Source organism: Streptomyces sp. SAS_281 (genome assembly GCF_052542855.1).
Window position 1 is genome coordinate 1 of record NZ_JBMNDO010000047.1, and the last position, 57,281, is coordinate 57,281.

General features: G+C 70.3%; 48 protein-coding genes and 3 pseudogenes. 27 read left to right on the forward strand and 24 right to left on the reverse strand.

Translation table 11 applies throughout. The features are described 5' to 3' along the window. A partial coding sequence (locus ACN6LM_RS19190) for a type I polyketide synthase (RefSeq protein WP_445066609.1) occupies positions 1-1,440 on the reverse strand: 1,440 nt, incomplete at its 3' end. A 356-nt stretch (positions 1,441-1,796) separates the two neighbouring features. Between ACN6LM_RS19190 and ACN6LM_RS19195 the strand changes: the two genes are divergently transcribed. The 14 genes from ACN6LM_RS19195 to ACN6LM_RS19260 all read left to right on the forward strand — a co-directional run bounded on the left by ACN6LM_RS19195 (position 1,797) and on the right by ACN6LM_RS19260 (position 18,490). Then, entirely contained in the window at positions 1,797-2,576 is a 780-nt protein-coding gene (locus ACN6LM_RS19195; protein WP_445066610.1) for a thioesterase II family protein, read from the forward strand. A gap of 19 nt (positions 2,577-2,595) precedes the next feature. Next, positions 2,596-3,453: a metallophosphoesterase family protein gene (locus ACN6LM_RS19200; protein ID WP_445066611.1), complete on the forward strand. Its 858-nt coding sequence runs from the start codon at positions 2,596-2,598 to the stop codon at positions 3,451-3,453. After that, positions 3,450-4,172, forward strand: a complete 723-nt coding sequence (locus tag ACN6LM_RS19205) for a 4'-phosphopantetheinyl transferase family protein (protein WP_445066612.1) — start codon at positions 3,450-3,452, stop codon at positions 4,170-4,172. Before ACN6LM_RS19200 ends, ACN6LM_RS19205 begins: the two co-directional genes overlap by 4 nt. 75 nt (positions 4,173-4,247) lie before the next feature. Further along, positions 4,248-5,456, forward strand: coding sequence for a methionine adenosyltransferase (gene metK / locus ACN6LM_RS19210; RefSeq protein ID WP_445066613.1), 1,209 nt, complete (start codon positions 4,248-4,250; stop codon positions 5,454-5,456). Between the two features lies 1 nt (position 5,457). Further along, a complete protein-coding gene (locus tag ACN6LM_RS19215) occupies positions 5,458-6,444 on the forward strand; it encodes a carbohydrate kinase family protein (protein WP_445066614.1) in 987 nt (328 codons plus the stop codon). Beyond that, positions 6,441-7,364 carry a methylenetetrahydrofolate reductase [NAD(P)H] gene (gene metF, locus ACN6LM_RS19220; RefSeq protein WP_445066615.1) on the forward strand — a complete coding sequence of 308 codons (924 nt, stop codon included), beginning with the start codon at positions 6,441-6,443 and terminating at the stop codon, positions 7,362-7,364. Before ACN6LM_RS19215 ends, metF begins: the two co-directional genes overlap by 4 nt. A 16-nt stretch (positions 7,365-7,380) precedes the next feature. Further along, the gene (locus tag ACN6LM_RS19225; protein WP_445066616.1) at positions 7,381-9,249 is read left to right on the forward strand and encodes a 2-oxoacid:acceptor oxidoreductase subunit alpha; all 1,869 of its coding nucleotides are present in this window, start codon (positions 7,381-7,383) and stop codon (positions 9,247-9,249) included. After that, positions 9,242-10,291 (forward strand): 2-oxoacid:ferredoxin oxidoreductase subunit beta, encoded by a 1,050-nt coding sequence (locus tag ACN6LM_RS19230; protein ID WP_445066617.1) that lies wholly within the window; start codon positions 9,242-9,244, stop codon positions 10,289-10,291. The genes ACN6LM_RS19225 and ACN6LM_RS19230 overlap by 8 nt, the downstream gene beginning before the upstream one ends. Before the next feature lie 230 nt (positions 10,292-10,521). Next, positions 10,522-11,268: a thiamine biosynthesis protein ThiG gene (locus ACN6LM_RS19235; RefSeq protein ID WP_445066618.1), complete on the forward strand. Its 747-nt coding sequence runs from the start codon at positions 10,522-10,524 to the stop codon at positions 11,266-11,268. Between the two features lie 22 nt (positions 11,269-11,290). Beyond that, a complete protein-coding gene (locus tag ACN6LM_RS19240) occupies positions 11,291-11,962 on the forward strand; it encodes an HAD family hydrolase (RefSeq protein ID WP_445066619.1) in 672 nt (223 codons plus the stop codon). After that, the gene (locus ACN6LM_RS19245; RefSeq protein ID WP_445066620.1) at positions 11,955-13,787 is read left to right on the forward strand and encodes an ABC transporter ATP-binding protein; all 1,833 of its coding nucleotides are present in this window, start codon (positions 11,955-11,957) and stop codon (positions 13,785-13,787) included. Before ACN6LM_RS19240 ends, ACN6LM_RS19245 begins: the two co-directional genes overlap by 8 nt. Continuing rightward, the gene (locus ACN6LM_RS19250) at positions 13,784-15,568 is read left to right on the forward strand and encodes an ABC transporter ATP-binding protein (protein WP_445066621.1); all 1,785 of its coding nucleotides are present in this window, start codon (positions 13,784-13,786) and stop codon (positions 15,566-15,568) included. The genes ACN6LM_RS19245 and ACN6LM_RS19250 overlap by 4 nt, the downstream gene beginning before the upstream one ends. Positions 15,569-15,614: 46 nt before the next feature. Further along, positions 15,615-17,171, forward strand: a complete 1,557-nt coding sequence (locus tag ACN6LM_RS19255) for a hypothetical protein (RefSeq protein WP_445066622.1) — start codon at positions 15,615-15,617, stop codon at positions 17,169-17,171. 20 nt (positions 17,172-17,191) lie between these two features. Next, on the forward strand, positions 17,192-18,490 hold the full coding sequence (locus ACN6LM_RS19260) for a glycosyltransferase (RefSeq protein ID WP_445066623.1): 1,299 nt from the start codon (positions 17,192-17,194) through the stop codon (positions 18,488-18,490). A 120-nt stretch (positions 18,491-18,610) separates the two neighbouring features. On the opposite strand, the gene ACN6LM_RS19265 is transcribed toward ACN6LM_RS19260, so the two are convergent. The 15 genes from ACN6LM_RS19265 to ACN6LM_RS19335 all read right to left on the reverse strand — a co-directional run bounded on the left by ACN6LM_RS19265 (position 18,611) and on the right by ACN6LM_RS19335 (position 34,942). Next, positions 18,611-19,954 (reverse strand): dihydroorotase, encoded by a 1,344-nt coding sequence (locus ACN6LM_RS19265; RefSeq protein WP_445066624.1) that lies wholly within the window; start codon positions 19,952-19,954, stop codon positions 18,611-18,613. Then, on the reverse strand, positions 19,951-20,850 hold the full coding sequence (locus tag ACN6LM_RS19270) for an iron-sulfur cluster-binding protein (RefSeq protein WP_445066625.1): 900 nt from the start codon (positions 20,848-20,850) through the stop codon (positions 19,951-19,953). The genes ACN6LM_RS19265 and ACN6LM_RS19270 overlap by 4 nt, the downstream gene beginning before the upstream one ends. Next, positions 20,847-22,151, reverse strand: a complete 1,305-nt coding sequence (locus ACN6LM_RS19275) for a Zn-dependent hydrolase (RefSeq protein WP_445066626.1) — start codon at positions 22,149-22,151, stop codon at positions 20,847-20,849. Before ACN6LM_RS19275 ends, ACN6LM_RS19270 begins: the two co-directional genes overlap by 4 nt. After that, on the reverse strand, positions 22,148-22,762 hold the full coding sequence (locus ACN6LM_RS19280) for a hypothetical protein (protein WP_445066627.1): 615 nt from the start codon (positions 22,760-22,762) through the stop codon (positions 22,148-22,150). Before ACN6LM_RS19280 ends, ACN6LM_RS19275 begins: the two co-directional genes overlap by 4 nt. Continuing rightward, positions 22,759-23,661, reverse strand: a complete 903-nt coding sequence (locus ACN6LM_RS19285; RefSeq protein ID WP_445066628.1) for an IclR family transcriptional regulator — start codon at positions 23,659-23,661, stop codon at positions 22,759-22,761. Before ACN6LM_RS19285 ends, ACN6LM_RS19280 begins: the two co-directional genes overlap by 4 nt. A gap of 50 nt (positions 23,662-23,711) precedes the next feature. Beyond that, positions 23,712-24,980, reverse strand: coding sequence for an MFS transporter (locus ACN6LM_RS19290; RefSeq protein WP_445066629.1), 1,269 nt, complete (start codon positions 24,978-24,980; stop codon positions 23,712-23,714). A gap of 18 nt (positions 24,981-24,998) precedes the next feature. Beyond that, complete coding sequence (locus ACN6LM_RS19295) at positions 24,999-25,973, reverse strand: dihydroorotate dehydrogenase (RefSeq protein WP_445066630.1); 975 nt, start codon at positions 25,971-25,973, stop codon at positions 24,999-25,001. Between the two features lie 495 nt (positions 25,974-26,468). Continuing rightward, the gene (gene tmk / locus ACN6LM_RS19300; protein WP_445066631.1) at positions 26,469-27,122 is read right to left on the reverse strand and encodes a dTMP kinase; all 654 of its coding nucleotides are present in this window, start codon (positions 27,120-27,122) and stop codon (positions 26,469-26,471) included. Between the two features lie 59 nt (positions 27,123-27,181). Next, positions 27,182-27,976, reverse strand: coding sequence for a BtpA/SgcQ family protein (locus ACN6LM_RS19305; protein WP_445066632.1), 795 nt, complete (start codon positions 27,974-27,976; stop codon positions 27,182-27,184). A 2-nt stretch (positions 27,977-27,978) separates the two neighbouring features. Then, positions 27,979-28,728, reverse strand: coding sequence for an orotidine-5'-phosphate decarboxylase (gene pyrF, locus ACN6LM_RS19310; RefSeq protein WP_445066633.1), 750 nt, complete (start codon positions 28,726-28,728; stop codon positions 27,979-27,981). A 32-nt stretch (positions 28,729-28,760) separates the two neighbouring features. After that, on the reverse strand, positions 28,761-30,998 hold the full coding sequence (locus tag ACN6LM_RS19315) for a M20 family metallopeptidase (RefSeq protein WP_445066634.1): 2,238 nt from the start codon (positions 30,996-30,998) through the stop codon (positions 28,761-28,763). A gap of 660 nt (positions 30,999-31,658) precedes the next feature. After that, on the reverse strand, positions 31,659-32,681 hold the full coding sequence (locus ACN6LM_RS19320; protein WP_445066635.1) for a TrmB family transcriptional regulator: 1,023 nt from the start codon (positions 32,679-32,681) through the stop codon (positions 31,659-31,661). Between the two features lie 173 nt (positions 32,682-32,854). Then, positions 32,855-33,367: a hypothetical protein gene (locus ACN6LM_RS19325; protein ID WP_445066636.1), complete on the reverse strand. Its 513-nt coding sequence runs from the start codon at positions 33,365-33,367 to the stop codon at positions 32,855-32,857. Positions 33,368-33,410: 43 nt separating this feature from the next. Continuing rightward, positions 33,411-34,304 carry an IclR family transcriptional regulator gene (locus ACN6LM_RS19330; RefSeq protein WP_445066637.1) on the reverse strand — a complete coding sequence of 298 codons (894 nt, stop codon included), beginning with the start codon at positions 34,302-34,304 and terminating at the stop codon, positions 33,411-33,413. A 404-nt stretch (positions 34,305-34,708) separates the two neighbouring features. Beyond that, positions 34,709-34,942 (reverse strand): hypothetical protein, encoded by a 234-nt coding sequence (locus tag ACN6LM_RS19335; protein WP_445066656.1) that lies wholly within the window; start codon positions 34,940-34,942, stop codon positions 34,709-34,711. Between the two features lie 702 nt (positions 34,943-35,644). Between ACN6LM_RS19335 and ACN6LM_RS19340 the strand changes: the two are divergent. Further along, positions 35,645-35,893 (forward strand): annotated as a pseudogene (locus ACN6LM_RS19340) (IS5/IS1182 family transposase); the annotation flags it as partial. 11 nt (positions 35,894-35,904) lie between these two features. Here ACN6LM_RS19340 and ACN6LM_RS19345 read toward each other — a convergent pair. Continuing rightward, complete coding sequence (locus ACN6LM_RS19345; protein WP_445066638.1) at positions 35,905-36,621, reverse strand: SDR family oxidoreductase; 717 nt, start codon at positions 36,619-36,621, stop codon at positions 35,905-35,907. A gap of 72 nt (positions 36,622-36,693) precedes the next feature. Between ACN6LM_RS19345 and ACN6LM_RS19350 the strand changes: the two genes are divergently transcribed. Continuing rightward, on the forward strand, positions 36,694-37,509 hold the full coding sequence (locus tag ACN6LM_RS19350; RefSeq protein WP_445066639.1) for a helix-turn-helix transcriptional regulator: 816 nt from the start codon (positions 36,694-36,696) through the stop codon (positions 37,507-37,509). A 141-nt stretch (positions 37,510-37,650) separates the two neighbouring features. Here the strand turns inward: ACN6LM_RS19350 and ACN6LM_RS19355 are convergent, their stop codons facing one another. From ACN6LM_RS19355 to ACN6LM_RS19370, 4 genes and pseudogenes are all read right to left on the reverse strand, one after another. Next, positions 37,651-38,103 carry a cupin domain-containing protein gene (locus ACN6LM_RS19355; RefSeq protein WP_445066640.1) on the reverse strand — a complete coding sequence of 151 codons (453 nt, stop codon included), beginning with the start codon at positions 38,101-38,103 and terminating at the stop codon, positions 37,651-37,653. 33 nt (positions 38,104-38,136) lie between these two features. Beyond that, positions 38,137-38,373, reverse strand: a pseudogene (locus ACN6LM_RS19360) (aldehyde dehydrogenase family protein); the annotation flags it as partial. A gap of 69 nt (positions 38,374-38,442) precedes the next feature. After that, positions 38,443-38,643 (reverse strand): hypothetical protein, encoded by a 201-nt coding sequence (locus tag ACN6LM_RS19365; protein ID WP_445066641.1) that lies wholly within the window; start codon positions 38,641-38,643, stop codon positions 38,443-38,445. Between the two features lie 175 nt (positions 38,644-38,818). Beyond that, positions 38,819-40,114 carry a CitMHS family transporter gene (locus ACN6LM_RS19370; protein ID WP_445066642.1) on the reverse strand — a complete coding sequence of 432 codons (1,296 nt, stop codon included), beginning with the start codon at positions 40,112-40,114 and terminating at the stop codon, positions 38,819-38,821. 354 nt (positions 40,115-40,468) lie between these two features. On the opposite strand from ACN6LM_RS19370, the gene ACN6LM_RS19375 reads away from it, so the two are divergent. The 8 genes from ACN6LM_RS19375 to ACN6LM_RS19410 all read left to right on the forward strand — a co-directional run bounded on the left by ACN6LM_RS19375 (position 40,469) and on the right by ACN6LM_RS19410 (position 47,821). Continuing rightward, complete coding sequence (locus tag ACN6LM_RS19375; RefSeq protein WP_445066643.1) at positions 40,469-41,194, forward strand: FadR/GntR family transcriptional regulator; 726 nt, start codon at positions 40,469-40,471, stop codon at positions 41,192-41,194. A 234-nt stretch (positions 41,195-41,428) separates the two neighbouring features. After that, entirely contained in the window at positions 41,429-42,139 is a 711-nt protein-coding gene (locus ACN6LM_RS19380; protein WP_445066644.1) for an aspartate/glutamate racemase family protein, read from the forward strand. Continuing rightward, positions 42,136-42,972 carry a sugar phosphate isomerase/epimerase family protein gene (locus ACN6LM_RS19385; protein WP_445066645.1) on the forward strand — a complete coding sequence of 279 codons (837 nt, stop codon included), beginning with the start codon at positions 42,136-42,138 and terminating at the stop codon, positions 42,970-42,972. Before ACN6LM_RS19380 ends, ACN6LM_RS19385 begins: the two co-directional genes overlap by 4 nt. A gap of 50 nt (positions 42,973-43,022) precedes the next feature. Further along, the gene (locus ACN6LM_RS19390; RefSeq protein WP_445066646.1) at positions 43,023-44,111 is read left to right on the forward strand and encodes an isocitrate/isopropylmalate dehydrogenase family protein; all 1,089 of its coding nucleotides are present in this window, start codon (positions 43,023-43,025) and stop codon (positions 44,109-44,111) included. Positions 44,112-44,200: 89 nt separating this feature from the next. Continuing rightward, positions 44,201-45,475 carry a 3-oxo-tetronate kinase gene (otnK, locus tag ACN6LM_RS19395; RefSeq protein ID WP_445066647.1) on the forward strand — a complete coding sequence of 425 codons (1,275 nt, stop codon included), beginning with the start codon at positions 44,201-44,203 and terminating at the stop codon, positions 45,473-45,475. Continuing rightward, on the forward strand, positions 45,472-46,116 hold the full coding sequence (otnC, locus tag ACN6LM_RS19400) for a 3-oxo-tetronate 4-phosphate decarboxylase (protein WP_445066648.1): 645 nt from the start codon (positions 45,472-45,474) through the stop codon (positions 46,114-46,116). Before otnK ends, otnC begins: the two co-directional genes overlap by 4 nt. A gap of 50 nt (positions 46,117-46,166) precedes the next feature. Further along, entirely contained in the window at positions 46,167-46,658 is a 492-nt protein-coding gene (rraA, locus tag ACN6LM_RS19405) for a ribonuclease E activity regulator RraA (RefSeq protein WP_445066649.1), read from the forward strand. A gap of 44 nt (positions 46,659-46,702) precedes the next feature. After that, positions 46,703-47,821: a DUF475 domain-containing protein gene (locus tag ACN6LM_RS19410; protein WP_445066650.1), complete on the forward strand. Its 1,119-nt coding sequence runs from the start codon at positions 46,703-46,705 to the stop codon at positions 47,819-47,821. 64 nt (positions 47,822-47,885) lie between these two features. Here ACN6LM_RS19410 and ACN6LM_RS19415 read toward each other — a convergent pair. Both ACN6LM_RS19415 and ACN6LM_RS19420 read right to left on the reverse strand, forming a co-directional pair. Beyond that, a pseudogene (locus tag ACN6LM_RS19415) lies at positions 47,886-48,173 on the reverse strand (type II toxin-antitoxin system death-on-curing family toxin); the annotation flags it as partial. After that, the gene (locus ACN6LM_RS19420; protein WP_445066651.1) at positions 48,170-48,370 is read right to left on the reverse strand and encodes a ribbon-helix-helix protein, CopG family; all 201 of its coding nucleotides are present in this window, start codon (positions 48,368-48,370) and stop codon (positions 48,170-48,172) included. The pseudogene ACN6LM_RS19415 and the gene ACN6LM_RS19420, both read right to left, overlap by 4 nt. Positions 48,371-48,697: 327 nt before the next feature. Here ACN6LM_RS19420 and ACN6LM_RS19425 point away from each other — a divergent pair, with 327 nt between their 5' ends. Then, complete coding sequence (locus tag ACN6LM_RS19425; protein ID WP_445066652.1) at positions 48,698-49,207, forward strand: hypothetical protein; 510 nt, start codon at positions 48,698-48,700, stop codon at positions 49,205-49,207. 6 nt (positions 49,208-49,213) lie between these two features. Here ACN6LM_RS19425 and ACN6LM_RS19430 read toward each other — a convergent pair whose 3' ends face one another. Continuing rightward, positions 49,214-51,373 (reverse strand): hypothetical protein, encoded by a 2,160-nt coding sequence (locus ACN6LM_RS19430; RefSeq protein ID WP_445066653.1) that lies wholly within the window; start codon positions 51,371-51,373, stop codon positions 49,214-49,216. 129 nt (positions 51,374-51,502) lie between these two features. On the opposite strand from ACN6LM_RS19430, the gene ACN6LM_RS19435 reads away from it, so the two are divergent. After that, on the forward strand, positions 51,503-54,046 hold the full coding sequence (locus tag ACN6LM_RS19435) for a CHAT domain-containing protein (RefSeq protein WP_445066654.1): 2,544 nt from the start codon (positions 51,503-51,505) through the stop codon (positions 54,044-54,046). Between the two features lie 147 nt (positions 54,047-54,193). Then, positions 54,194-57,281 (forward strand): hypothetical protein (locus ACN6LM_RS19440; RefSeq protein ID WP_445066655.1); only part of this gene is annotated, 3,088 nt, incomplete at its 3' end.

Consider the following 57,281-nt stretch of genomic DNA (forward strand, 5'->3'; position numbering starts at 1 on the left):
CTCCGCACTACGGCCCGACACCACCCACGGCACCACCGGCAACCCGGCAACCGGCACCTCCACGGGCTCCTCAACCGCAGGCGCCTCTTCGAGGATCACATGCGCGTTCGTCCCACTCAGACCGAACGACGACACACCCGCCCTACGCGGACGACCCTCCACAACCGGCCACGCCCGCTCCCGCGTCAACAGCTCCACCGCGCCCGCCGACCAGTCCACCTCCGGCGACGGCTCATCCACATGCAACGTCGCCGGAAGCACACCCTCCCGCAACGCCATCACCATCTTGATCACACCTGCCACACCAGCAGCCGCCTGCGTATGACCGATGTTCGACTTCACCGAACCCAGCCACAACGGACGATCCTCCGCCCGCTCCTGCCCATACGTCGCCAGCAACGCCTGCGCCTCGATCGGGTCACCCAACCGCGTACCCGTACCGTGCGCCTCCACCACGTCCACATCGGCGGCCGACAGTCGCGCGTTGGTCAACGCCTGCCGGATGACCCGTCGTTGGGCGGGACCGTTGGGCGCCGTCAGTCGGCTCGACGCACCGTCCTGGTTGACCGCCGAACCACGCAGCAAGGCGAGGACCGGGTGGCCGTTGCGACGGGCGTCCGACAGCCGCTCCAGCACCAGCACACCCACACCCTCGGACCAGCCCGTGCCGTCCGCCGCGCCGGCGAAGGACTTGCACCGGCCGTCGGGGGCGAGACCGCGCTGCTGGCTGAAGTAGATGAAGACATCCGGGGTGGACATGACGGTGACACCGCCGGCCAGCGCCAGCGAACTCTCACCCGAACGCAGCGACTGCGCCGCCAGGTGCATCGCCACCAACGACGACGAACACGCCGTGTCCACCGTCACCGCCGGCCCCTCAAGACCGAGCGTGTAAGCCACCCGGCCCGAGACGAGGCTGCCGCCACTCGTGACCGCCGCCTCCACTCCCAGGCCGTAGTCGTGGTACATCAGACCGGCGAACACACCGGTCGCGCTCCCCTTCAGCGACAGCGGATCCACCCCGGCCCGCTCCAGCGCCTCCCAGGACGCCTCCAGCAACAGCCGCTGCTGCGGATCCATCGACAACGCCTCGTTCGGGCTCACCCCGAACAGACCGGCGTCGAACAGCGCCGCGTCCCGCAGGAAACCACCCTCCCGCGCATACGACTTCCCCGCACGGCCCACCTCCGGATCGAACAGACCGGCGACATCCCAGCCACGGTCCGAAGGAAAGACATCGACCGCGTCGGAACGCTGGGCGACCACGTCCCACAGACCCTCGGGCGAGGACACGCCTCCGGGATACCGGCACGCCATGCCCACCACCGCGACCGGCTCCCCCGCCAGCAATTCCTCGGCTTCGGCGAGCCGCTCTCGCGTGGAGCGCAGGTCAACGGTGGCGCGCCTCAGGTATTCCAGAAGCCTTTCCTCGTTGCCCACCGAAGGCCCCCCTTTAATCAGGTCCGAATCCCCATGGCGCGCACAACACGGCGGTGAGTGCGGTGCGTTGTTTCTGTCGTTCGGCCAGACACTCCATAAGACGCCTGATCCTTGATCCGGACGCTACCGACGCCCCCGTGGGGGGCCAACCCCTGACTGCGGCCAAGGGGGTACCCCTAGTCCGCTCCGCAGCTGGAATTAGGGGGTGCGGCTGGGGGGCCAGTCCTCTTCAGGGGGTCAATCATCTGGCGGTTTTCCCGTCGCTCCGGCTTCAATGTTGCTCGGGTTCGACGTCCGTCATCCGGGGCGGACTTTCGCCCCGACTCGGGGCGGGCGCAGAAGGGGAGCCAGTGAATATGGCAGAAGCACCGGAACGAACGAGTGCGTGGATCCGACGCTTCCAGTCGGCGCCGGAGGCGGCTTCGCAGCTGGTCTGCTTCCCCCACGCCGGCGGCTCGGCGGTGTACTTCCTGCCTGTCGCCCGCGCCATGGCGCCGTCGGTGGACGTTCTGGCCGTCCAGTACCCCGGCCGGCAGGACCGGCGGGCCGAACCGTGCGTCGAGGACGTGCACGAGCTGGCCGACCGCGCGGCGGCCGAGCTGCTCGCCTGGGCCGACCGCCCCCTGTGCCTCTTCGGCCACAGTCTCGGCGCCACGCTCGCCTACGAGGTGGCCCTCCGCCTGGAGCGCGAGGGCGTCGACCTGGTCGGGCTGATCGCGTCGGGCCGCCGCGCGCCCTCCCGCCACCGTGACGAGCGGATTCACGAACTGGACGACCAGGGGCTGATCGAGGACCTCAGGCGATTGAGCGGAACCGATGCCCGGATGCTGGCGGACCCGGAAATCCTGGAAATGATCCTCCCCTACGTCCGGGGTGACTACAAAGCCGCCGAGACGTACCGGCCGCGGACGTCGGGTGAGACGCGCGTCTCCTGCCCCGTCGTCGTGATGACGGGCGATGCCGATCCTCATGTGACGAACGAAGAGGCCCACGCCTGGTCCGCACACAGTTCGGGGCCGTTCGATCTCCATGAATTCTCCGGCGGCCATTTCTTCATCAATGACCACGCGCCCGCCGTCATTCAGGTGATCAGCGAATTCATCGAGGGCCGCATACCCACCGCGAACCGCGCCTAGCAACGAAGAGAGGCTGTAGATGTCGGGGCGCGGGAAACTTCTTGCCATCAGCGATCTGCATGTCCGCTACGAGGAGAACCGGCGGATCGTGCAAGGCATCGCACCGCAGTCGGACGACGACTGGCTGCTGGTCGCGGGGGACGTCGGGGAGACCGGCGCGGACATCCGCGCGACCCTGGAGCTGCTGGCCGGCCGGTTCGCCAAGGTGGTCTGGGTGCCGGGCAACCACGAGCTGTGGACGACCCCGGACGACCCGCTCCAGCTCTCGGGCGTGGCACGCTACGAACATCTCGTGGGGATGTGCCGCGAGTTGGGCGTCGTGACTCCTGAGGACCCTTACCCGGTGTGGGAGGGCGAGGGCGGCCCCCTCGTCATCGCCCCGCTGTTCCTGCTGTACGACTACTCGTTCCGGCCGGCGGGCGCCTTCGACAAGGCTTCGGGCCTGGCCATCGCGGAGCGGGCCGGGATCGTCTGCACCGACGAGTTCATGCTGCGCCCGGACCCGTACCCCAGCCGGGAGGCGTGGTGCCGGGCCCGCGTGCGCGATACGGAGGCACGGCTCGCGGCGTTGCCCGGTGATCTGCCGACCGTGATGGTCAACCACTTTCCGCTCGTCCGCGAGCCCACGCGCATTCTGTGGCATCCGGAATTCGCTCTGTGGTGCGGTACCGAGGCCACCGCCGACTGGCCGGTGCGCTTCCGCGCCGCTGCCGTCGTCTACGGCCATCTGCACATCCCCCGGCTCACCCGTTACGACGGCATCCCGCACTACGAGGTGTCGTTGGGATATCCGCGTGAATGGCAGCGGCACAGCGCGTCCCCCGGACAGCTCGTGGAGATCCGCCCGGCCGTCGCCGGTCAGGAGGTGGGACTGTGATCGAGGAACTGCTGTCGCCCCGGTGCGAAACGGCCGAGTCGTACGGCGATACGCCCGTCGGAGAGCTCTTTCCGGAAGAGGCGGCGGTGATCGCGAATGCGGTGGCCGTGCGCCGTCATGAGTTCACCACGGTCCGGGCGTGCGCCAGGGAGGCACTGGGACGGTTCGGGATCGCCCCCGCCCCTCTCCTGCCCGGGCCGCACGGCGAGCCGAAGTGGCCGGCCGGGTTCGTCGGCAGCATGACGCACTGTGCCGGGTACCGGGCGGCCGCGGTCGCGCGTACGTCGGACATCGTGACCATCGGCGTCGACGCGGAGCCCAACCAGCCCCTGCCCAACGAGGGCGTCGCGGGCCATGTGCTCCGGCCCGAGGAGCGGCGGCAGCTGGCGTCACTCAAGGCCCATTCGCCCCAGGTCTCCTGGGACCGGCTGTTCTTCAGCGCCAAGGAGAGCGTCTACAAGGCGTGGTTCCCGTTGACGCGCCTATGGCTCGACTTCCAGGAGGCCACGGTCACGATCCATCCCGGGACCGGGACCTTCTCCGCCCGCCTGCTCGTTCCCGGGCCCGTGGTGAACGGCGTGCGACTGCCCGGCTTCCGCGGTGGCTGGCTCGCCCGCGACGGCCTGCTCGTCACCGCGGTGGCGTGCGCCGAGACCGCGAGCCGGGCACCCGTTCCCGCCGGTGGGGAGGGTACTTCCCGCGCCGAACCGGCCGCCTGACACGCGCGCGCCCGACCCGGGCCCGCGCCGGCCCCATCGCCCGAGCCGCTTTCGAACCGTCACTGGAGAGCCACGATGTCCACATCCCTGTTCACCTCGGAGTCCGTGACCGAGGGCCACCCCGACAAGATCGCCGACCAGATCAGCGACACCATCCTCGACGCACTGCTGCGGGAGGACCCGGCCTCCCGTGTCGCCGTGGAAACCCTGATCACCACCGGTCAGGTCCATGTGGCCGGCGAGGTCACGACCAAGGCGTACGCCCCGATTCCCGCGCTGGTGCGGAACAAGATCCTGGAGATCGGCTACGACTCCTCGCAGAAGGGCTTCGACGGCGCTTCCTGCGGTGTGTCGGTGTCGATCGGTGCGCAGTCGCCGGATATCGCGCAGGGTGTCGACACCTCGTACGAGAAGCGGGGCGAGGGTGACCGGGACGAGCTGGACAGCCAGGGTGCGGGCGACCAGGGCCTGATGTTCGGCTACGCCTCGGACGAGACGCCGGAGCTGATGCCGCTGCCGATCCATCTGGCACACCGGCTTTCGCGCCGGCTGACCGAGGTCCGCAAGAACGGTACGGTCGGCTATCTCCGTCCCGACGGCAAGACGCAGGTCACCATCGAGTACGACGGTGACAAGGCGGTGCGTCTGGACACGGTGGTGGTCTCCTCGCAGCACGCGCCGGACATCGATCTGGAGTCGCTGCTGACTCCGGACATCCGTGAGTTCGTCGTGGAGCACGTCCTGGGCCGGTTGCTGGAGGACGGGATCAAACTGGAGACCGAGGGGTACCGGCTGCTGGTGAATCCGACCGGCCGCTTCGAGGTCGGTGGTCCGATGGGTGACGCGGGTCTGACCGGCCGGAAGATCATCATCGATACGTACGGCGGGATGGCGCGTCACGGTGGTGGCGCGTTCTCGGGCAAGGACCCGTCGAAGGTGGACCGCTCGGCGGCGTATGCGATGCGCTGGGTGGCGAAGAACGTGGTGGCGGCGGGCCTGGCTTCGCGATGCGAGGTGCAGGTGGCGTACGCGATCGGCAAGGCGGAGCCGGTGGGTCTGTTCGTGGAGACCTTCGGGACCGCCAAGGTCGACGTGGAGAAGATCGAGAACGCGATCGGCGCGGTCTTCGACCTCCGCCCGGCCGCGATCATCCGCGACCTCGACCTGCTGCGCCCGATCTACGCCCAGACGGCCGCCTACGGGCACTTCGGGCGCGAGCTGCCCGACTTCACCTGGGAGCGCACCGACCGGGTCGACGCCCTTCGCAAGGCCGCGGGAGTCTGACATGCGTATCGCTGTCACCGGTTCGATCGCCACCGACCACCTGATGACCTTCCCAGGCCGCTTCACCGATCAGATCCTGCCGGACCAACTGGCCCACGTGTCCCTGTCCTTCCTCGTCGACACTCTGGACATCCGGCACGGTGGCGTCGGGGCGAACATCGCCTACGGTCTCGGCCTGCTCGGCCGGCGCCCCACCCTGGTCGGGGCGGTGGGCAGGGACTTCGCCGAGTACGGAGGTCTGCTGCGCGCCGCGGGCGTCGACATCGACTCGGTGCACGTATCGGACAGGCATCACACCGCCCGCTTCATGTGCACCACCGATGAGGACGGCAATCAGCTCGCCTCGTTCTACACGGGCGCCATGGCGGAGGCGCGCTCCATCGACCTGGCCGAGACGGCGTCGCGGCTCGGCGCGCTCGATCTCGTACTCGTGGGCGCGGACGACCCCGAGGGGATGCTCCGCCACACGCGGGTGTGCCGCGATCTGGGCATCCGGCGTGCGGCGGACCCCTCGCAGCAGCTCGCCCGCCTGGACGGGGACAGCATCCGCGACCTGGTCGACGGGGCCGACCATCTCTTCACGAACGAGTACGAGCGGGCGCTCCTGCTGTCCAAGACCGGCTGGAGCGAGGCGGACGTCCTCGCCCGCGTCGGTACCTGGATCACCACGCTGGGCCCCAAGGGCTGCCGTATCGACCGGGCAGGCCGGGCCGTGATCGAGAGCGCGGCGGTGCCCGCCCTGGCCGCGCTCGACCCCACCGGTGTGGGAGACGCGTTCCGCGCGGGTTACCTGGCGGCGACGGCGTCCGGCCTGGAGAGCGTCCAGGCGGCCCGTGCGGGCGCCGTCATGGCCACCTTCGCTCTGGAGTCGGTGGGTACCCAGACGTACGTGCTCACGCCGGAGCGGCTGCACGAACGGCTCGTCGCCGCGTACGGTCCCGAGGCCGCCGGCATCGCACCCGTGCTCTTCGACGGAGCTCACCGATGACGGCCCTCCGCGCGCCGGTGGCCCGCCCGGGCATCTCCGAGACGATCGCGGCCGGGCAGCGCTCGTACTCGTTCGAGTTCTTCCCGCCGAAGACGGAGAAGGGCGAGCAGACGTTGTGGGCCGCGCTGCGCCGCGTCGAGGCGGTCAGTCCGACGTTCGTCTCCGTGACGTACGGCGCGGGCGGCACGTCACGTGAACACACGGCCGCCATCACCGAGCGGATCGCGGAGGACACCACGCTGCGGCCGGTGGCCCATCTGACGGCGGTGGGCCACTCCGTGACCGAGCTGCGGCAGATCATCGGCCGTTACGCCGCCGCCGGCATCCGGGACGTACTGGCCCTGCGCGGCGATCCGCCGGGAGATCCGCGCGGCCCGTGGGTCCCGCATCCGCACGGTGTGCAGCACGCCGTCGACCTGGTGCGGCTGGTACGCCGGTGCGGCGACTTCCGCATCGGCGTGGCCGCCTTCCCCGAGCGCCATCCCCGGTCCCCGGACTGGGAGAGCGAGATCGGCCACCTGGTCGCCAAGTTCCGGGCGGGTGCGGAGTACGCCATCACGCAGATGTTCTTCAGCGCCGAGCACTACTTCCGGCTGCGGGACCGGCTGGCCGCCGCGGGATGTCACGCTCCCGTCATTCCCGAGATCATGCCCGCCGTGCGGTTCGAGCAGATCAGCCGGTTCGCCCGGCTGAGCGAGGCCACGTTCCCCGACGACCTGGGCCGCCGCCTCGAAGCCGCCCGGAACGATCCGCGGCAGTCCCACCGCATCGGGGTCGACCACGCGACGGAACTGGCGCAGCAGCTGCTCGACGCCGGCGCTCCCGGTTTGCACTACATCACTCTCAACCACTCGACAGCGGCCCTGGACATCCACCGCGGGCTCCGGCTGCCCGTTGGTCCGCAGCGGTCGCAGGACTGAACGTCAGGTCGGAGCAATGACTCAACTGTCAGAAAAGCGAACACGTCGTCTGGACCGGGTGGTCATCCGCTTCGCGGGTGACTCCGGTGACGGCATGCAGTTGACGGGTGATCGTTTCACGTCGGAGACGGCGTCCTTCGGCAATGACCTGTCGACGCTGCCGAACTTCCCGGCGGAAATCCGCGCGCCCGCCGGAACACTGCCCGGTGTGTCGTCGTTCCAGCTGCATTTCGCCGATCACGACATCCTCACGCCCGGAGACGCGCCGAACGTCCTGGTGGCGATGAACCCGGCGGCGCTGAAGGCGAACGTCGGCGATGTGCCGCGGGGCGGCGAGATCATCGTGAACACCGATGAGTTCACCAAGCGGGCGATGGCGAAGGTCGGCTACGGGACGTCGCCGCTGGAGGACGGTTCGCTGGACGCCTTCCACGTCCACCCCGTCCCGCTGACCACGCTGACGATCGAGGCGCTGAAGGACTTCGGCCTGTCCCGCAAGGAGGCGGAGCGGTCGAAGAACATGTTCGCGCTCGGGCTGCTGTCGTGGATGTACCACCGCCCCACCGAGGCGACGGAGGCGTTCCTGCGGACCAAGTTCGCGAAGAAGCCGCAGATCGCCGAGGCGAACGTGGCCGCCTTCCGGGCGGGCTGGAACTTCGGTGAGACGACGGAGGACTTCGCCGTCTCCTACGAGGTCGCCCCGGCCACCCGGGCCTTCCCCGCCGGCACCTACCGCAACATCTCCGGGAACCTCGCCCTGTCCTACGGGCTGATCGCCGCCTCCCGCCAGGCCGACCTGCCGCTCTACCTGGGCTCGTACCCGATCACGCCGGCCTCGGACATCCTGCACGAGCTGTCCAGGCACAAGCACTTCGGTGTCCGCACGTTCCAGGCGGAGGACGAGATCGCCGGGATCGGGGCGGCCCTGGGGGCGTCGTTCGGCGGGATGCTGGGGGTGACGACCACGTCGGGGCCGGGTGTGGCGCTGAAGTCGGAGACGATCGGGCTGGCGGTGTCGCTGGAGCTGCCCCTTCTGATCGTCGACATCCAGCGCGGCGGGCCGTCGACCGGCCTGCCGACCAAGACCGAGCAGGCGGACCTGCTGCAGGCGATGTACGGGCGCAACGGCGAGGCCCCGGTGCCCATCGTCGCGCCACGCACCCCGGCCGACTGCTTCGGCGCCGCACTGGACGCGGCGAGGATCGCGCTGACCTACCGCACCCCCGTCTTCCTCCTCTCGGACGGGTACCTGGCGAACGGCTCGGAGCCGTGGCGGATCCCGGACGTGGCGGAACTGCCGGACCTCCGGGTGCCGTTCGCGACAGGCCCGAACCACCGCCTGACGGACGGCACGGAGGTGTTCCGGCCGTACAAGCGCGATCCGCGCACGCTGGCGCGGCCGTGGGCGGTGCCGGGCACACCGGGCCTGGAACACCGCATCGGCGGCATCGAGAAGCAGGACGGCACGGGCGACATCTCGTACGACCCGGCCAACCACGACTTCATGGTCCGCACCCGGCAGGCCAAGATCGACGGCATCGAGGTCCCCGACGTCGAGGTGGACCACCAGGACGGGGCCCGCACGCTCGTCCTGGGCTGGGGCTCGACCTACGGCCCGATCACGGCCGCGGTGCGCCGGATCCGCAAGGACGGCGGCCTGATCGCCCAGGCCCACCTGCGCCACCTCAACCCCTTCCCCAGGAACCTGGGCGAGGTGCTGGGGCGGTACGAAAACGTCGTCGTGCCCGAGATGAACCTCGGCCAGCTCGCCACCCTCATCCGGGCCGAGTACCTTGTCGACGCGCACTCCTACAACCAGGTCAACGGTATGCCGTTCAAGGCCGAGCAACTGGCCGCGGCGCTCAAGGAGGCCACCCATGACTGAGGCGCTGAAGCTGGTGCCCAAGGCCGAGGCCAAGCAGTCCATGAAGGACTTCAGGTCCGACCAGGAAGTGCGCTGGTGCCCCGGGTGCGGAGATTACGCGATCCTGGCCGCCGTGCAGGGCTTCATGCCCCAACTCGGCCTGGCCAAGGAGAACATCGTCTTCATCTCCGGCATCGGCTGCTCCTCCCGATTCCCGTACTACATGAACACCTACGGGATGCACTCCATCCACGGGCGCGCCCCCGCCATCGCCACCGGGCTGGCCTCCTCCCGTCCCGACCTGTCCGTCTGGGTCGTCACCGGCGACGGCGACGCCCTGTCCATCGGCGGCAACCACCTCATCCACGCCCTGCGCCGCAACGTCAACCTCAAGATCCTGCTCTTCAACAACCGGATCTACGGATTGACCAAGGGGCAGTACTCCCCCACGTCCGAAGTCGGCAAGGTCACCAAGTCGACCCCCATGGGCTCCCTCGACGCGCCCTTCAACCCGGTCTCGCTGGCTCTCGGGGCCGAGGCGTCGTTCGTCGCCAGGACCATCGACTCCGACCGCAAGCACCTCACCGAGGTACTGCGCGCGGCGGCGGACCACCCGGGCACGGCGCTGGTGGAGATCTACCAGAACTGCCACATCTTCAACGACGGCGCCTTCGACGCCCTCAAGGACAAGCAGCGAGCCGAGGAAGCGGTCATCCGCCTCGAACACGGGCAGCCCATCCGCTTCGGTCCCGACGGAACCAAGGGCGTCGTCCGCGACCGCACCACCGGCGACCTGGAGGTCGTCACCGTCACTCCGGCCAACGAGGCCGACATCCTGGTCCACGACGCCACCGCTCCCAGCCCCACCACCGCCTTCGCCCTGTCCCGGCTGGCCGACCCCGACACCCTGCACCACACGCCCATCGGCGTCCTGCGCAGCGCCGACCGGCCCGTCTACGACACCCTGATGGCTGCCCAGCTCGACACCGCCGTCGAGCAGAACGGCAAGGGCGACCTCACGGCCCTCCTCACCGGCGGCGACTCCTGGAAGGTCATCGGCTGACGCCCCGCGGGGAAACCTCCGCGGCCGCGAGGGCGCCTCCGCCCCGGACCCCGATCGGAACGGGGCGCAGGCGAAGCCCGTCTGGCATTTTTATGCCGCTGCCGACTTAATACGGCACGTTCATGCCGAACTCCTTACCTTGTGTGCGCAAGGTGGCGTCACTAACGTTCGGACTCCAAAGTCCGACTATTCAGGTGTCACTATCTCCTGCACACGGTAAAGGATCTGACGTGACTTCTGCCCTGCACTCGCCTGTTGGCATTGATGACCCTTGGCTCAACATCGGGAAGCATCAACTCGTATCGAGGCTGCTGCTGGGAATCGAGCAGTACACCGACCCCACGCTTGTGGCAAAGGTGCTCGAGGCGTCCGGGACGGACGTCTTCATCACCACCTATGACCTTGAGCAGACGCGGGGAAGCCTCCTGCTGGACGACCTGGATCAGAAGATCGAGCTGTCCCGCTACGCGTGGATCGGCACGACCTCGTTCGCGTACTCGGCCGATGTCGCCGTCCGCACGGCGCATCACCTGCGGGCGACGCTCGGCCTGGACGTGATCAAGCTCGACGTCCGTGACGCCGGCAACGGCCCCGACAGTGCCGCCACGATCGTCGCCGCGCGTCAGTTGCTTGCCGACGGCTTCAGCATCATGCCGTTCGTGCACCCCGACATTCACACGGCCCTGGAGCTTCAGGACATGGGGTGCTCCGCGATTCGACTCATGGCATCGCCCGTGGGCAGCTACCGCGGAATATCCGATCCCGAGGCAATGCGCCGATGTATCGATGCGCTGAGCGTGCCCGCCGTCGTGGAGGGCGGAATAGGCTCCCCCACGCATGTCGCCGAAGCCATGGAATTGGGCGCTGCGGCAGTTCTGGTGAATACACTGGTCGCACAGGCGGAGGACCCGGTTGCCATGGCAGCCGCAGTCCGGCAGGCCGTCTCGGCGGGAATTCCGGCAGTTCAGGGCTCCTGACGTGCAATTCACGCTGGGCCCGATGGAGGCCGTTCTCTTCGACCTGGACGGCGTGCTGATCGACACCGACGCCGCCGTCGCGGCACTCTGGCAGAGGGCCGCCGAGTCGGTCGGGCGCGAACTGAGCCATGAGGACATGCGTACGAACGTTCTCGGCTGCTCGCCCGAGCGCACCATCGAGCGCGTCTTCGGTGACTGCACCGAGGCTGATCGTCTCCGCGTGCTCGAAGAGGTCCGCGCCGGAGAGCCCGAGCTGGGTTACGAAGCACTGCCAGGGGGCCGGGACCTCGTCCGCGCCCTCGCCGCAGCGGGTGTACCGCTGGCCCTGGTGACCAGCGCGTCGGCTGCTCGCGCCACGGCGGTCACGAGAGGGCTGGGGCTCACGGGCCACTTCGCGGCGATGGTCACCTGGGAGGACGCGGCGCGCGGCAAGCCCGACCCCCAGCCGTACATGATCGCGGCCGACCGGCTCGGGGTCCCCGTCGGCGGGTGCACGGTGTTCGAGGACTCCGAAAGCGGCGTCCAGTCCGCTGTGGCCGCCGGGGCGACCTGTGTCGCCGTGAGCGGCCGCGGCCACCGGAGCGAGCTGCTGGCGCGCGGGGCGGCCCACGTCATCACGTCGCTGGACCACGTCCGGCTGACATCGGCCGATCCCCACGCGGAACTGTGTCTTCTTGCGGATCCACATGGCTGAGCACACCGGTCCGGCGGAACGCATCCGCCGCCGCAGGACCGCGGCGGGTCAGCTCCTGACCCTCGCGAGGTCCGCCGGAACGCCCCTCGTCCTGGGTACCTGCGTGCTCCATCTGGTGGCCGGGGCATTGCCCCTCGTGTTCGTGGTGTGCGTCGGTCTGGCCCTGCAGCGGCTCACCGACGGTGGCGGCGTCTCCACCCTGCTCGCCGTCGCGGTCGGCGCCTTCTTCGTACAGCAGATCCTGATCCCCGTCCAGGGAGTCGCGTCGCAGAGCATCGCCCGCCGGGTCGACGCGTACTGCACGGCACGGCTCATGCGGTCGGCCGGTACCGGGGTCAGCCTGCGTTCCCTGGAACGGCCCGAAACGGCCGACGCGGCACGGGACGCGGGCGAGGCGCTGAGCAACCGGACCCTGACACCCGGGGCGGCCGTCGAGGGCGCACTGGCGCTCATCGCGAGGTACACGCAACTGGCCGGTGCTGTGCTCGTGGCGGCGATCGCGACGGGGCCGTTGGTCGCCGTCGCGGGGCTGGCGGTCGCGCTGATCTGCCGGTTGGGGCAGACGGCCGCGTTCGTGCGCTGGGGCCGGCATGTCAGGAGCTTCTCGCGCGCGCGCCGCCGCCTCGCCTACCTGCGGGACCTCGCCGTGGGGACACGGGCGGCCAAGGAGATCCGGCTGCTCGGTCTCGTCGACTGGTTGGACCGGCGATACGCCGCCGAGAGCGCCGGCCTGCTCGGCCCGCTATGGGCTTGGCGGCGGCGGGTCTACGGGCGCCCGTTCGTCCTGTACACGCTCCTCGGCCTGGTCTGCGCCGTCGGTGGTCTGCTGGCGCTGGCCATGAAGCCGGGGCTGCAGGTCGGAGCCCTCTCCATGGGCCTGCAGGTCCTCGTGATGTGCGTTCGGTTCGGCGTCATCTTCCCCGAATCCGACGTCAAGATGATCTACGGCCGTAGCGCCTGGGAGTCGCTTCTCACGTTCGAGCGGCTCGGTGCCGCTTCGGACACCGCACTCCCGGCGGACCCCCGCGGGACGGGCGTCACCTGCCCGGACGGGGACATCGTCTTCCATGACGTGCGTTTCGGCTACGAGCCGGGGCGGCCGGTCCTGAACGGGCTCGACCTGACCATAGCCGCAGGGGCGTCGACGGCGGTCGTAGGCGTGAACGGCGCCGGGAAGAGCACGCTGGTCAAACTCCTCACCGGCCTCTACGAGCCCGGCGGGGGAAGAATCACCTGCGGCGGCGTCGACCTGGCCGAGATCGACCGGCGGCAGTGGCAGCGTTCGCTGTCCGTCATGTTCCAGGACTTCACCCGGTACGAGCTGTCCCTGCGGGACAACGTGGCGATGGGTGCGATCGGCCGGCGCGACGACGACGCCGGTATCGCCGCCGAACTGGACCGGGTCGGGCTCGGCGGCCTCGCGGAGTCGCTGCCGGCCGGACTGGACACCCCGCTCGGCCAGTCCGTGACCGGAGGAGTGGACCTGTCCGGCGGCCAGTGGCAGCGCGTCGCCCTGGCCAGGTCGCTGTTCGCCGTTCGCCACGGCGCCCGCGTCCTGGTCCTCGATGAACCCACCGCCCAACTCGACGCGCGCGGGGAGGCGGACTTCTATGAGACGTTTCTGGAACTCACCAAGGGAACGACCAGCATCGTGATCTCGCATCGGTTCTCCACCGTGCGCCTGGCCGACCGGATCGTCACCATCGGTGGCGGCAGGGTGCGGGAAGGCGGAACCCACGACGAGCTGGTCGCCGCGGGAAACGAGTACGCCGCCATGTTCGAGGTGCAGGCACGCCGCTTCGCGCCCGTGGGCGGCGCGGAATGAAGGACTTCCTGTTCTGCTTCAGGTTTCTGCTCGGCCTGTCCTGGCGCTCCAGCCGGCGGCGTCTCGTCCTGGGCGGCCTGCTGCTCCTGCTGGGTTACCTGGCCTCCCCGCTGATCAGTGTGGAACTCCGGCTGATCATCGACGCCCTGGTGGCAGACCGGCACCTCTCCGCCGTCGCGTGGTGCCTGGCCGGCGCGGCCACCCTCATGGCCGAACTGATGCTCGGTCACTTTGCCCATCTGTTCTACTTCGAACTCGGTGAGCAGCACGAGGAGATGCTGGGCCGCCGACTGCTGCGGACCATCAACGGGGCGCGGGGACTGGCGCAGTGCGATGACCCGGCCTTCGCGGACGATGTGGACCTGGCCCGGCAGGACCTCGTCAAGATGCGCAGTACGGTCGAGTCGGTGCTCCAACTCGCGTGCCTCGTCGTCCAGACGCTGGTGACGGCGTGCCTCCTCGTATCCGTTGACGCGTGGCTCCTGCTGCTGCCCCCGGTGGCCCTCGTCCCCGTGCTTCTCGGCCACCGGGGAGAAGAGATCCTGGACCGCGCACGCGGTCGGGTGTCCGCTGCTCAGCGGTCGGTGCGCCATCTGCGTGACATCGCGTCATCCCCTGACACGCAGAAGGACATCCGGCTCTCCGGCAGCCACGAGTACCTGATCGGGCTCACCGGGGACCTCGAACGGGACATCGACCGCGTGCTGGGCGACGCGGAACGCAAGCAGGCCCTCCTCCGTGCGCTGGGCCTCGGCGTCTTCGCCGCCGCGTATGCCGCGTCGATCGTCTTCGCGTTCCACGAGGCCCACGGCGCGGCGTCCATCGGCGCCACGGTCATGGTCATCACCCTGGCCACCCAGGTCAGCAAGCAGATGGCCAGCGGTTTCGACCTCCTCAGCGCAGCGGGCGCTGCCGCACTGTGGCTGCGGAGGCTCACCAGCCTGCGTGAGCGGGCCGGCCTGGCGGCCGACGCCGCACCGGGCACGGAGCCGTCCGCGGCCATCACGGCCGGAATCGCCCTCGACCAGGTCTCGTTCACGTACCCGGGGGCCGCCGAACCGGCGCTGCGGAGTGTGAGTCTCCACCTGCCCGCAGGGAAGTCGGTGGCGCTGGTCGGTGGCAACGGGGCCGGCAAGAGCACGCTGATCAAACTGCTGAACGGCCTCTACGAGCCGACGTCGGGCCGCGTCCTGATCGACGGCTCCGATCTTGCCGGTATCGACGCCGACGGCTGGCGGTCCCGCGTGGCGGCGCTCTTCCAGGACTTCGCCCGGCTCCACTTCACCCTGCAGGACAGCGTGGGGGTCGGGCAGGTCTCCGACATCGGCTCGGCGGACGCCGTACGGCGGGCGATCACGCGGGCCCGTGCCGAGCCGCTCCTGGAACGCCTCGGCGACGGGCTGAGCACCGTCCTCGGCAACGGCTACGACGACGGCGTCGACCTGTCGGGCGGTCAGTGGCAGAACGTCGGTCTGGCCCGCACGATGATGCGCGACCGACCCCTGCTGCTCTGCCTGGACGAGCCCGGACACGCCCTCGACGCCCTCGCCGAGCAGTGGATGTGCGAAACGTATGAACGGACGGCCGGCGAGATCGCCGCGGCTGTGGGAGGGGTCACCCTCTTCGTCACCCACCGCCTGTCCACCGTCCGGCTCGCCGACCTGATCGTGGTCCTCGACGGCGGATCCGTGGTCGAGCAGGGCTCCCACCGCGAGCTCATGGAGCTCGGAGGCCACTACGCCGAGCTGTACGAACTGCAATCCCACGCCTACACCTCATAGCGCCCGGCGCCGCGCGCAGGCACCCCTGATCATCCCGAGGAGACACATGAATTCCATTGACGCGCTTCGCCGTACCCTGATCTGGGCGGCAGGCGGCCCGGGAGCACCGGAGCTCTCCCGGCTCGCGGAAGACGACCTCCTGTTCGCGCTGAACAAGCACCGATTGGAATCGCGATTCCTGTACCAGGCACGTGCGGACGGGGTGGCCCTGCCGGCCGGCCTGGCGGACCGGCTGGCCAAGAGGCAGAGCGAGTGCCTCGACCTCATCGAGAGGAAGGCGGAGCTGTACGCGCGGCTTCGCGACGCGATGCGGGAGATCGCCCCCGACGGCGGAGTAGCGCCCGTGAAGGGGTTCGGCCTCTACGCGCTCACCGGTGAGGAACGGCACATCCGGTTCAGCGTGGACCTCGACGTCCTGGGGAGCGACCCCGCCGAGGTCGCCCGGGCCGCGATGTCCGTCAACGATGTGGGGTACCACCACCACGGTGAGGACCACCCTTACGTCTTCGCGCACATGCGGGAGATAGAGGTGCATACCCGCTACCTCGTCACCGGCTTCCGCAAGGGCGAGCAGGCCGGCACGTACGACGTGTCGGCCGGCTCGCCGGTCATGCAGATCGAGAATCCGTTCTCGGTGTCCGCCATCGACTACCCCACCCTGGCCGCCAACCTCGTGGACAGCCCGCTGGGACCCGTGCCCAGGGCCGAGTTCGCGCTGCTCATCAGGTGTGCGCACATCTATGTCGGGTTCGCGATGGACCCCCACCCGCTCCCGGTCGCCACCGTCCGGCTCGACGAGCTCGCCCAGGTGAGGGACCTGATCGCGCTCGACGCCTTCAGCGCGGCGGAATTCCAGAAGCTGGCCGACGACTTCGACGCCGACCTGGTGGTGTCGTTCGCCCGGACCCTCTGCCGCGAGCTGCTCGGAGCCGACCCGTTCGAGGAGGCGGGCAAGGACGCGGACGTCCGCGCGGTCGCACATGACTGGTTCCCGCAGAACCTGTGGTGGGACGGGTCCGGGGCCGGTTTCCCGGTGCTGCTCAACTGGTCGCCGATGGACCTGGTGGCGCGGGACGAGGACCAACCGGACTTCATCCACGCGCTCGGTCCCGCACCGGTTGCCACGGGGCCGGACGGGGCGGCGCGGGTGACGTTCCTCGCCGCCGGGCCGGACGAGTCGTCCCGGTACTTCTGGCACGAGTTCCATGGCGGCATCGGGCAGATCACGGCCGAGATCACGCTCTCCGACACGGGCGTCCGGACCGAGGTCACCCTGCCGGCCACGCCGGAGGACCAGATGTCGATGGTCGGCGTCGCCTCCAGGGACTCGCGGGTGGAGCTGTTCTTCAAGCCGCGGGAGGGCGATTCGGAGTTCTCCGACTACTCCTTCACCAAGCTGCCCGCCGGTTCGGCCGGGGGCGAGGGCCGTGTCTCGGGCGAGACCCACGTACTGACCGTGGACCTGCCGTGGGCCGCGTTCGGTCTGGACCAGCGCCCCGCCCCCGGGACGAAGGTCCAGCTCCTGCTGCGCGCACGGCAGCAGCGCCGCCCCTGGAACGAGATCGCGGGCGGGATCGTCGCCCCGCTGCTGGTCTCCTGCTAGTGAGAGTGAGGACGTCGACCATGACCAAGACCCCATCGGACGCACCGCTCCGGATCCTGCCGTCCCGGACCGACATCACCGCGATGGTGATCAGCAGCATCGCGCTCGTCCAGGACGAGTTCGCGCAGACCGCTGCCCTCGACTACTGGGACATGTCCGCCGCCGAGCACCATCAGGTGGTGTCCTGTCTGAAGGCCGCGGCACAGGCCGACGGGGCCGCGGAGCTCCTCGATGCCCTGGACGCCGCGCTCAGCGGGCCTCTTCGGCCGGGCCCGGCCCGGAGACTCGCTGAACTGACCGAGCCGGGAATCGCGCTCGGCTGCGACACCCGAAGCACAGACGGCCCCCCGGAACGGCGGCAGGCGTGGCGCGCCCTCGCCCTGCAGGCCGTCCGTGCCGACGCCGCCAGCCGGCTCTACATGCACCTCGGCGAAATCCCCGCACAGGTGGCACCGGTCGCGGCGGCCGACGTGCCCGCGCCCGGGCCCGTCGCGCCCGGAGCCGGCCGGCCGACCGTCACGGTCGTCATCCCCTTCCGCGACAGGTCGGCGGACCGGAGCCGCCTCCGGAACCTGCTGGCCTGCCTGTCCGCCCTCGGGGACCAGTCCCTGCCGCGGGAGGAGTACCGCGTCGTCGTCGTGGAAGCCGACTCCGAACCGCGGCACGCGGAGTTGATCCGGCAACGCGCCGACCACTACCTGCACCTGCCGTGCGACGGCCACTTCAACAAGTCCTGGGCCGTGAACGCCGGAGTGGTCCAGGCCGGCGATGACGCCGGGATCATCTGCGTCCACGATGCCGACATCCTGGTCGGCCACGACTTCCTGGAGCGGAACGTCACCAGGTTCCGCTCCCCCGGCCACCAGGCGCACTGGCCGTTCCGTGACCCGCTGTGCATGGACCCGGCGTCCACGGACCTGGCGATCACTCGGCGCTGCGTCGAGGGAGCCCAGGACATCCCGTTGGGCATCATCGGCGGAGTCCGTCTCCGGCAGCCTCCCGGGCACTGCATCTGGGTGCGGAGCAGCACGTTCCACCGTGTGGGCGGGCTGGACGAGCGGTTCGAGGGCTGGGGCGGGGAGGATCTGGACTTCGCGTTCCGCCTCAACGTCGTCGTGCCAGTCGACCGGTTCGACGACGTGCTTCTCCACATGTTCCACCCCCGCCCGCAGATCACTCGGAACGGTCAGCGGTTCTATGCCGGGCGCACCTTGCTGACCTGGAGCCCGTCCGGCCCGATCGGGCAGCTGGGCGGGCCTGCGGGGTCCGTCGACGACGACCTCGCCGGGATCATGCAACTGCCGGTGGGCGGAGCCTGAACGCGCCGGGCCGCCGTCCGCCGGGCCCCGGGCCCGCCGGAGGTGGCGACGGGGCGCCTCGGCGAGGCCGGGGACCGGGCGCGGCGGCTTCCGCTCCGCTCCCGGTCCCCGGCTCCCTGCTCAAGCGCGTGTGCCGAGCAGGCGGCCCCGGTCCGCGGTCACGAGGCCGTGCACAGCCGTGGCGACCACACGGTGCCGGAAGCGCAGGGCCGCGAACGGGGTGTTACGGGAGAGGCTCTCGCCCTCGGAGGCGTCGACCTGCCAGTCGGCGTGCGGATCGACCAGGGTGAAGGTGGCGGGTTCGCCCGCCCGCAGCGGGCGGCCCGCGGTGGCCTCGATGCCGCCGATGACGGCGGGCCGGTGCGCCATGAGGGCGGCGACCAGCGCCCAGTCGGGCTCGGCGCCGTCACCCAGGACCTCGGCGACCACGGAGAGCGCGGTCTCCAGACCGATCATGCCGAACGGGGCGTGGCACCAGTCGGCGGCCTTGCGATGGGCGGGGTGCGGGGCGTGGTCCGTTGCTATCGCGTCGATCGTTCCGTCGCGAAGGCCCTGGTGGAGGGCGGTGACGTCCCGCGCGGTGCGCAGTGGGGGGTTCACCTTGTAGACGGTGTCTCCACCGACGGCGCGGGTGTCGTCGAGCAGCAGATGATGGGGCGCGACCTCGGCGGTGACCGGCCAGCCGCGCTGCTTCGCCCACCGGACGATCTCGACCGTCCCGGCGGTCGAGACGTGGCAGACGTGCAGCCTGGCACCGGTCTCACCGGCGAGGACCGCGTCGCGGGCCACTATGGTCTCCTCGGCCACGCCCGGCCAGGGCGGCAGGCCGGTGCGCTCGGCGGCGGCGCCGGCGTTGATCTGTCCCTCGCGGGCGAGGTCGCCGCACTGTGCGTGCTGGGCGATGACCGTGCCGGCGCGGGCGCTCTCGACGAGCGCGGCGCGCAGCAGGGCGGCATCGTCCACGCAGCGGCCGTCGTCGGAGAACATCCGGGCACCGGCGAGGGCCATGGCGGCGAGGGGTGCCGGGTCCCGGCCGGCCAGGTCCAGGGTGATGGCTCCTACCGGGTGGACCCGACAGGAGCCGACGCGCTCCCCGGTGCCGGCGATGTGTGCGATGCGCTCGGGCGAATCGGTGACCGGTTGGCAGTTGGCCATCGCGAAGACGTCGGAGTAGCCCCCGGCCGCTGCGGCGCGGGTGCCCGAGGCGATGGTCTCGCTGCCCCCGCCGCCGGGTTCCCTCAGGTGGGTGTGCAGGTCGACGAAGGCGGGCAGCATCACCAGCCCGGTGGCATCGATCCGACGGGCGGCGGCACCGCTTCGTCCGGTGGTGCCGATGCCGGCGATCCGGCCCTCCCGTACGAGGACCTCGGTGGGCTCGCCGCCCAGGACGCGTACGCCGTGCAGGACCGCTGTGCCGAGAGTGCCTCGATGCCGGGCCACGGCGGGGACGTTCACCGTGGTCATCGGCGGGCCTCCGAGCGGTCGAGCCGGAAGACGGGGCCGTCCTTGCAGATCAGAGGTGACTCCTCCGGGCCGCTGCGGGTGCCGGTCGCACAGCCGTGGCAGTAGCCGAGGCCGCAGGCCATGTGGGCTTCGAGCGACACCTGGACGTCGGCGTTCCACCTGGTGCCGAGGTCCCGGCACAAGTGGGCCAGGCGCTCGGATCCGCAGGTCATGATCTGCTGCGGCGGCTCGGCGTCCAGGTCGGTGGTCAGGCGCTCGCGCAGGGCTTCGACGGCGCTGGTGCCGGCGACATCGGTGACCTCGTAGAGCGCTGAGGCGCCGCATTCGCGGTACAGCTGCCCGCCGATCACCGTGTGCTCGTCCCGGCCGCTGGCGACCGCGACGACGTCGGTGCCGGTACCTGCCAGCTCCTGGGCAACGGTGGTCAGCGAGCAGGTGCCGATGCCACGGCCGACCAGCAGCACCTTCCCCGCGTCCGGTGCGAGCTGGAAGCCCTGGCCCAGCGGGCCGACGACGAGCATGCGCTCGCCCGGCCGGAAGGCGCTCAGCGCGCGGGTGCCGGCGCCCACCACGCCGTAGATGATCTCGATGGTCCCGGCCTCGGTGTCCCGGCGATAGACGGCCATCGGCCGCGGCAGCGCCGGGCCGGGTTCGCCTTCGCGGACGGCCGTGAGCATGACGAACTGTCCGGCCCGGGTCAGCCGCGCGATGCTCGGCGCCTCAAGGCGCAGATAGTGGTAACGGTCCGAGAGCAAGCGGTGCTCCAGCACCTTCGCCCGGTGCCAGGTGGGCCTCGGCCGGGTACTGCGCTCCGGGCGGATCGGCGTGAGGACCTCACGGACCGTCCTTGTCCCGGCCGTCGTGGCCGCCTTGCGTACCGGCGCTGCGGTGCTCACGCCCGGTCCTCCTTCTCGTCGCGGCGGTCGAACTGCCGGTCGAGCCCGAGCAGGCTCGCGGCCAGCACCTCGGTTCCGACCGCCAGTTCGTCGGTACTGGTCCACTCCACGGGGCTGTGGCTGATGCCGTCCCGGCTCGGCACGAAGATCATGCCGGTCGGGACCACGTGGTTGACCATCTGTGAGTCGTGGCTGGCGCCGCTGGGCAGGACGCGGTAGTCGACGCCCAGTCCGGCGCAGGTACCGGCGATCGTGTCGCGCAGCCAGCCGGGCAGGATGACGGGTGAGGCGTCGGCGAGGGTGCGTGCGGTGAACTTCACCCCGCGGTGCGTACAGGCCGCCTGCGCCCGTTCGACGATCTCCGCGGCTGCGAAGCGCTGGCGGTCGCTGTCCACGTCGCGGACGTCGACGTACAACTGGACCCGGCCGGCGATGGTGGTGATCGACCCGGGCAACGCCTCCATGCGGCCGACGGTCGCCCGAGTGCCCCGGTGCCGGGCGTCGTTGGCGATCGACTCGATCAGCAGCACGATCTCCGCGGCAGCGGTCATCGCGTCGGCCCGCAGGTGCATCGGCGTGCCGCCGGTGTGCGAGGCGCGGCCGGTGATGTCCAGCAGCAGCCGGGTGCTGCCGGAGATCAGGTCGACCACCCCGACCGGGATGCCGGTCGATTCCAGGACGCCGCCCTGTTCGATGTGGAGTTCGAGGAAGGCCGCCCAGTCCTCGGACCTCCACCGTGCTTCGGCCACATGCTCGGGTGGGAAGCCGACCGACCGCATGGCCTCGGCCAGGGTGGTGCCGTGGGCATCGCGTTTGACGTCCAGGTCCTCGGGCGCGGTGAGCCCGGCGATGATCCTGCTGCCGGTACACGCCTGGCCGAAGCGTGCGCCCTCCTCGGCGGCGAAGGCCACGAACCGGATCGGGTGGGCGTGCCGGATGTCCCGCTCCGCGTACATCCGGGCGGTCTCCATCGCGGCGACCACGCCGGCGATGCCGTCGAATCCTCCGGCGTTCGGCACGCTGTCCAGGTGCGATCCGGTTCCCAGGGCGGGGAGTCCGGCCGTGTCGCCGGCCCGCTCGGCGATGGTGTTACCGGCCGCGTCGGTCCGCACCGTCAGGCCGAGAGCGCGCATCTCGCGGGCGAACACCTCGTGGGCCCGCCGTTCCAGCGGGGTATAGGCGAGCCGGGTGACACCCGGCCCCGCCCCCGGCTCGGACAGCTCGGCGAAAGCGTCGAGCAGGGTCTGCAGGCGCTGCGGGTCCGCGCTGAGCGGGGCGGTGTCGATGGTGGGCGTACTCATACCTGTCCCCCTGTGGTGACGTGGGTGGCGAGGATCGCGCCGTCGTCCGCGGGGAACAGTGCGTGCAACGCGTGGCCCGCGCCGGCGAGTGCGGCGCCGGCGCCCTGCCCCCCGTCGATCACGGTGAAGACCCCGGCGGTACGGGCGCCGCGGGCGCGCACCAGCCGTGCGATGCGTGCGGCGCGTCCGCCGGTCGTGGTCACGGGGTCGAGGACGGCGACCTGTTCGCCGCTGTGGATCTCCCCGCGCAGCCTTGCCGGCCCGTCACCGGCCCCGGCCTCTCCCACGAGGGTGAAGGGCAGACCGGTGTGGAGTGCGACGGCGGTGGTCAGCGCGGTGCCGACGGGGTCCGAGGTGACCAGGCGGTCGACACGGACGGGCAGTTCCTCGGCCATCAGCGCGGCGACCCGGCGCAGGATCGTCGGCCGGATCTGGAACGCGAAGGGGTCGAGGGTGCCACCCGCCGAGGTGGCGGTTCCGGAGCCGGCCGTGCTCCCGCCCACGTGAGCGGCGGCCAGGATGTCGGCGCGGAGTTCGGCGCGGCGCCTGGCGGGGTCGAGGAAGACCGCCGACACGTCGGTGGCCGCGGCGAGCTCTTGGTCAAGGGTCATCGAGGGCTCCTCGTGGCGGTACGCGTCGTCCTGGTCCCGGTGGGAGCCGGCTCCTCGGGCGGCCCTCCCGCGGCCTCGTCCGCCGGGACGGGGCCCCGATCGGCGGCCGCCGGGGTGCCGGCCGGCTCGGCCGCCGCGTCCCGCCACTCGCTGGTGAAGCCCAGCCCGTCGGAGAGGGCGCGGGCGGCCGTGAGGACGGTCTGCACGGCGGTCGCGCGGACGAGCGGGTCGCGCATCCGGCCACCGGCGGCGGCGAGAGTCACGCTGGCGGCCGTCGTGCCGGTGGAGGTGAAGACCGGGGCGGCCACCGCCCAGACGCCGCGGTCGAGTTCGTCGTCGCAGACGTCGTATCCGCGGGCCCGCACCAGCGCGAGGTGTTCGAGCACCGCCTCGACCGTGGTCGGGGTGTCCGCGGTGAACGCGGTCAGCGGACGCTTCCCGACCAGGTCCTGCACGGCCCGTTCGGGCAGATGGGACAGGAGCGACCGGCCGGACGCCGCAGCGTGCAGGGGCATCTCCTGCCCGATGCGGACGAACAGCCGCAACGGGTGGCGGCCCTCGGACAGAGCGACGCACACCGCGCGGTCGCCGATGAGTTCGGTGAGGAACACCGTCTCGCCGCTGGCCTCCGCCGCGGCGGAGATCGCCGGGTGCGGAGCGAACAGCAGGGCCGACCGGTCGGCGTTCTGATCCGCGAGCCGGCGGGCTTCCTGGCCGAGGAAGAAGCGCCGGTTGGCCGGGGAGCGGGTGACGAAGTCCTGCTCGGTCAGTGTGGCGAGCACGCGGTGCAGGCTGCCGACCGGGATGTCCAGCTCTTCGTGCAGTTCCTGCAGCGTGGCGCCCCTGGTCTTCGGAGCGAGGGCACGCAACACGTTCAGCGCGCGAATGACAACTTGCACGTTCTGTCTCCAGAGAGCGGTGGGGCGGGAGGAGGTGGCCGCCGCCGGGCTCATGCGAGTTCCTGTGCACGCTGCTCGGGGATGAGGAACATGGCAGCCATATCCAGGACGTAGATCACGGTGAGCAGGCCGATCGCCATGCCGAGCCCGACCTCATCAGCGGCCATCGCCACCGCGACGGGGGCCATACCGCCCACAGCGCGCCCGATGTTGAACAGGACGTTCTGCGCGGTGGAGCGCACCGAGGTGGGGTACAGCTCGGCTATCAGCGCACCGTACCCGCCGATCATCCCGTTGGCGAACGCGCCCATGACGGCGCCGCCGACAAGCAGTGCCCACGGCGACACGAGCTGACTGTAGATCAACACCGAGACGGCGGCGCCGAATTGGAACGCCCAGAAGGACCTGCGGCGGCCGATCCGGTCGGCGAGCTGCCCGAAGACGAAGATGCCCACACCCATACCGATGACAGTGACCGCCGTCCAGGCGGACGACTTGGTGAGGCTGTAGTCGAACCGGTCGGCCAGGTACGTCGGCAGCCAGATCATGATGCCGTAGTAGCCGAAGTTCTGGACCGAGGTGAGGACCAGCACGCCGATGGTCGTGCGGGTGGTCCTGCCGTCGGCGACCAGCAGTCGCAGCGAGACCTTGGGCTTGTTCTGCTGGCTCGCCTTGTAGGCGACGAACTTCTCCGGCTCGTGCAGGCGGGAGCGGAAGACGATGGCGATCACGGCGGGCAGCGCGCCGAGCAGGAACAGCCCGCGCCAGCCCCAGAGCCCCAGCACGGGCGCCGAGACCAGAGCGGCGACCAGGACCCCGGCCTGCCAGCCCAGGCCGACCCAGGCGGTGGCCCTGGCCCGCTTCCTGGCCGGCCACGCCTCGGCGGCCAGCGTCATGCCGATACCGAACTCGCCGCCGATGCCGATACCGGCGAGGAACCGGTAGACGGCGATCTCGGCGAAGCTGTGGGCCAGCGCGGTCAGGCCGGTGAACACCGCGAAGAAGACGACCGAGTAGGTCAGCATCTTCACCCGGCCGATCCGGTCGGCCAGGATCCCGAAGACCACCCCGCCGAGCACCGCGCCGAACAGTGTGATCGTGGCCAGCGATCCGGCCTGGGTATCGCCCAGGCTCAGGTCCGCGGATATCGCCGACAGCGAGAAGCCGAGGATGAGCAGGTCGAAGCCGTCCATCGCATAGCCGAGCGAGGAGGCGACGACCGCCTTCTTGGCATACGGGCTGACCTTCTCCTCCTCTGCCGCGGTATCCGGCCGACCGGAGTCAGGCACCTGCACTGTCGCGTCGCCAACGTCGAACATGAATTCTCCCGCAGGGAATTAAGAGTGGAGTCCGCCGATGAGTTCGTTCGGACGGGCGGCGCCGAGGTCGGCGCACAGGACGGGCAGATCGCGGACGATCTCGGCCATGGCGTAGGGGTGGGTGAAGGTCGCCGTGCCGACCTGCACCGCCGTCGCCCCGGCGAGCAGGAACTCCACGACGTCGCGGGCGGTGCCGATACCCCCGCATCCGACAACGGGGATGTCGACCGCGGACGCCGCCTGCCAGACCAGCCGCAGCGCCAGCGGCTTGACCGCCGGGCCCGAGAGCCCGCCGATGCCGTTGCCGAGCACAGGGCGGCGGGATCGGATGTCGATCGCCATGCCGGGGAAGGTGTTGCAGACGGTGACCGCGGTGGCGCCCGCGTACTCCGCGGCGCGCGCCACATCACCGATGGAGGTCACGTTCGGGGTCAGTTTGACCAGGAGGGGAATGCTGGTCCGGGCGGCGATGCCCGCCACCACCCTCTCGACCGCCGCGGCGTCGGTGCCGATCGCCAGGCCGCCGTGTTCGAGGTTGGGGCAGGAAACGTTGACCTCGAACGCGTCGGCATCGGAGTCGGCCAGCTCATCGACCACCCGCCAGTACTCGTCGACGGTCAACCCGCCCACGCTCGCCACCACCGGCACACCGAAGGCCCGGTAGGCGGGCAGTACATCCCGCTTGAACCCGGCGGTGCCGGGACTCGGGATGCCCACGCTGTTCAGCATGCCGTGCGCGCTCTCGGTCAGCCGGTGGGCGGGGTTCCCCGAACGCTGGTCGGCGAACAGCGTCTTGGTCACCACGGCTCCGAGGCTGCCGACCGGCATCAGGCCGCCCAGCTCGGGGCCGAAGCAGCCGGACGCCGGCATCACCGGATTCGCCAGGGTGAGCCTGCCGATGTCGACCGTCAGGTCCATACCGGTGTCGGCGATTGCGTCGAACAGACGGTCGCGATCGTCGAGGACCAGTGGGCCGTCACAATCATCCGTCATATGGAAAAAGCTCCTCCGCGTCGTGGATGAATTGAGGATGTGTTCGGCATCCGCCTCTGTCAAGAGATTCCGATGAGATTGGTCTCCTGGGTTCCCAAAGCACTGAAAGGGCAGCTCACACCCCTATGGCTAAACGATTCCACTTCACGGGAGAACTGGATTGGGAATCTCCGCCTCACGGAAACAAAAACATCCTCAGGTGCCACGGGATGACAAAGATGCGCCGTTCCTGGCGAGCCGAGCACCGCGGCCGGGCGCAGAAATGAGTAACCGGCGCATGCCGCGTGGCATCGCCGGAGGGGACGGACAATTCATCATGTGGTGCGCAGTGGACGTTTCGTCCGAGGGCGGCGGCGACGCCGCGCTGGCATCGGGACGGAGCGCCCCGATACCAGCGCGATGGGATGCCGTCTCCAGCAGCGGGCTCAGAGGGCTTCACCGTGCTCTGCGGCAGCCACTCCGCAGAGGCCGGCCGCGCACCTCCGCCCGCCCTGTTCAGCCGTTCCGCATGTGGCGGAGGATCGACTCCGTGACCTCCTCACGGGGGGCGGTGCCATCGATGTGGACCAACTCGGCCCCGAGTTCCTCGTACGTGCGGGTGATGGACTCGATACGTTCGGCCGACCTTTCCTCGAACTGCAGCTTTCCGCCGTCGCGTTCGTGCAGGCGGCGCAGCAGTTGGTCGGTCGGAAGGCGGAGGTAGAACGCGTGGTCGGGACGTGGGATCCCCTGATTGATCGTCGCCAGGAACCGAAAATCGACGCCGCGGTGCACGAGCACGCCGAGAGTGGCGTAGATGTAGCGGTCGCAGAGCACCACGGCCCCGCGCTCCAACGCCGGATCGATCACCTCCATCACATGCCGGCGCCGGTCGGCGGCAGCCAGTAGGGCGAGGATGTACGCGGCCTCCACCGAGCCGCCCTGGTCGTGGAAGACCCGGACCTGTGGCAGCTCCCGGTACCAGTCCGTGGGCTGGCGGGTCTCCACCACTTCGCGGCCCGTGGCACGAAGGGCCTCGGCGACCCGCTCGATCTGCGTGGTCTTGCCCGATCCATCGAATCCGACGATGGATACGAGCAGTCCCTTGTCGGTGCGCTCCGGTTTGAAGAGCTCGGCCATGGCCGCGTCGTCGACCCTGCGCTCTGGCATGTTCCGTCCCTGTGCTTGTTGTGCTTGCTCTGCTTGTTGCGGATTGCTGTGGGGCAGGGTCACGGCTGTGCACTCTCGCGCAGCGTTCGCACCTCTGCCATGAAGGTGGCCACCCTTGATTCGTCCACCTGGTTTCCAGGTACTCCGTCCACCTTGAAGTAGCTGCCGACGATGAACCCGTCGGCGTGCGGGTACACGGTGGGCAGGTTCTCAGGGGTGGTGCCGGAGCCGACGTACAAGGGGCCGCTACTGGCCTTGCGCGCCGTCAGCAGGTCCTCAGGGCTGGTCTCGAGACCCGTGAGCTCGCCGGAGACGACGATGCCGTCCGCTCGCGGCGAGAGGTCCCTGACCTCGGTGGCAAGGCTGGGATAGGCCCACGGCTGGGAGTGCTTGACCCGCGCGTCGGCGAGGATCGCGACATCGCTGCCCAGGGCCCGCCGCAGACGCAGGGTCTCGTGGCTGTTGCCCGTGACGACTCCCTGCTCGGACAGAACCGCGCCGACGTGCACGTTGACGCGGATGAAGGCGGCGCCCGTCGCCGTGGCGATGGCCAGGGCCGCCGAAGCGTCGTTGCGCAGCACCGCGACGCCCGTGGGCACGGACGACATCCTGACGACTTCACGTGTGACGCCGGCGATGGTGGCGACAGTCTCCGGCGGGACGGTCTGCGGGTAGAACGGGGCGTCCCTGAAGTTCTCGACGATCAGGGCGTCCACACCGTGTCGCAGGAAGACCGCGGCATCGGCGAGCGCCGACTCGTAGATGTGGTCGACGCTACCGCCGTACCCGGGGGCCCCGGGGGTCGGCGGAAGGTGCACGCAGGCGATGACGGCCTTGTCAGGCAGGCGAAGCATGCTCAGGCCGCTCCTTCGATCTCGCGCAGCACCTCGAGGGCGGCCCGGCGGCGGTCGTGTGCGTGATGGATACGGCGCCCCAGGACCAGCAGCGATGAGCCGCCGGCCAGTGCCTCGGCATGGGTGCCGATCCGCTTGTGATCGTTACCGCTCTCGCCCGGAGACCGAGTGCCCGGCGTCACGTAGAAGAAGTCCTCCGGCAGACCGTGCTTGACCGCCTCGATCTCGGAGGGCGCGCAGACGATGCCGTCGAGGCCCGCCTCGGCGGCCAGCAGGGCCCTGCGCCCGACCTCGTCCTCGATCGTGCCGGGCACATTGAGGTCGCCGTTGAGTGTCTGCCTGTCGACACTGGTGAGCAGGGTGACGCCCACCAGCTTCGGACGCTCGACGCCCAGTTCCGCGGCCGTCCTGTCCGCCGCGGTCACCGCCGCGCGCATCATCTCGACACCGCCGCCCGTGTGCAGGGTGACGATGTGGGCGCCGAGGCTCGTCACGGCATGGCCGTAACCGGAGAGGGTGTTGGGGATGTCATGGAGTTTGAGGTCCATGAAGACCTTGACATCCCGCTCCAGGATCTCCCGGACGAGCTCGGGCCCGTGGAGCGTGAAGGCCGAGTTGAGCTTGAAGTACCCGATGAGGTCCTTCAACTCATCCACCAGGCGCAGGATCTCGCTTCGGTCGTGGAGGTCGAGGGCCAGGCACAGACGCTCGCGTGCGGTCTCGAGCGGGCGATTGGGGGATGCTGCTGTCACTTCATGTTCCTGTCTTGATGGGGGTGCCGCCGTCACGGCTGAACGCCGAGCAGGATGCTGCGATAGATCTCGGTGGCCGCGGTGAGTTGTCCGAGTTCGACGCCCTCGGTTTCGGCGTGTGAGCAGCGCGCGTCGCCGGGGCCGAAAACCAGGCTCGCCCGGCAGAACTCCGCCAGCACGCCCGCCTCACTGCCGTAGGAGAATGCCTCCGGTTCGCAGGTCCCCGCCACGTCTCTCACTACCGCGTAGAACTCGGCGACCAGCGGGTCCGCCGACGGCGCCTCGTTGGGCGGTGAGACGAAGGCCAACGGCTGGAGGGCGAAGTCCACGTGGGCCGGCAGTAGTGCGCACAGCTCACTCTCCATGCCCGTGGCGAACTCCTCGCCGGTCGTCCCCGGCAGGAAGCGGGCGTCGAAGGCGACGGTCACTTCCGCCGCGCTGAGATTCATCCCGCCGGAGCTGTCCAGCCGGGTGACCGTCACGGTGGGGGAACCCAGCGAGGAGTGACCGGGACGGGCGCCCAGGGCCGTATTCAATCGGCCGACGGCGGCGACCAGTTCGGCCGCGCAGGAGACGGCGGTGACGTCAGCGGGATAGGCCGCGTGGCAGGGGGGCCCGCTTACCAGGAACGTGCCGCGGACGATGCCCTTCTGCGCAGCGACGGGGGCCAGCAGGGTGGGCTCGCCGGTGATGCCCAGGGTGGGGCGCATACCGTGCTCGGCCAGACCGCGAACGCCGCGCAGAAGGCACTCCTCGTCGACGGTGGCGGCCAGATACGCCTCACGCCTGTTCGGCTCGGCCGCGGCCTGGAGGAAGGCGGTCATCATGGCCGCCAGCGACCCCTTGGCGTCCGCGCTGCCTCGTCCGTACAGCGTGCGTCCGTCACCGACCGGTTCGTACGCCGCGCGCGGGCCGCCCGCCGGATAGGTGTCCATGTGGGCGCTGAGCAGGACGACGTTGTCGTCGGCCTCTCCCGCGCGGGGCAGCCTGGCGATCACGTTGCACCGGCCGGCGGATATCTCCTGGGTGTGGACCTCGACGCCCGCCGTCCGCAGCCGTTCCGCCACGAAGGCGGCCACGTCCCGCTCGTCCGGGACACCTTCGGACCCCGGCAGCAGCGGATTGACGCTCGGGATCGCGATCAGCTCACGCAGCAGCTGCTCCGCATCGGTGGGGCCACCGAACAGCCCGGGATGGCTGCGTGCTGCCCGCTCACAGGTCTGCTGGAAGGCGGTGAACACCTCGTTGCCGAGGTCGGTGAAGACCTTGTCCGCGTGCGGCTCGATCAAGCGCAGGTCGCGTTGGTGCCGGGCAGCCACAGAGCGCAGGTGCTCTTCGAAGGAGGGGCGCTCATCGGCAAGGTCCGGACCGCCATCCAGGGCGCCGAGAACGATCTGGTATTCCATGTGCTCCGTGAACAGCCCGTGGAAGGCGTCGTACACATTCCGCGGGTCCTCCTGCCCGATGATCTCCGCGAGAGGGGCTTCGGGGTCCACGCGGAAGAAGTCACCACGGTGGAGGGTCGCCTCGCTGAAGAGCACGTGGCCCCCCTGGTGGACGAGTTCCTCGACGAAGTAGTCGGCGCCCGCTCCCTCGGGAACGTTGAGAAAGATCATGCCGTGCATGCCCAGAGCCGCGAACGACTCCGCCGTCGGGTGCCGGAAGAGCAGGACCGCCCGCAGGGACTCGACGAGGGCCTGGTGGTACCCAGGGCTCACGGCCGCGATCACTTCGAGTGCGCGCCCGATCTGCGGCAGGTACGCGCTGCCATCGCTGACGACGGTCAGTTCCTCGGGTTCGTCGATGTACATCTCGAGGAACGTCCGCAACAGAGGGTCGAGCCGCTCGGCGAGCTCGATGCGGGTACCCGGAACGAAACCGGCCGGCTCGATCGCGTACGTCTCGTCGCCGCCCTCCAGTTCGAGCGCACCGGTCTCCGACACGCGGTGGACGGAGAGTGCGACGGAGCGGCGCCCGGTCGCGTACCGCCCGAGGCCGGGGAGATGGACCACGCCTTCGTCATCCGTGAGGACGGAGAATTCGGTCCCTTCGCCCGGTGTGCCGGCGAGAAGAAGCTGGTCGGCCGTCATGGAGGGAAATCCACCGAGTACCAGCTGGCTGTAGAGCCTTGGTTCGTAGAAGGCGTGCAGCGGTGCCACAGGGATGGCTTTGCTGTGCGGCTCCTGCTGCGCCGCCAGTGCTCGCACGGTCTCGGCGAGTTCCTCGCGCGCGGCGCGTCGCCTGACGCCGAGCAATCCTTCGAAGTCCATGTGTCCAGGTGCCGTCATCGACGCAGCCCTCTCAGGTCTTGTTCTCGCGCAAAGTCGTGGCGGCTGCCGTGCCGCCGGCTATCGGCTCCCACAGCTGCCGCACGGCAGCCTGGGCGACTTCTTCATGAGCTGGCACATGCACGAAGGCTGCCCCTCCAGAATTGCCCGACCCGCCGCAGAACCCTCACTCGTGACGTGTTTGCATGTCATCTGAAGTCCTTACCTGAGCAACGGCCTTCGAAGCGGGCTCCTGGCATTCGCCCCCGCAGAAGCGTGCCGGACCGCGTGGAGATGGGCCACCCCCGAAGGGTGACACAAAGTCTCCAGGCACTTTCGTGCCACATGAGTTCACGGCAAGAACATGCCAGGCTTATTCGTGCCACGCGAATTGAGTAGCACTCACGGATTCGGAGTGGGACGCTTCATCTCGGCGGTTCCAGAATATCCAGTCGGTTCGGAACCGCTTTCTGACCGCGTATGCCACCAGGCATACCAATCGATTCGGAGATTAACCATGAACGTGAACTCTGATGTCCTGCGCCAGCTGTCGACCGGTGCCGTGAAGCGCGGCTGCCAGAACTGCAAGTAAGGTAGTCGGACGGCGGCGGCTTCGCGTACAGCGCCGCCGCCGTCCACTGCACAAGGCGACCTGCGGCGCGGCTACAGCAGCCGGCGCTCGGCGACGCGTTGCCCCAGCTGGAATCTGCTTTGCGCGTTGAGACACTGCGAGAGCTTGGTGAGCATCCGGCGCTCGGTCCGCAGCGAGATGCCCATCCTCCTCGCCGCGGCTTCATCCGTGAGCCCCTCCCCGAGCAGGTGGAGTAGTTCGAGGTGCTGCGGCGAAAGCGCCTCGTCGCCACGCGTTGCCGCACTGAGCGGGACGGCCGAGAACCAGACGGTCTCGAAGAACGAGACCAGGATGGCGACCATGGCGGGTTCCTCGATGACGAGTGCCTCGCGCAACGGGTCTTCGCTGTTCAGTTGGACCAAGGCCGTCCGGCGGTCCGCAATGCGGAGAGAGATGGAGAGTTCCGGCACCGTTCGGTACTCCGCGGGGCGCTGCGCCGGCTCCGGCGACTGCCCCTCCGGCCCCCGGGCTCGGCATACACGCTCGGGGCACACAGCCCGTACCTCGATCGGGCGGGACAACATCGTCTCCGTCAGCGGTTCGGACATCGGCCCGTCCCCCTCCCCCGGCGGCCCGTCCGGGGCAAGCACCATCAGTTCCCGTTCGGTGACCGACATCAACTGCCGAGTGCGCATACGCACGGTGGCGGCTCCATGGATGCGCTCGACGCCCATGCCCCGAGCGGCCGCGAACTGCACCATGTAGTGGTCGACCATCGAGCCCAGTTGCACACGGGTCTCCTCCAGCGCCAGTTGCTGTCGGGCGATGTCGCCCTGCTTTCTGGCCAGCAGCGCCTGGAAGCCGAGTTGCGGGCTGACCGGGTGTATGTCCCCGGCCCTCTCCCAGGAGTTGTGAATGAGTGCGAGGTCGGAGAGTGTGCGCAGGGCCTGGCGGAACTCTCCCTGGCCGATCTGCAGGCTGGCCTGGAGATCGTCGACCCGCACTCCGGGGCGTCGCAGTATCGCTCGGTAGACGGTGTCCGTGGCACCCTCGAGCTCCCAGAGCTGCGGCATCATCTCTTCGGCGGAATCCGACGTAGCAACAGCGGGCTGCATGATGCCTCTTTCAGCGGAGAACGGATGACCGTGGTGTGGCGCCGCTTGGCGCAGGCGTCCAGCGCGGCCGGTGGTCACCATGCCTGGCGCAGGAGTGGCGCCTGGACGATGCCCGTGATCATCGCCCAAGCGTTCTGGGAGCGCTCCCATCACATGGGGTTCGCTGAGACGGGTCATGCCTCGGCTTCCGAGGTCCTTGCCGGCCCTTCGGCCTCCCGGCCGTCCGCGTCGAGCAGGCAGACCGCCGGCACCCCGAGGTGGTGCGCTGCCGGGCTCTCGAACACCGAGGCCACAGCCACGACTTCGGCCGAACGCTTTCGGACGATCGCCGTAAGTGCCTTCAGGTACTTCTCGTTGGTCCAGGCGGTGGCGAACAGGACGACGCGCGCCCCGGCGGGGATCTCGTTGGAGAGAGCGGCGATTCCCGCGAGTTCGTCCGCGCGGACCACTGCGGCGCCCAGCTCCCGGGCGACGACGTGACCGAGCACGCTGTCGTCACTGGAGTTCCAGAAGGCAAGGGTGGTGGGACAGCACGGACGCAGGGCCTCGCAGAGCGCTGTACCGACGAGCTCCACCGCGCTCAGGGAGACTGTCGTGTTCAATGTCGGTCCGTAGACGTCGGATGCCGTGCCCAACTCCCGGACGGCCTCGGCGACGGTGGCGTTCGGGCCGGATGCGTTACTCATGAGGAGTTCCTCTCTCCATTCAGTGCGGGGATCGGGGGAAGGCTCATCGAGACTCCTTCGCAGGGAGGTGGTTCGTGGACGTCGCCCCTGGCAGCTCCCAGGGATCTTCCCGAGGCGTGGCCGGGTGCTTCGGCTCCTGGCGGAGCTGCGTCGACCGAGCGGGCACGCCCGCGATGTCCGGCCTCCCCCCGCTGAAGCCGAGTTCGGCCGAGAGGTCGTGGGCCGCAGCCTGGATGGTCCGCAAAGCCTCGGCGCGGGCCCGCTCATCACGCATCCGGCCGCCCGCCGCCGTGAGTGTCACGCTCGCGGCAACCGAACCTGTGGAGGTGAAGATCGGTGACGAAACGGCCCACACACACCGGTCGAGCTCGTCGTCGCACACGTCGTACCCACGCGTCCTCACCAACGCCAGGTGAGCGAGTACTTCTTCGACGGTCCGGGGCGTCTCCTCCGTGAACGCCACGAGATCGTGCTTGCCCAGCAGTCTCCGCACCACGGGGTCGGGGCAGTAGGCCAGGATCGACCGGCTGGACGCGGCAGCGTGCAGCGGCATCTCCTGACCGATGCGAACGAACAGCCGCAGGGGGTGGCGCCCTTCGGACAGGGCGACACACACTGCCCTGTCGCCGATGAGTTCCGTGAGAAAGACGGTCTCCCCACTCGCCTCAGCCGCTGCGACCACCGCGTGGTGCGGGGTGACCAGAAGGGCGGACCGGTGCTGGTTCCCCTCGGCTAGCTGGTGGGCGACGGGGCCGAGGAAGTAGCGGCGGTTCATCGCGGAGCGGGTGACGAACGCCTCTGCCGCCAGCGTGGCGAGCAGCCGGTGCAGGCTTCCTGTCGGGATGCCCAGTTCATTGTGCAGCTCCTGCAGCGTGGCGCCCTTGGGCTTGGCCGCCACGGCCCGCAGCACTTCTAGCGCTCGAACCACAACTTGCATGGAGGTCTCCTTAGTGCAACTGCTATCGGCTGGGCTGCGCGACGTGGCCGGTGGCGCGGCGGTCAGGTGGTATCAGCAGCCTCGTGGCCATGTCGATCACATAGCTGGTGGCAAGCGGAGTTCCCGACCGACCGCGGAGAGCGCGAAGGACGGCATCAGCAGAGGTAAGCCGCCCCTCGCGTGCCGATAGGACGAGGCGAAGACCACGTTCTCTCCGGACGGGCTGACGGGCGCGGGACGCGGCGAACCCGCCACGGCCATCGCATCGGCCCCGTCGTTCATCGGGAAGGCGTCGGCCCCTCGCATACGTTCTCCTGTGGCGGCGGAGGCGATGGATGTCGGCGACGTGGACGGCGCCGAGCGCGGCATGCCTCGTCGAGTGTGCGGACGGTCTCGACCTCGGCTCACCGACGGTCAGGGGTCGCGGTGCCCACCTGTACGGCAGTCGCACCGGAAGGGAGGAATGCGACGGCGTCGGCGGCCGCGTTGATCCCTCCGCGGTTCGCTACGGGAATCCGATGGCCGCGGCGGCCTGCCAGGCAGGCCGGCGGCTTGATCGCAGGACCCGGGAGACCCCGGGCACCGATACCGATGCCCGGGACGGTGCACGTTCTCCGGGCCGCGTGCTGTGGCCGGATTTCGCCTCTGACCTCGGCGTCTCTCCGACCAACCGGTCCCGGTCATCCACGTCGACTCCCACGCCCACACCTCCACCACACGAAGACTCCCCCTCCGCCTCGCGGACAAAGTGACTATGCGTCGTCGCCGTCTGCACCGTCAAGAGGCGTCGCGTTGACTCTTGTTGGATTCTCAGGCATGGACAAATAGCAGGTCAGGGACCTTGCACCCAGAACCTCCACGGAGCGGAAGCAGGTGTTCCCCACTCCTCCGCGTGGCGGAAACCAGCGCACTGCGGAGCACGGAGGAAGGTCTCGCTCACGCTCACCCGGATTGAGCCGATTCACCGGCTGTGACAGCTTTTCCGCTGAATGACGTGCTTATCCGGAGTCACCCCGATGATGGGGATTCAGGGCCGTCACCAGCCTCTGCAGTTGCGCCAGTTTTCACGCGCCGGGGGTGGTGTCGGCCGCCCCGCCCGCCCCCGCCGGCGAAGTCCCCGCCGGGCGGGAAGCGCGGGGTCCGCCCAGCGGGAGTCGCTACAGCGTCAGGGTGGCGCCCGTAACGCCCACACCACACACATCATGCGCACGGGCGGCATGGCCGGCGAGTCGCACGCCTTCACAACCATCCCCGCACGTCGTCACGGACGGCGTCGGCGTCCCAGTTGGCCGCCGGAACAGGTGCCGCATCCCGTACGGAGTCATCGCACCCGATGCCATCGCGGCCCGCACGGCCGGATCGCGCACCAAGGCGAGAAGGCGCCGATCCAGGCAAGTCAGAGGTGGCACGTGAGCCGCACTCACGCCTGGCAGAACGCCTTCCACCGCCTCGTCCGCTGCCACGAGCGCCGGACCAGCGTCACCGGCGCCTTCTTCGACCTCGCCGACGCCGTCATTTCCGCTCGTAGCCTGATCCGCCAGGCACGGACGACCCACCGCTGGGACACCCGTCCCCGACGCCGCCCATGACTGGTCACCGATCACCAGGGCACGGGCGTTCCGTCCCAGGAGAAGAAGCCGCCGGTGGGGCCGTCCTCCGGCAGCAGGGCCAGGCGGAGGGCCCCCTGAGCCGCCTCGGCCGGGTCGCCGCCGACAGCGGCGGCCCGGGGATTGAGATCGGTGGCCCGCACGCCGGGGGCGAGCGAGTTGACCTTGAAGCCGTCCTCGGCCAGCGTCTGAGCGTAGAAGACGGTGAGGGCGTTGAGGGCGGCCTTGGACGACCGGTAGGCGGCACCGTTGCCGTTTCCCGGGGTGAATTGGGGGTTGGGATTCGTGCTCCAGGTCAGCGACGCGGTGCCACTGGAGATGTTGACGATGCGGGGGTGCGGGGACCGGCGCAGGGCGGGCAGGAAGGCATTGGTCACCGCCATCACCCCGAATACGTTGGTCTCGTACGTGCGCCGGTAGTCCTCGACGAGGGTGTCGGCCGGAGAGGCGAGCGACGGTGAGATGCCGGCGTTGTTGACCAGCACGTCCAGGCGTTCCACCTGAGCCGCGGCTCGTGCGATGCCGTCGGGATCCGTCACGTCGAGGATCAGCGGCCGGGCGCCGGGACCGATCTCCTCGACGGCCCGCTGTCCGCGCCCCGCGTCGCGGGCGCCCACGTACACGGTGAGGCCCTCGGCCGCGAGCAGCCGGGCGATGTGCTTGCCGATGCCCTTGTTGGCACCGGTGACCAGAGCTATGCGATCGTTCATGGAAACTACGGTCCCCTGGCGGCGGGTGCCCTGCCAGGGACAGTCTGTACCAGGTAGGCGGCAGGAGGTGGCATGGCGCGGCAGGAGCTGGCCCGCTTCCTGCGGGACCGTCGGGCGGGCCTGCGTCCGCACGAGGCCGGGCTGACGACGACGGGCGGCGCCCGCCGTACGCCGGGCCTGCGCCGCGAGGAGGTGGCGGAGCTCGCCCACATGTCGGTCGACTACTACACGCGGCTTGAGCAGGCCCGGGGACCGCGGCCATCGCCCCGGATCCTGGACGCACTGGCCCAGGCCCTGCGGCTCACGCCGGCCGAGCGCAGCCACCTGTTCCGCCTGGCGGGATCGAGCGCGCCGCCCGGCGGCAATGCCGTGCGGCGGGTACGCCCGCACGTGGCCCGGATGCTGGAGCGGCTCCCGGAGACCGCTGCCATCGTCACTGACGCGGTGTACGGCGTCGTCGCCTGGAACCGCCTGGCCCAGGCGCTGCTCGGCGGCGACCTCGCGCGTGGGACGACGAACCTGGCCCGGCGCCGCTTCCTGGGCCAGGGACGGATGTATGAGAGCTCCAGCGCCGAGGAGTTCGGGAACATCGTGGTGGCGCGGCTTCGCCGGGCCGCCGACCGCTACCCGCACGACCCGCAGGTGACGGCCCTGCTGGCCGAACTGCGGCTCGGCAGCGAGGAGTTCCGGCAGCTCTGGCAGACACGTCCGGTCCACGCTCCCGGGCACCGCACCAAGACCCTGGACCACCCGGAAGCCGGCACGCTGCGGTTGAACTGCGACGTCCTGCTCGTACCCGAGGACGACCAGGAAGTCGTCCTGATCACGGCCGACCCCGGATCACCTGCCGCGCGCGCCCTGCACAGGCTGGCCAGGCCGGCGACCTGAAACGAGGGGGCGGCCGCGGAGGCACAGGCGCTGATGTCCGCCGTCGAGACGGCACCGGCCGAACTGGGCATGCCTCTGCTTCACCAGGTGGATCACGCGGATCACGGCGGTCCGCCTTCCTGCTCCCGGGACGCAATGGGGTCAGTCGCGGGCTGCGGCGGCCTTGTTGTGCTCGGCGTCGACCCGTGCGGTGACTCCTGTCTCGACGAGGGTGCGGGTGGCGTCGACGGTGGCGTAGATCCACAGGATCCGCATGGGTTCGGTGCCGGAGGCGTTGCGGAAGCGGTGGGGGGTGCCGGCGGGGACGTAGGTGGTGTCGAAGCGGGTCACGTGGTGTTCGGTGCCGTCGATCTCCACGATGGCGTCGCCTTCGAGGATCGTCACGCTTTCCGGACAGTTATGGGTGTGCAGGGCGATGCCCGCGCCGCCCTCGAAGAGGGTCTGGCCGGTGAGGAAGACCTCGGCGCCGACGGCCCGGGTGACGAGCGGGATGGTGCGGGCGCCGCCGCCCCGGCTGAAGGCGGTCAGCTCTGCCGGGCGCAGCACGACGGGCGGGAAGAAGGCGAAGCAGGGGTCGTCGGTGGGGTGGTTCACAGGCTTCTCCGTGCGGGGTCGGGTGCGGGGTGTTCAGGTGGCCGGGCCGATCCAGACGGTCTTGGTGTTGACGAACTCGCGGATGCCTTCGCCGCCCAACTCCCGGCCGTAGCCGGACTTCTTGATGCCGCCGAAGGGCAGGCGCGGGTCGGAGGCGACCATGCCGTTGACGAAGACGGCACCGGCGTCCAGGTCGCGGGCGAGCCGGCGGGCGCGGTCCAGGTCGGCCGTCCACAGAGCGGCGCCCAGGCCGTAGTCGGTCCGGTTTGACCACCGGGGGCGACTGCGGGGTGTAGCGGGCGCATTCGGTGCCGGTGACCGGGTTGCTGGAAACGATCATCAGGTCTCTCCGGTGTGCTCGATGGTGCGGCGGATCTCGGCGCCGACCGCACCGGTGATCAGGACTGCGGCCCGCCGGAGCCCGTCGTTCGTCCCGTAGCGCCGGCCGCGCGGCATCGCGATGGGCAGGATCAGAGAGGTGGGCTCGGGAATGGCCGTGGCCGGTGACGCCGGGGACGGCTTCTTGCTCGGACCGGACATCGGTCCACGGGGCTCGCCTTTCCGACCGGTGTGATCACGATCGCGTGGGACGAGGTGTGCGGCAGGACGGGCCGGCATGGCCTGCCACGTATGTGCCGCGTGCCCGGTGGGCTGTACGTACGGAGACTCGTACGGCTGAACGAACATGGGGAATCCCATGTGGAAGCGCGTGAGATCAGGTGACGCTGATCGCTCCGGTGAGGACCGCGAAGGCGATGTAGCCGAACGAGACGAGGACGCCCCAGCGCAGGGCGTGCTTCTGGAAGTCGCCGAGCTCGGTCTTGACCAGGCCGATGAGGACCCACAGCGGGGCGCTGGTGGGGCCCATCATGTGGAGGATCTGGCCGATGGCACCCGCGCGGGCGATCTCGTTGGGGCTGATGCCGTAGTGGCCGGCGGATTCGGCGAGAACGGGGATCACGCCGAACCAGAAGCCGTCGTTCGACATGAAGAAGCCGAGCGGCAGTGCCAGGAGGGCGGTGAACAGGGGTATGACGTTGCCCCAGCTGTCGGGGACGATCGAGAGAGCGGCGTCCGCCATGGCCTTGATCATGCCGGAGTCGGTCATGATGCCCGTGAAGACGCCGGCGGCCAGGACGAGGATCATCACGGGGACGGCGTTGGCGGCCTGGCGCTTGATGAGGTCCTGCTGGCCGTCGATGGCGCGGATGTTGACGAGCAGCGCGATCACGAACGCGACCATGAAGAGCACCAGGAGGTCGGCGACCTCGAGGATGAGCAGAACCATGAGCACGACGGTGAGGGCGGCGTTGAACCACATGCGCCAGTCGGCCTTGACCGGCTCGAATGCCTCTCCGGAGGCGATCTCCAGCTTGTAGGCGTCGAGCTTTTCCGCGTCGATCCGGCGGCGCTCGCGCAGGCCGAGCCAGTAGGCGACGGCGATGATGGCCAGACTGGTGAGGGCCATCGGGCCGATCATGTGGACGAAGTACTCACTGGCGTTGAGGTGCAGGACGCTGATGCCACGGGTGGCGGCGCCGCCCCAGGGAGTGCTGCCGGAAATGGTGCCCAACGACATGGCTGCGAGCGTGGCCAGAACGAGGGGGCTCATGCCCAGGCGGCGGTAGATGGGCAGGAACGCCGAACAGACGATCATGTAGCTGGTCGTGCCGTCGCCGTCGAGGGCGACGCACAGTGACAGCACGGCGGTGCCGATCACGATGCGCAGGGGGTCGCCCTTGGACGCGCGGAGGATCGCCTGGACGATGGGCTCGAAGAGCTTCATCTCCATCATCAGGCCGAAGTAGAGGACGGCGAAGAGGAGCAGGGCCGCGGTGGGCGCGACGGTGTCCAGGCCGCTCATGATCATGTCGCCGAGCTTCGCACCCTTGCCCGCGATGAGGGCGGCGGCGATCGGGGTGAGCATGATGGCGGTGAACGCGGACAGGTGCTTCCGCATCACAAGCAGCATAAAGCTGCCCAGGGTGGCGAAGCCGAGCAGGGCGAGCATCGTTGCTCCTAGGGACAGGGCTGAGAGCCGCCGGGCGTAGCGGCGGCGCAGGACGGCGCGTGGGTCATTGCATGTCGGTACGGGAAGCGGCCGGCAGCACCGGCGAGGCCGTGCTCAGCTCGGGCGTCTGGTCACTCATGGTGGGCGCGGCTCTCGAACGGCCGGTTCGGCGGGCGCGCGATTTCGGCGAAAACGGGCTCGGTAAGGGTGTCAGGCGTACACCTGAGGCATGGCTGTGGACCCCGGGTGGTCGGTGCGGGGAGGCAGGGCGGCTCAGCCCTCGACCAGTCCGGACAACCGGTTTACCGGATTGCCGGTAGGTAACTAGAATCCGGCCATCACGTCAATACCGAAGTGAGGAATTCGATGGCCGAACTCGCCAGGATCACGGTCGAGCCGCGCGAACCGCTGGCCGCAGAGGTCTCCCGCCGCCTGATCGACTACCTGATGTCCGGCGAGGTGCAGCCCGGCGACCGCATCCCCTCGGAGCGCCGGCTCACCGAGATGCTCGGGGTGAACCGGCCCACAGTCCGCGAGGCGATCAAATCGCTCGGCTTCCTCGGCCTGCTGGAGATCCGGCAGTCCAGCGGCACGTACTTCCGCGGTACCGACTCCGACGTGCTCTACCGCCTGTTCGAGCTGGGGCTCGTCCTGGGCGAACGAGGGGCGCGCGACATGGTGCAGGCCCGCGCGGAGCTGGAGGTGGTCGTCGCCGGCCTGGCCGCACAGGAACGCGACGAGTCGGGCGTCGCCCTGCTGCGGGCCCGCCTGGCGGCGATGCGGGAGTGCCCGGACGAGGAGTTCCCCGAGGCGGACACCGCCTTCCACGCGGCCCTGGGCGAGCTGGCCGGAAACACCGTGCTGCGGGACATGCTCAAGGGCATGCGCGCGATGGTCCAGCACGGCTGGGTGAAGCGCACCGGCACCGTCCGGCCCCGCGCGGTGGCCTACGAGGACCACGTCCCGATCTACGAGGCCGTCGCCCGGGGCGACAGCGAGGCCGCCCGGGAGGCGATGGCGCGGCACATGCAAGGCGCTTCCCGCCGCCTCATGGAAGCCCTCGAGCAGCGCGAGGCATAGCCCGGCACCCGCGGGCCGCCGTCCCCTCCCGGCAGCCCGCGGGCGACCCACCGGAACAACCGGTTGACCGGTTGACCGGTTGGTCATACAGTGGCGGCGCGGCACACGACAGAACGCTGCCGCCCCCCATCCCGGGCCTCTCCACCGCTGCCATGAGGCGTTCACCCGCCGACCGGAGCAGGCCCACGGTCGGGACCCTTGCCGGTCCCCGCCTACCGGAAGAGGAAAAACCCGGTGAATGAACCCCGCCCCTTGGTCGCCATGATCCACGCCGTGCCCGCTGCGCACCGCATCGCCCACGAGGCGTTCACACGGGAGTTCCCGCAGGCCACGGTCTGGAACGTACTGGACGACCGCCTGCTGGACGACGCCCGTGCGGCCGGCGGACTCACCGGAGCGCTGCGCCGGCGCATGCTCCGTCTCATCGGCCACGTGATGGACAGCGGCGCCCGGGCACTCCTGTTGACCTGCTCCTCGTACGGAGAAGTCGTGGACACCGCCCGCGACCTGTGGGACGTGCCCGTCCTGAAGTCCGACGAGGCCATGTTCAAGGCCGCCCTGGCCGGCCCCTACCGGCGCATCGCCGTCGTCGCCTCGACTCCACCCGCCGTCCCAGCCGCCGTCGCCCAGCTCGAAGCGCTCGTTCCGGCGGTCCGCCCGGGCCGCCCGATCGACATCGTGACCGCCCTGAGCGAAGAAGCAGCCGCAGCGGACGACCCGGAAGCGACCGCCCGGCTCCTGGCGGACGCCCTGCACACCGCCGGGGGCGCCGATGTCGATGCGGTCCTGCTGGCGCAGTACTCGCTCACGCCTGCCGGTAGCGCCCTCGCCACCCTGATGGGCGTGCCGGTGCTGGACGGGGCAGGTGCCGCCGCACGGGAACTGCGCCACCTGCTCACCTCCCCCGAGGGGCACACGGCACCGGCCGCGGCGGTCGCGCCGTGACCGCGGGGCTGCCCTGGCCGCTGGCCTACACCGTCTCCGGCGACGACTGCCGTACGCCGATGCCGCTCGGCTTCGACGGGTCGCTCGCCGAAGCCGTCCGCCATCTGTCCGAGCTCGGTTACGACGGCGTGGAGGTGCAGGTCCGTGAAACCACCGCACGCGACGCCGAGGCCCTCAGGCGCACCGTCGAGGCCGATGGCCTGAAAGTGCTGGGCATCGGCACCGGACCGGTCTCTGCCCAGGACGGGCTGACGCTCGCCGACCCGTCGCCGGACGTACGCCGTCACGCCCTGGACCGTCTGCTGGGCGCGGCCCGCCTCGCCGGAGCGCTCGGCGTTCCGATCACCCTCGGTCAGACCCGCGGCACCTTTGTGCCCGGGCTGGGGGACATGCAGCGCATCTGGGTCGACGACGCCGTGCGACAGCTGGCCGAAGAGGCGTCCAACCACGGCAGCCGCCTTCTGCTGGAGCCGCAGTCACGTGCCAACACCTCGCTGTGGCACACCCCCGAGGAAGCCCTCGCCGTCGTCGGCTCTCTCGGCGCACCGGCCGGGCTGGTGCTGGACACCCACCATCTGGACACCGAAGGCGTCAACCCGCTCCGGGCCATCGCTGACCACGCTCGCGTCACCGGCTGCCTGCAGCTTGCCGCGCCCATCACCAGAGGCCCCCTGACGCTTGGCGATCCACGGCTTCCATCCCTGCTCACAGCGCTGCACGCGGGCGGTTTCACCGGCTGGCTGACCCTGGAGCACACCCAGGACGGCGACAGTCCGAAGGCCGCCGCCCGCTCCTGGACCGCGCTCACCGACGCGGCCGCCGTGCTGGCCTGACGCGTCCCTCCCCCACTCCCCATCACCCTGTTCTGAGAGGAACCCTCACCATGAGCACCACGACCTACCGCCTCGGCGTCCTTGAGGGCGACGGCATCGGCCCCGAGATCGTCCCCTCCTCCGTCGAGATCGCCACCGCCGCCGCCCAGGCCGCCGGGGTCTCGGTCGACTGGGTGACCCTGCCGCTCGGCGCCACCGCCATCGAGTCCCACGCCACCCCGGTCCCCGAGGAAACCAAGGACGCCCTGGCCGGTCTGGACGGCTGGTACCTCGGCCCGCACGACTCCGTGTCCTACCCCGAGCCGCACAAGTCCGCGCTCAATCCGTCGGGCACCCTGCGCAAGCACTTCCAGCTTTTCGCCAACATCCGCCCCGCCAAGAGCTTCCCCGGAGCCAAGGCGATCTGCGACAACGCCGACCTCGTCATCGTCCGCGAGAACACCGAGGGCTTCTACGCCGACCGCAACACCTTCGCCGGCACGGGCGAGTTCATGCCCACCCCCGACACGGCGATCATGCTGGGCATCATCACCCGTCAGGCCACCGAGCGCGTGGCCCGCGTCGCCTTCGACCTGGCGCGCTCGCGCCGCAAGAAGCTGACCATCGTCCACAAGGCCAACGTTCTCAAGCTCACCACCGGCCTGTTCCGCACCGTGTGTCAGGAAGTCGCCCAGGACTACCCCGACGTGGCGGTCGACGACTTCCACATCGACGCCATGACCGTCCACCTGGTGCGCCGCGCCCAGGACTTCGACGTCATCGTCACCGAGAACATGTTCGGCGACATCCTCTCCGACCTGGCCGGCGAGATCTCCGGCTCGCTCGGCACCGCCCCCTCCATCAACTCCTCCGCCACCACCGCCATGGCGCAGGCATCACACGGCTCCGCCCCCGACATCGCCGGGCAGAACATCGCCAACCCGGTCGCCATGATCCTCTCCGGCGCCATGCTCTTCGAGTGGCTCGCCGCCAAGCACGGCGACGAGGCCCTGGCCACCACCGCGAAGATCATCGAGAAGGGTGTGGCCGAGGCGATCGCCGCCGGCATCTCCACCCGGGACCTGGGTGGAAACGCCTCCACCAGCGAGTTCACCGCCGCCGTCATCAAGGCCATCAGCGCCGGTGCCGGCCAGAACTGAGCCCCCCACTTCCGGGGCGGGCCCTCCCCGACCGACTGCCCGCCCCGGACTCCCCCGCTCGCCCGCACGCCCGAGGAGAGACACCGACCATGACCTTGCGCATCGGCTGCATAGCCGACGACTTCACCGGCGGCACCGACGTCGCCGCCGCCTTCCGGCGCGCCGGTCTGCGCACCGCCCTGGTCTTCGGCACCCCGGACGCCACCACCACACTGCCCCCGGACTGCGACGCCGCCGTGGTCGCCCTCAAATCCCGCTCCACCCCCGCCAACGAGGCCGTCGCCGACTCCCTCGCCGCGCAGCGCTGGCTCTGGTCCAAGGGCGCGGCCCAGGTCTACTTCAAGTACTGCTCCACCTTCGACTCCACTCCCCACGGCAACATCGGCCCGGTCGCCGACGCGCTCATGGACGCCGCCGGCGCCGCGGTCACCCTGCACTGCCCGGCCTCACCGCCCAACGGCCGCACCGTCTACCAGGGGCACCTGTTCGTCCACGACCAGCTGCTGTCCGACTCGCCGCTGAGGCACCACCCCCTCAACCCCATGAGCGATTCCGCGCTGGTGCGCCTGCTGTCCGCGCAGACTCCCCACAAGGTCGCGCTGATCGAGTGGGCAACCGTGCGCCGGGGAGCCGAGGCCGTCCGCGAGGCGCTCGTGACGCATCAGCAGGCCGGGGTCCGGCACGTGATCGCCGACGCGCTGACCGACGACGACCTCACCGTGATCGGTGCCGCCGCAGTCGAACTGCCGGTCGTGGGCGGGGCCGCGGGTCTGGCCGAGGGGCTCGGCCACGCCTACCCCGCCGCCGGTCCGGCCGCCGCTGAACCGCTGTCCCGCGACGGGCGCGCGGCCGTACTGGCCGGCAGCTGCTCGGCCCGCACCCTGGAGCAGATCGCCCAGTTCTACGCGGCCGGTCTCCCCTCCCTGCACCTAGACGTCCTGGCCGCCGCCACCGGCCGCGACGTCACCTCCGAGGCGCTGGCCTGGTACGACGAGCAGGACCCCGAGCTCCCCGTGCTCGTCTACGCCTCCGCCTCACCGGAAGAGCTCGCCGCCGTACAGGCCCAACTGGGTGTCGCCGAAGCGGCCGCGCAGGTCGAGGACCTCCTGGGCGCCCTGGCCTCCCGCCTCGTGGAACGCGGAGTACGCCGCCTGCTCGTCGCGGGCGGGGAAACCTCCGGCGCCGTCACCACCGCCCTCGGTATCCGGGCCGTGCTCGTCGGTGAGGAAGCGGACCCCGGCGTGCCGTGGACGTACGCCGACACCGAGTCCGGCGACCTCGCCCTCATGCTCAAGTCCGGGAACTTCGGCGCCCCCGACCTGTTCACCCGCGCCCTCCACACCCAGGACCAGGAGACGAAGTGAGCGCCTACACCGACGAGACGGGCGCCCGCGCACTCATGGTGCGTATCGCCCGCTCCCTGTTCACCCGCGGCCTCACCCACGGCTCCACCGGCAACCTCTCCGTGCGCCTGGCGGACGGGAGCCTGCTCCTGACCCCCACAGGCTCCAGCCTCGGAACGGTCGAGGAAGCCGATCTGTCGCGCGCCGACCTGGCCGGGCAACACCTCGACGGCCCGCGCCCCACGAAGGAGGCGTTCCTGCACGCCGCCTTCTACCGTGCCCGGCCCGCCGCGCACGCGGTGGTGCACCTGCACTCGACCCACGCCGCCGCGGTCTCGTGCCTGGCCGGCGTGGACCCTGCCAACGCCCTGCCGCCGCTGACCGCGTACTACGCCATGCGCGTCGGGACCCTGCCGCTGCTGCCGTACCACGCCCCGGGCGACAGCAGTCTGGAACCACTCGCGGAGCAGACCGCCCGCACCCACCGCGCGCTTCTCCTCGCCAACCACGGCCCCGTCGTCGCGGCGGCCACCCTGGAACAGGCCGCCGACGCGATCGAGGAACTCGAGGAGACCGCCAGACTCCACCTCCTCCTGAGGGGACACTCCACCCGTCCCCTCACCCCCGAGCAGGCTGCCGTGCTCGCACCTACATCCCCCTGACGGCCGGATAAGAAGCGAGCGCGGCAGCCCCCCAGCGAAGGAATCTCCCCATGCCCGAGACGATCACCCCCGTCCCCACCGCCGATCTCGTCGACCAGTACGGCACCGCTCTACGGGTCTGCGACCTGCAGTTCCGCCAGTTCGGCGCCCACCGCGGCTTCGCGGGCACCGTCCGCACCGTCTCCTGCCACGAGGACAACGGCCTCCTGCGCGATCTGCTGCGCACCCCGGGCCACAGCAACGTCCTCGTCGTCGACGGACATGCCTCCCTGCGCACCGCCCTGGTCGGCGACCTCATCGCCGGCGCCGCCCAGGACAACGGCTGGGCCGGCCTCATCCTGCACGGCGCCGTCCGCGACAGCACCGCCCTCGCCGGTCTCCAGCTCGGCATCAAGGCCCTGGGCACCATTCCCCGCAAGAGCTCCAAGGACGCCGCCGGCGCCATCGACGTACCCGTCACCTTCGGCGGCGTGACCTTCCGCCCGGGCGACATCCTGCACGCCGACGACGACGGCATCGCCCTTCTCCCCGCCACCACCTGACCACACGGCACGGGGAGACCCGTACTTCCACGATGGGGTAGCCAGTGCTCCTGAAAACCTTCGGCTGGTCGTTCGCGGTCACCGCGCTCGGCCTGATAGCCGCTGTCCTCTACGGGGGGTGGGCCGCTTTCGGAATCGTGGCGATACTCTCCGTACTCGAAATCTCGCTCTCCTTCGACAACGCCGTGGTCAACGCGGGCATCGTCAAGAAGATGAACGCCTTCTGGCAGAAGGTCTTCCTCACCATCGGCGTCCTGATCGCCGTCTTCGGCATGCGCCTGGTCTTCCCCGTGGTCATCGTCGCCATCAGCGCCCGGCTCGGTCCCATCGAGGCCGTCGACCTCGCACTCACGGACAAGGACCACTACCAGGAACTGGTGACCGACGCCCATCCGGCGATCGCCGCCTTCGGCGGCATCTTCCTGCTGATGATCTTCCTCGACTTCATCTTCGAAGACCGGGACATCAAGTGGCTGCGCTGGATCGAACGCCCGCTGGCCAAGCTCGGCAGGGTCGACATGCTCTCGGCCTGCATCGCCCTGATCGTGCTGCTCATCTCCGCGCTCACCTTCGCCCCCCACGCCCACCAGCACGGCGGCACACACGTCGACAAGGCCGAGACGATCCTTCTCTCCGGCATCGCCGGCCTGATCACGTACATGATCGTCAACGGTCTGTCCGGCTACTTCGAGGACAAACTCGAAGCGGAGAACGAACACGAGCGAGCGGCCGACGAAGAAGCCCGGCGCACAGGCAAGCCCCGCTCAGCCGTCGCCCTGGCCGGCAAGGCCGCGTTCTTCATGTTCCTCTACCTGGAAGTCCTGGACGCCTCGTTCTCCTTCGACGGCGTCATCGGCGCCTTCGCCGTCAGCAACGACATCGTCCTGATGGCCCTCGGCCTCGGCATCGGCGCCATGTACGTCCGCTCCCTCACCGTCCACCTGGTCCGCCAGGGCACCCTCGACGACTACGTCTACCTGGAACACGGCGCGCACTACGCCATCGGTGCCCTCGCGGTGATCCTCCTCGTCACCATCCAGTACGAGATCAACGAGATCATCACCGGGCTCATCGGCGTAGTCCTGATCGGGTGGTCCCTGTGGTCCTCCGTCCGCCGCAACAAGCGCCTCGCCGAGCCTGCGGGGCCGGACGGCGGACTTTAGACGACCCGTGTCGGAAGGCATGCAAGAAGCCGAGGAAGCCCCGCAGGCCAGAAACTCTTGACCGCGGCGAAAACGGGACGCTGACGCCGTTGAACCGCAGGAGGACACGCATGGCAAGCCAGGCGGTGCGCTTGTTGCCGTCCATCAGCGCATGGTTGCGGGCGACGGAGTGCAGCAACGCCGCAGCCTTCCCGTGCAGCCTGGGATACAGCTCGGCTCCGAACACGTTAGGCCGGGGTCGCTCGATCGCCGACACCGGAAGACCCATGTCACACACACTGTGCTCCGTACCGATGACCGTACGGGCGACGGCCAGGATCTCGTCGACCTGGATGGAGCGCACGCCGGTCACTTCAGGTGGTCCAGGATTTCCGCATGGCTGTCCATGAGCTCGGCCAGGACGTCATCGACCTCCGGCTCGGCCCGGTCCTGCGTGTCACGGATGGCCTCAATGGCGAGTTCCTGCTTGCTGCGGCCCTCCCGACGGGCCCGCCCAGTGAGCTTCGCGCCGAGGCCGTCCGGGAGTCGAAGTGTGCAGTGACGGGGCATACGGTTCCCATCGCAACCGCCACTGCTCATGGCGGCGCCGGATCAAGCACGCCATCCCGGAGCTGCCGAACGGTGAGGGGACCGCCGACTCCGTAGCAGCGAGGGCGGTCGGTCCATTGCATGCGGCAAGCATCACCCGCGCAGCAACGAAGCAGGGCCCTGGTACTCAAGGACTGACGAACCCTCGCTACGAGGTCGGGTGGCGTAGGTGCGGCACCCATCGGTGCGTGGAGCCGCGAAGTCGCGATGCGGAGGTCGCGCAGCCGATAGCGTGACCGTCCGAGTCGTCGCCCGCTGTGAGCAGCGGGGTATGGGAGGGAGTCGCACGTGCAGGTCTCCACGCTGAGTCTTTGGGGCGCGTGGGCGTTCGGGGTCGTCATCGGCTGGATCGCGTACCGCACACTGCGGCGGACCACAGACGGGCCGCGCATCGCCGATCTCGTCACGGTGATCGCTGCCCTGGGCGGTGGCACCGTCGTCAGTACGCAATTCGCCGAACCAGATCTCTTCGCCATGTACGGCATCGGGCTCCTGGTCGGCTTCTTCGCCTACTTGGTCACCGGTTCCCTGATGGACCGCGCGGCACGCAAGGCCGATCAGCGGGCTCTCGCCCAGGCCCCCGTCCCGCAGCAGGGTCAGGGGCCGCAGCCGCCCCAGCCCCCCGGTGAGCCGACTCCTCAGGTAACCGCCGGAGCGCCGCAGCAGGCCCCTGGTGAGCCGACGCCGCAGCCCACCGGCGCCCCGCCGTCCCAAGCTCCTGGCCCGGTGCCGCAGGTCGCAGCCGGTCCTCGCACCGGGCACTGGTTGGGTGACAAGCCGGAGCGGAGGGGGCGGTAAGTCGAATTACCGCAGGTCGTTAGGCACGTTCCGCAGGCGCAGCTCTGCGGAGCAGTAGGCGGTGTAGGCCAGACCCAGCACGTTGTTCTTGCGCAGCATGGTCATGCGGACGTTGTGCAGGGCCGGACCTACCGCTTCGCCCGCGAGGAGCCGCTCCCAGAAGCGCTCGCCGATCTCGTTGGCCAGCCCTTGTTCGATCATGATTTCGGTGCCCACCACTCCGGCGGCGCTGAAGGCGGAGAAGGCTTCGACGAAGGTCAGCCAGGAGGCCGGGTCGGTATCGAGGGTGTGGCAGCCATTGAGAAAGACGACGGGGGCCACCTCGTCGCCCCGCCGCCAGTGTGATGAGTCCGCCCAGGCGGCGAGATCCCGCGGGGTGATCCGTTCTCCCTGACCGATCTCCAGAACCGTGGTGCTGGGGGGCTCGGCCAGGGGGTCGGGGCGGCGCCCGTGGCCGTAGAAGTAGACGCAGGCGCCCGTGGCGTCGATCAGCGCCTTCCGCAGTGTCTCGCTGCAGTTGCAGTCGTGGACGCCGCCGTGCAGGAAGTGGCCCCGCAAAACGGTGAGATGATGATCCATCAGCTCGTGATTGATCGTGAGGCTGCGAGCCACGGTCAGTGCCGGGGCCTCCCCGTCCCGGCCCGCCCACAGCTTCAGTCTGCGGCCGGGTGAGGCCGACGGCGGCTGCTCGATGAAGTGGCGGTAGCCCCAGAAGCCGAACGGGCACAGGGTGTTGAGCCCATGCCGGCTCTCCTCGGGGCAGGAGCGTGCCGTGTCATCGCGATGAACCTCCGCCCATCCGGCGGCGCAGCGCTCCAGGTTTCCCCGGTTGTCGAGGGGGATGTCGTAGAGCAGGCTCCAGGGGAAGGTGACGTTGCCGAGCTCCTGCTGGCAGATCTGGATCGCCGCGGGCGCCCTCAGCACGCGTCGCAGCGCCTCCCTCTCAGGCCGTCTGCGGGCGAGCAGGAGGAAGAGCTCCGCACCCTGGTGGGCGAGCTTCGCCAGGTCGTCGTGGGCGGCGTCGGGCGTCTTGGCGTTGTTCTCGTCGATCAGGTTCTCGAGGGAGTCGTCCTCGTGGTGGACCGCGTGGAGGCCGAACAGGACGTCGCGGACGCGCTGGAGCGCGCCCCGCACCTGGTGTTCGGTCAGCCAGAAGCTGCTGACCGGCCCGTCCTGGGCGAGGACGTCGATTGTCATCGTCCCACCGACGGGCCGGCCGACCCGGACCGCGGCGGTCCGGGCGGGCAGCGCCGCGAGCTGCGCGTACCCGGCTGTCAAGGTGTAGTCGACGCTCGCCGTGGTGTCGCCGTCCGGGCTCTCGTGGGCGCCGACGTGGGCGGTCAGGGAAACCGACTGCAGCTGGTTTCCGCGGTAGGACACCAGCAGGCGCAGGCGGGCCGGGCCCGGCTCGTCGGGCGCGGTGAAGGGGATGTACAGGTGCTCGCCGCGGTGCACCGGCTCGCAACTGTGGGGCGCGTCCTCGCGCGGCGGGCAGGGGCAGACCCAGCTGGGGCCGGTCCGCGGCAGGAAGACCGAGTGCCGTCCGGGCGGCAGGTCGAAGTCGTCGCTGAGAACGGTGACCTCCAGCCAGTCGCCCCGCCCCTCGTCGTCCGTGTGGCCGAGCATGCCGTCGGGGAACGGGCGTGCCTGCTGCGCCAAGAGGCTCTGGTCGACGAGCTGCCCTATGTCCACTCGGAGTTCATAGGTCCGGCCCGCGGCGAGGACGCGGTCGGTGGGGACGGTCTGCCGGGAAAGGGGCCAGACGACGCAGAGGTTGAGGAAGCGGTCGATGTCCGGTTCCGTCGCCGGGTCCTGGTCCGGGGCCGACCCGATGTCTCCCACCACGATGTCATCAGGGAGCGGGGAGGCGCCGTCCGGGCGAACGTCGGGCGGAGTCTGGCTGTCAGGACCGCGCAGGCCGTCCTCGCGGGCCGCGCGGAACTGGCCCAGCACCCGCAGCGCTCCCGGGTACTCCCCCAGGACCTCGAAGAACTCGTCAGTGAATTCCTCGGCGTCGAGGTCCGTGCGATGCAGGAGGACGTCCCACTTCTGACGTGCCTCGTCCTCCAGATCCGGCCCGTGCCAGAACTCCGATGCCCGCAGCTCCCTCAGTTCGGCTTCGGACGGACAGCGCGGTGCGCCGGAGTACGGGCCGGTCTCTTGCACGATGCCAGTCCTCTTCGCGGGTGGACAGGCGTCCATTGTGTGGCCGGTGCCCGCTGGGGCGCGACGGTTTCGCTGAATAGGGTGACGGTGAACGTGCCGTGCGACGAGGGAAACAGGGGGCCGGCAGTGGTGAGCGGAGCCCAGGACCTGACCATCAGGCTGTCGTGGTCGGACGACGGCCGCAAGGCGACCGCGGTCGCCGTCGACGACGACGACCGCCCGCTGCACACGCCGGACGCGCCGCGGGCCCTGGGCCGGAACACAGCCACGGCCTGGGACAAGCCGGTGTCCCCCCTGGTGGCGCAGATGCTGGGAAGAGCCCTGTTCCCTCCCTCCGTCCGCCGGATCGTCGCCCGCCAGGCGCCTTACGTGACCGGCGACGGTCACCTGCGGCTGCGGCTGGTGCTGCCCGGCCTCGGGGCCGAGGGGCCGCGTCCCCTCGGTGCCCTGCGCTGGGAGTCGGTGCGCGTGCCCTCGCCGACCGCCCCCGCCCTCATCTGGGAGGACTGGGCGGCGGAGAGAGGGCCCCTGCCCGACGGGGGCTGCGAGGTGGGCAGCCATCCCCGCTTCACCCTCGTCCGCGAGGTACGGCCCTTGCGCCCGCTGCCCACCATGGAGCGGCCCGGCCGGGGTCTGGTACTCGTCGCCGACGCCACCTCCGTCCACGGCAGCATCACAACGCCGCACGGTGTGGAGCCGGTGCCGCCACCGGAAAGCTGGAGACGGGGTGACGCCGACCGGCAGCTCGTGACCCAGGCTCTGAACGGGTCATGGCTGTCGGCCCGCACGCTGCCCGCCCCCGCGACGGCTGACGAGATCCGGCAGCAACTCGCCCCGGGCGCCGGGGTCTTCTACTTCGGTGGACACCAGACGGCCGGTGGGCTCGTGGTGGGCGCCGAGGGCGGCGCCGACGCGGCCGAGTGGCTGGACGCCAGCACTGTGGCGAGCTGGCTGCGCAGCGCAGGCGTCCGGCTCGCGGTCCTCATGGCCTGCGACTCCGCCGGGTCGGCGGACACCCCGGGCTCCGCCGTGTCCGCCGCCGACCGGCTCGTACGGGACGGTGTGCCGCACGTCGTCGCCGTGCAGGGCAAGGTCAGCCACAGCCGGGCCGCTGCCTTCGCGGGAGGGTTCTTCGACGCCCTGGCCCGGGGACACCCCGTCGACGTTGCCCTGCGGATGGGGGCGGCGCTCCTGGACGGTTTGGGTGCCGTACCGGTCCTCTACACGCAGCGGCGCAACACGGACCTCACCGTCGGACTGTTGCCCGAGGCCGGCCGTCCGGCGCTCTCCTCCACCGCCCACCGCCTGCCTGTGGGCTCAGGGCACGGGCCGCGGCCCATGACGGACGAGCGGTTCCGTGTCCACCTCGACGCGCTCTGGTCCCTGCACGAGGACCTCTTCCGGGACGTGCTCGCCGACCCTGCGGGCGTCGACCTCACCCGGCTGCTCGACGCGGCTGAGAGCACGCTCTACGCGGCCCGGAACGCGCGGTCCCTCCCGCACGAGGGGCCGCGCGTCTGGTACGCCTGCGACGCGCAAGCGGGCCGGCTGCCCCGGACCGAGGCCGAACTGCGCGGCGCCGTCCACCCGCGGTTCCGGGAAAGTCCCCGGGGCCGGGGCGTCGGCCTGGTGATCCGCTGTCCCGCCGCCACCGCCTCCGAGATGGGCGAGGAGTTCGGTGAGGACCTGGAGCGGCTGCACGGCTTCGGCTGGGACCTGCGGGGCGTCGTGGTCCAGGTGCACGGCCCGCGGGCGGACCACGTGCGGTACGCGGCCGGGCGGGTGGCCCGCCTGCTGCTGCTGGACGAGTACCTGGTGCGGGAGCAGTCCCCGCAGGGGGAGCGCTCGGACCCGCCTGCGGTGGCCATGCCGTCCGCTCTGGCGCCGATCACCGGGCCCGGGCGGGCGGCAGGCGCCCTGCTGGAGCGGGTGCGGTCCGCGGACGGCGACCATGAGCCGGGCCCTGCACCCGTAGTCGGCGCCAGTGCCGTCATCGAGCAGCTCAACGCCGAGGACACGTGGGGGGATCCGGCCAACGAGGCAACCGTGCTCCGTGCAGTGGGCCACTGGTGGCCAGCGCTGCACCGGCGGTTGCTGGCCGCGTACGCCGCCCTGCGCAGCGGTCCCGCCCGCGCGTGGTCGCTGCGCTTGGCCGCCGCCCGTGACGGCGACCTGGAGCACTGGCTGAGAAAGGCCGGTAAGGCGGTGCCGGGCCCGGCCGACCTGCCGTTCCTCGACGGCCTGGCCGAACTCGCCGACTCGATCGTCCTCGCCCTGGTGCGGGCCGGCCTGCGGGACACGGACGCCTTCGCGCAGTGGCGGGAGGAGGACCTGTCTCCCGCGGTCCTCACCGCGGTGTCGGTGGCCGAGCGGGGACGGGTGACCGGCGCGGACCTGGAACGACTGGAGACCGCCGTGGCGCTGGACCGTGCGGGGCTTATCGGCCCCGCCGACCTGCCGCTCCTCGACCCGACAGGGCGGTACCCGGGAAGCTGGGCGCTTGTCACCCGCCACCCGCTCGATGAGCGGGCCGCGGCCTGGCTCTACGGCCTCGACCCCGTCCTGCGCCGCCTCGCCGGCCTGGCGCCCGCATCCGAGGCGTACGACCTGGAACTGGAGGAACAGGTGTCCGAGCGCCGCAGGGCGCTGCGTCCCCCGTTGCCGGGGTACTGAGCCGCTAACGGATGCATGGGTATGACTCAAAGCCGTCCCCAAGATGTCCGCCCGTCCATATCCTGACGACCACTAGACGGCGTTCCGGCGCCGGTGACTAGGAGATCGCGGGCAGTGCGGCCCGGCTCAGGACATGAAGGGGCGACGATGCTCGAGCACTGGTATTTCACCGCCTCCTTAGGACTCCCCCCGCAGACCGCAGCGACGTTCCTGGACATCGTCACGGCACTTGGCGAGCCGGTCGGCAACGAACGGTCCGAGGAACTGGTGTCCTCGGCCATCGAGTGCCTCGGCCAGGCCGGCACGGGGACCGCGCTGTATGCGCTGCCACACGTCCTCGCCGCCCAACGGCGGTTCTCCGGCGTCACCGAGGTCAACGCCCGTGCCGCGGACCTCTATCGGGACATCGCTTCGGTCGCGCCCGAGCAGCTGCGGACCCGCATCGGTGCCGCGCTGCGCGCTGCAGGCGGCTCGGAGGCTCATAAGGCGCTGGCGTCGCTGCGCGATCTACTGCCGGACGCCGGTGACGGCGCGGCCGAGGCAAACACCTCCGTTCCGCCGTATCACGACCTGGTGGAGCAACTCGCCCCCACCGTCGCCCTGATCGTGGCCCGTCTCCTCGCCGGACGCCATCCGCAGGGCGTCGGGGAACTCCTGGAGCAGTTCCCGGCCGTCCTGGACGACGCGCTGGAGGGACGTCACGGCCGATATGCGCTGCTCCACGCGGCCGAGCTGTGCGCCCTGCTGAGTCCGGACGGAGCGGAGGCGGCCCGCGAGGCTCTCGCCGTGGCCTCCCGGGGCGCCTTCGACATGGAGCCTGACCTGCTGGCCACCACGGCCCGGGTCACGTTCGTCCTTCCCCCCGGGAGCCGGCGCTCGGGACCCGGCGTGACCGTGGCGGCCTTGGAGAGCGAGGCACTGACCGGTGAGCTGCTCCTCGGCTGGCTCGGCCGGTGGCGGACCGACGGCACCCTGCCGAAGGAACTCGACAACGACGCGCGGCGGCTGGCCTACGTACGCCTCGGTGGCGCGGGGTCCCTGCGCGCTTCGGCGATGCCGTCGGTGCTGTGGCAGACAGCGCTGTGGTCGCTCGCGGCCGAGCGGGATCCCGCCGGGACGGCCGAACGGCTCGCCCTGTGGTGGCAGACGCCCCAGGGCCTGCCCCGGCGTCCCGGCGACCCCGCCCAACGCAACCCCGACCAGGAGCTGCTGACGGTCACACTGCCCTACACGTCCTACGACGCCGTCCTGGTGCACGTGCACCGGCTCCTGACCCTTCGCCCCCCGGAGACCCCGCAACCGCGGCTGATTTTCGAGCAGGGACCCGCCGAGGCCACCCCGCGGGCCACGGCCGCGCGGCTGTGGTCTCCATGGATCATCGCTCCCGCTCCGCCGGGCCCGGGCAAGCAGACGGGGGCCAAGGGCAGGGCGGCGGCTCCGCCACCGCCTCCGGAGTTGCGCGACAACCAACCGGAGCAACTGGTCAGACTACTCGGTGCCGGGCTGCTCGCCGCGTCCCTCCTCGGAGGAACGCCGCACAACGAGGGGGCGTCGGGCGAACCGGACGGGGCGGGGCCGCGGCGCGACTATCTGCTGCTGCTCCTCATCCATCTGCGGGACTGCCTGAACCGAGTATTCAGACCCGTCATGGACGCCCTCGGCGAGGACATGCGGCTAGCCGGCGACTACGCAGGTCACCTGTGCTCGCTCATCCTGCACGCCGAGGCGACCGCCGATCTGATCGGTAAGGGCGTACGCCCGACGGTCCACCCCTCCGAGATCGTGCGGGTGGTCGCCGCGCTCCCCCAGCATCAGCAGGACGCCCACTACCCGCCCCTGCCCGAGTGGGGCGCGCGCAACGTCGCCCTGCACTGGGTCCAGGAGTCGTCGTCCGGCGGGACCGGGCCGCACCGGACGGAGGCGGGCGGCCGCTGGTTCGCGGGCGACCCGCCGCCGGCCGACGGCCTGTTGTCCCTGATCGGCGAGCGGGAGCGCAACGCCTACACCGGCACCGCGGTCCGGGCGGCTCAGTTGGGCCGCGACCTCGACACGCACCGGCGGGGCGCGGCCCTGCGCTGGGACTGGAGTCCGGAGAGCGGCCTCGTATTCCCCGCCGAGCTGACCCGAGGCCGGCCGCCGGTGCTGACCCCGGCGGGGCTGGTGCTCAGCGGTCCCCTCGACGTGGACCGCGACTCCTTCTCCGTCGAGGAATGGCGGGACATGGCGGCCGGGCTCGGTGAGCTGCTCGCCCAGAACGACACCCACACCATCGTCCCCGTGACGCTGGACACGCTCCGCCTGGCGGCACTCCTGGAGCGGCCCGACCTCGGTGACCAGGGAGCGCATGAGGACTGGGTGAACGCCTGGAGCGGCCGCATCCGCTCCCTCAACTCGCCTACTCACCTCCCCCGTTACGTACGGGCCCGCATGTTCGACATGTTCGGCGCGCAGGTGCTGGGGGCGGGGTCGCAGGAGCGCCTCCTCAAGGTCCTGGAACACGTCGTGGACGTCATCGTCGGCCTGAGCGGCGGGGCGCAGTTCTACTACGACCGGCTCTTCGAGGCGCTGTCCGTCCGGGCGCTCCCCACCGAGATGGCCAACCGCCTGCGGGTCCGCGCGCTGCGGGCGCTCTACCACAAGTGGGGCGGGAACCCGCCCGTGGTGGTACGCGACAACCCGTTCGCCACATACGTCAGCCGCGTCTCCGGCAGGGGGACGGAGACGGCGCTCGTCCGGTTCCTGCGGGCGACCGCGTCCGTGGAGCTGCGGGGGCAGGGTATGCCGCTCGCAGGGGCGCTGTCCGGCCTGTGGGCGAGCACCCAGCGGCCGACCCCGTTCGCGGCGGTGCGCGAGGCGAATGGGCAGATCACCGCGGACGCCCGGTTCGTCATGGCCGCGACCGTGGACCGGCGCACCGGCGAAACCGTCCTGTACCCGCGCAGCGAGAATCCACAGGCGGCGTTGCAACGGTCCGCACGGCCCTTCGTGCACGACGCCTTCCGTGCGGCACCCGACGCGGAGCCTCCCGTCCCCGGGTCGCTCGTACTGGGGGTCGTCTGCTCGGTGCCGCGCGCCGGGGACCGGGCGTCCTCGCTCTGGGTCAACTGCGGTCTCGCCCGCCCCGTCGAGTGTCGCGTCGAGCCGTACGACCAGCGGCGATGGCGTATCGGCAGCACCGTGGCGGTCAGGCTGGCCGATGCCAGGGGTGGGGGGAGCGTCCTGCCGCTCGCCCCAC

What these genes read in the sequence shown, in the direction of transcription:
- ACN6LM_RS19195 (WP_445066610.1), top strand. Translation starts at nt 1,797, where the DNA reads ATGGCAGAAGCACCGGAACGAACGAGTGCGTGGATCCGACGCTTCCAG.
- ACN6LM_RS19200 (WP_445066611.1), top strand. Translation starts at nt 2,596, where the DNA reads ATGTCGGGGCGCGGGAAACTTCTTGCCATCAGCGATCTGCATGTCCGC.
- metK (WP_445066613.1), top strand. Translation starts at nt 4,248, where the DNA reads ATGTCCACATCCCTGTTCACCTCGGAGTCCGTGACCGAGGGCCACCCC.
- ACN6LM_RS19215 (WP_445066614.1), top strand. Translation starts at nt 5,458, where the DNA reads ATGCGTATCGCTGTCACCGGTTCGATCGCCACCGACCACCTGATGACC.
- metF (WP_445066615.1), top strand. Translation starts at nt 6,441, where the DNA reads ATGACGGCCCTCCGCGCGCCGGTGGCCCGCCCGGGCATCTCCGAGACG.
- ACN6LM_RS19225 (WP_445066616.1), top strand. Translation starts at nt 7,381, where the DNA reads ATGACTCAACTGTCAGAAAAGCGAACACGTCGTCTGGACCGGGTGGTC.
- ACN6LM_RS19230 (WP_445066617.1), top strand. Translation starts at nt 9,242, where the DNA reads ATGACTGAGGCGCTGAAGCTGGTGCCCAAGGCCGAGGCCAAGCAGTCC.
- ACN6LM_RS19240 (WP_445066619.1), top strand. Translation starts at nt 11,291, where the DNA reads ATGGAGGCCGTTCTCTTCGACCTGGACGGCGTGCTGATCGACACCGAC.
- ACN6LM_RS19245 (WP_445066620.1), top strand. Translation starts at nt 11,955, where the DNA reads ATGGCTGAGCACACCGGTCCGGCGGAACGCATCCGCCGCCGCAGGACC.
- ACN6LM_RS19250 (WP_445066621.1), top strand. Translation starts at nt 13,784, where the DNA reads ATGAAGGACTTCCTGTTCTGCTTCAGGTTTCTGCTCGGCCTGTCCTGG.
- ACN6LM_RS19255 (WP_445066622.1), top strand. Translation starts at nt 15,615, where the DNA reads ATGAATTCCATTGACGCGCTTCGCCGTACCCTGATCTGGGCGGCAGGC.
- ACN6LM_RS19260 (WP_445066623.1), top strand. Translation starts at nt 17,192, where the DNA reads ATGACCAAGACCCCATCGGACGCACCGCTCCGGATCCTGCCGTCCCGG.
- ACN6LM_RS19265 (WP_445066624.1), bottom strand. Translation starts at nt 19,954, where the DNA reads ATGACCACGGTGAACGTCCCCGCCGTGGCCCGGCATCGAGGCACTCTC.
- ACN6LM_RS19275 (WP_445066626.1), bottom strand. Translation starts at nt 22,151, where the DNA reads ATGAGTACGCCCACCATCGACACCGCCCCGCTCAGCGCGGACCCGCAG.
- ACN6LM_RS19280 (WP_445066627.1), bottom strand. Translation starts at nt 22,762, where the DNA reads ATGACCCTTGACCAAGAGCTCGCCGCGGCCACCGACGTGTCGGCGGTC.
- ACN6LM_RS19290 (WP_445066629.1), bottom strand. Translation starts at nt 24,980, where the DNA reads ATGTTCGACGTTGGCGACGCGACAGTGCAGGTGCCTGACTCCGGTCGG.
- ACN6LM_RS19295 (WP_445066630.1), bottom strand. Translation starts at nt 25,973, where the DNA reads ATGACGGATGATTGTGACGGCCCACTGGTCCTCGACGATCGCGACCGT.
- tmk (WP_445066631.1), bottom strand. Translation starts at nt 27,122, where the DNA reads ATGCCAGAGCGCAGGGTCGACGACGCGGCCATGGCCGAGCTCTTCAAA.
- ACN6LM_RS19305 (WP_445066632.1), bottom strand. Translation starts at nt 27,976, where the DNA reads ATGCTTCGCCTGCCTGACAAGGCCGTCATCGCCTGCGTGCACCTTCCG.
- ACN6LM_RS19315 (WP_445066634.1), bottom strand. Translation starts at nt 30,998, where the DNA reads ATGGACTTCGAAGGATTGCTCGGCGTCAGGCGACGCGCCGCGCGCGAG.
- ACN6LM_RS19320 (WP_445066635.1), bottom strand. Translation starts at nt 32,681, where the DNA reads ATGCAGCCCGCTGTTGCTACGTCGGATTCCGCCGAAGAGATGATGCCG.
- ACN6LM_RS19325 (WP_445066636.1), bottom strand. Translation starts at nt 33,367, where the DNA reads ATGAGTAACGCATCCGGCCCGAACGCCACCGTCGCCGAGGCCGTCCGG.
- ACN6LM_RS19330 (WP_445066637.1), bottom strand. Translation starts at nt 34,304, where the DNA reads ATGCAAGTTGTGGTTCGAGCGCTAGAAGTGCTGCGGGCCGTGGCGGCC.
- ACN6LM_RS19345 (WP_445066638.1), bottom strand. Translation starts at nt 36,621, where the DNA reads ATGAACGATCGCATAGCTCTGGTCACCGGTGCCAACAAGGGCATCGGC.
- ACN6LM_RS19350 (WP_445066639.1), top strand. Translation starts at nt 36,694, where the DNA reads ATGGCGCGGCAGGAGCTGGCCCGCTTCCTGCGGGACCGTCGGGCGGGC.
- ACN6LM_RS19365 (WP_445066641.1), bottom strand. Translation starts at nt 38,643, where the DNA reads ATGTCCGGTCCGAGCAAGAAGCCGTCCCCGGCGTCACCGGCCACGGCC.
- ACN6LM_RS19370 (WP_445066642.1), bottom strand. Translation starts at nt 40,114, where the DNA reads ATGCTCGCCCTGCTCGGCTTCGCCACCCTGGGCAGCTTTATGCTGCTT.
- ACN6LM_RS19390 (WP_445066646.1), top strand. Translation starts at nt 43,023, where the DNA reads ATGAGCACCACGACCTACCGCCTCGGCGTCCTTGAGGGCGACGGCATC.
- otnK (WP_445066647.1), top strand. Translation starts at nt 44,201, where the DNA reads ATGACCTTGCGCATCGGCTGCATAGCCGACGACTTCACCGGCGGCACC.
- rraA (WP_445066649.1), top strand. Translation starts at nt 46,167, where the DNA reads ATGCCCGAGACGATCACCCCCGTCCCCACCGCCGATCTCGTCGACCAG.
- ACN6LM_RS19420 (WP_445066651.1), bottom strand. Translation starts at nt 48,370, where the DNA reads ATGCCCCGTCACTGCACACTTCGACTCCCGGACGGCCTCGGCGCGAAG.